The following is a 56094-nucleotide window of genomic DNA, read 5'->3' as shown; positions in this document are numbered from 1 at the left end:
AAAACCACGGCCTCGACGTCACTTTCATCGATATTCCTAACCCCGCCTAAGCACTTCACGGGTCCTGCACTTTCGCGCAGGACCTAAATCTATTGACACATCTCTGTCACTTTCGCATAACTGTCTGCTTTATACCGATAAGCAAATGCCTGCAACGCGCGCCTGAAGATTTTTGCGCGCGTAATTTTAGGTGAAATGGAGGTGGGTGTTGCAACGAGCACGTTGTTATTTGTTGGGCGAACGCGCGGTTGTGCTGGAACTGGAGCCGCCGATTTCATTGGTAAGCCAACAGCGCATTTGGGGATTGAATCAACGGCTGCAAGCGCATGAAGAAGTGCTTGAAGTGATACCTGGGATGAACAACATCACCATTTTGTTACGCGATCCACAACATAAAGCGCTGGATGCTATTGAGCGCTTACAGCGCTGGTGGGAAGAGAGTGAAGCGCAGTTGCCAGAATCACGTCAGGTTGACATTCCGGTGATCTATGGCGGTGAAAGCGGGCCCGATCTCAACGTGGTGGCTGAACAGGCCAACATGACGCCTCAGCAAGTGGTTGAGCTGCACAGCAGCAGTAATTACGTGGTCTATTTTATCGGCTTCCAGCCTGGCTTTCCCTATTTGGGCGGATTAGATCAGCGTTTGCACACGCCGCGTCGTGCAGAACCGCGCGTGCTGGTTCCAGCAGGGTCGGTGGGCATTGGCGGTAGCCAAACTGGCGTTTATCCGCTCGCCAGCCCCGGTGGCTGGCAACTGATTGGACAAACACGCGTCGCGCTGTTTGATCCAAAAAATCAACCACCAACCTTGTTACGTCCCGGCGATACGGTACGGTTTGTGCCGCAAAAGGAGGGCGTATGCTAAGAATTCTTCGTGCCGGGCTCGCAACCAGCATTCAAGACAGCGGTCGTAACGGCTGGCGACAATATGGTATCAGCGTCAGCGGCGTGCTCGACCATCCAGCGATGGTCACCGCGAACCTGCTGGTGGGTAATGCGCCTGACAGCGCGGTGCTGGAAATTGTGCTCGGTCAGTTCAAAGCTGAATTCACGCGTGACGGCTGGTTTGCCTTAACGGGCGCAGGTTGTCATGCTGAACTGGATGGCAAAGCGGTGTGGACCGGCTGGCGTTTGCCAGTGAAAAAGGGCCAGGTTTTATCACTGTCGATGCCGGTTCGCGGCATGCGCAGCTATTTGTCTGTCAATGGCGGTTTTGATCTACCGGAAGTATTGGGTTCAAGCAGCACCGATCTCAAGGCGGGGTTTGGCGGCTGGCAAGGGCGTAAACTGGAAGATGGGGACCGCCTGCCGCTGGGCAAACCAACTCGCCAGTTTGATAAGAAAGCCGGTGTGCGCCAAATCTTATGGGGTAATCGTATTCGCGCCTTGCCGGGGCCGGAGTATCACGAGTTCAGCCGCGAGGCGCAGCAGGCTTTTTGGCGTACCGCATGGAAACTCAGTCCGCAAAGTAACCGCATGGGTTATCGCCTGCAGGGCCGACAGCTCAACCGCGAAACCCCACGTGAGCTGTTATCGCACGGTTTGGTACCCGGTGTGATTCAAGTACCGCCTAATGGTCAGCCGATTGTTCTAATGGCAGATGCACAAACCACGGGCGGTTATCCGCGCATCGCCTGCGTGATTGAAGCCGATCTTTATCATCTGGCACAGATTCGTTTAGGTGATCCAATCCACTTCATTCACTGCACTTTGCCAGAAGCAATACAGGCGCGTGAACATCAGCAACGCGCGTTGGACCAGATGGTGTGGGGACTCGCTCATGAAAATTGATTTAAACGCCGATTTAGGTGAAGGCAGCGGCAGCGATCGCGCACTGCTGCAATTAGTCAGTTCAGCCAATATCGCCTGCGGCTTTCACGCGGGTGATGCACAAACCATGCTGCAGTCAGTGCGCTGGGCAAAAGAGTTTGGCGTCGCCATTGGCGCACATCCCAGCTTTCCCGATCGCGAAAACTTTGGTCGCACCGCGATGCAGCTTCCACCTGAAACGGTCTATGCCCAGATGATTTATCAAATTGGCGCATTGAAAAGCCTGGCGGAGAGCGAAGGGCAAAAATTGGTGCACGTTAAGCCGCACGGCATGCTCTACAACCAAGCCGCAGCGGATGCTGTGTTGGCAGGGGCTATAGCGCAGGCGATTAAAGCGGTGGATGCTAATTTGATCGTCGTTGGTCTTGCCAATAGCGAATTAATTCGCGCAGGCCTTGATTGCGGATTACGTACCCGTGAAGAAGTTTTTGCCGATCGCGGCTATCTCAATAGCGGTGCATTAGTACCACGCGGTCAACCGGGCGCGCTGATCGAAGATGAAGCCCTGGCGATTGAACAAACGCTGGCAATGGTGCAACAAGGCAAAGTGAAAAGCATCAGCGGCGAATGGGTTGCGGTGAATGCACAAACCGTGTGTCTGCACGGCGATGGCGCGCATGCGTTGCAGTTTGCTCAGCGCCTGCGTGATGTTTTTGCGACACATCAGGTTGCCGTGAATAGCCTTTAAATTGTTGACTGTTAGCCCGGCAATGCGCCGGGTTTTTTTATCTCATAAGGGGAAAATATGGACAGCGTGGTGAACCTTTGGCCGCTGCTCGGCATTGCCGCCATCGTGGTAGGCTTTTTATTACGTTTTAATCCGGTGTTGGTGGTGATTGTTGCGGGTTTCGTGACCGGTATCGCTGCGATGATGCCGATTGCTGACATCCTGGAAAAGCTGGGCGCAGGCTTTTTAAATACGCGAAATCTGCCGCTGATTCTGTTGTTACCGCTGGCAGTGATCGGCCTGCTGGAGCGCCACGGTTTGAAAGAGCGCGCGCAAGCGTGGATTGCTCAGATCAAAACCGCGACCGCCGGTCGCTTGCTGATCGTCTATCTACTGGTGCGTGAAATCACCGCCGCGCTGGGATTAACCAGCCTGGGTGGCCATCCACAGATGGTGCGTCCGCTCTTAGCACCAATGGCTGAAGGCGCTACCGAGAATCGTTATGGTGAGGTTTCACCTGAGGTTCGTCATCGTCTGCGCGCGATGTCAGCGGCAACGGATAACGTAGGTTTATTCTTTGGCGAAGATATTTTTGTGGCTTTCGGTGCCATTATCTTCATGCACAACTTCATGCAAGAGTCGGCAGGCATTCAGACCGAGCCCTTGCACATTGCGCTGTGGGGTATTCCAACAGCGATTGCTGCCTTCCTAATCCACTCAGCACGTCTGGTTCGCTTGGATCGCAAACTGTCACGTGAATTACAGACGCTGAATAGCCAGGCATTGAAAGCCAAGGAGGGCCAATAATGTTTCAGCAACAATATTTGATGTGGCTGGCAGGCATTATCCTGCTGGTTGTGGCGGTACTTTCCTGGCGTGACAGCGCCAACCCGCGTCGTTTTACCACCGGTTTGTTCTGGGCGCTGTACGGCTTGATTTTTCTGGTCGGTGATTGGACCACGCATTTAATGACGCAATTGATGGGAACGCCGGAAGTCGGCACACGTACGCTGCATATTGTAGTGGGTGTTGCGGTGGTGGTGATGGCGCTCATCGCAGGTTTAGGCGGTGTAAAATTAGGCCGCTATCATCAACGTAGTGACGAAGAAAAAAAGGTCAGCGCAAAACGTTTGCACAACAAACTGTTTCTGCCTGCGCTAGCCATTCCGGTAATCACCGTGGTCGGTGTCTTAGCGTTTAACCATATCCCGGGTTTGCAAGACGCGGTATTTGGTCCCGGCAATCATTCCACTCTGGTGACGCTGTTTTCAATGATGGTTGGGTGTTTGGTGGGGTGGCTGGTGGCGTTGAAAATGACCCACGAGAAACCTGTGCAGTCGATGCAGGAAACGCGCCGTCTGCTTGATGCCATCGGCTGGGCATTCATCCTGCCGCAAATATTGGCCACGCTGGGATTATTGTTCACTACGGCAGGCGTCGGCAGCGCGATTTCACACCTTACGGAAACCTATTTAGCGGTCGATAATCGCTTTATTGCGGTTGCGGTTTATGCTGTCGGCATGGCGCTGTTGACCATGATCATGGGCAACGCGTTTGCTGCCTTCCCGATTATTACCGCAGGCGTAGGGATCCCCATTCTTGTCTTGCAGCATGGCGGTAATCCAGCAGTGATGGCGGCGATTGGCATGTTCTCTGGCTATTGCGGTACGTTGATGACACCGATGGCCGCTAACTTCAACATCGTGCCTGCGGCATTGCTTGAGCTACCAGACCGTAACGCGGTCATCAAGGCTCAGGTGCCAACCGGTGTGCTACTGTTAATCGTTAACGTCTTTTTGCTCTATTTTCTGATGTTCCTGTGAGGAAAGAATGAAAACTGTATTGATGACCGCGTTCGAACCTTTTGGTGGGGAAGATGTTAATCCTTCATGGGAAGCGGTACGGGCGCTGGAAGGCAAGCAAATTGCTGGCGCAACCATTGTTACGCGCCAATTGCCGGTAGTGTTCAGCGAAGTGTTGAACGTACTTAATCAGGCGCTGGATGAGATTAAACCTGACGCGATTATTTCGGTAGGGCAGGCGGGCGGACGTAGCGACATTACCGTCGAGCGGATTGGCATTAATGTGGATGACGCGCGCATTCCCGATAATGCCGGTAAACAACCGGTGGATGAAGCGATTGTGCAGGATGGCCCAGCGGCCTACTTCTCACGCTTGCCGATCAAAGCCATTGTCGCGGCGGTACGTGAAGCGGGCATTCCCGCGTCGGTATCACAAACTGCGGGCACCTTTACCTGTAACCGGGTGATGTATGGTTTGCTGCATTGGCTGCAAACCCAAGGCAGTTCAGCGCGGGGCGGTTTTATTCATATCCCTTATCTGCCAGAGCAGGCGGCACAGCATCCTGGCGCACCGAGTATGTCTTCGGCTAACGTGATTCAGGCGCTGGAAATTGCCGTTCGCGTCACGTTAGAGATAAAAGAGGATTTGAAAGTCGTGGGTGGAGCAACACACTAATAGGCGGATAAATGCCAGAAGGACCGGAGATCCGCCGTGTGGCGGATCAGCTTGAAACAGCCATTGTCGGGCAACCGTTAACGGATGTCTGGTTTGCCTTTCCTGAGCTGAAAACCTACGAACCGTCGCTGCTCGGTGAGCAGGTACAGGCGATTGAAACGCGGGGTAAAGCGTTGCTGACGCATTTCAGCAATGGCTTAACGCTTTACAGTCACAATCAGCTTTATGGCGTCTGGCGTATTGTCTTACCTGAAAGCCAGCCAGAAACGAAACGGCAACTGCGGGTTCGATTGGCTACCGCCGAGCAAGCGATTTTGCTCTATAGCGCGTCAGATATTGAACTGCTAAATGCGGATACGCTCGCCAGCCATCCCTTTTTGAATCGCATTGGCCCGGATGTGCTGGACAGCACGTTGACGGTGGAAGAAGTCAAACAACGGCTACTTTCACCGCGCTTCAGCCGCCGACAGTTCAGTGGATTGTTACTGGATCAAGCCTTTCTTGCCGGGTTGGGTAACTACCTTCGGGTTGAAATTTTGTGGTTAGCAGAACTGTTGCCGCAGCATCGGGCACATTCATTAAGCGAAGCACAGCTGACAGCATTCAGCGAGGCGCTGTTATCGGTACCACGTCACGCTTATCGCATGCGAGGAACGATGAAAAAATATCACTCTGAAGCGGCTTTTCGCTTCGAAGTGTTTCATCGGCAGGGCAAGAAATGTCGGCGTTGCGGAACACTGATTGAGAAGGGAACGCTGTCGTCCAGACCCTTTTACTGGTGTCCGGGCTGTCAGGTTTAGCCTGAACGCGTCATAAAAAAAGCGGGGAAATCCCCACTTTTTTTACTGTTTAAAAGAAATTATTTTTCCAGCTGCGAGTTAAATTCGCGCTCAGTGTAACCGGTGTAAAGCTGACGCGGACGCGCAATTTTCATGCCTTCGTCGTGCATCTCTTTCCAGTGAGCAATCCAGCCAACAGTACGCGCCATGGCGAAGATCACGGTAAACATTGAAGATGGAATCCCCATCGCTTTCAGAATAATACCGGAGTAGAAGTCCACGTTTGGATAGAGTTTGCGCTCGATAAAGTACGGGTCGTTCAGCGCAATGTGCTCCAGCTCCATCGCCACTTCCAGCAGATCATCTTTCATACCCAGTTCATTCAAGACTTCATGACAGGTTTCACGCATCACGGTTGCGCGTGGGTCATAGTTTTTGTAAACACGATGACCAAAGCCCATCAGGCGGAAAGAGTCATTCTTATCTTTCGCACGACGAACGAACTCAGGAATATGCTCAACGGTGCTGATCTCTTCCAGCATACGCAGACACGCTTCGTTAGCCCCGCCATGAGCAGGCCCCCACAACGATGCGATACCCGCCGCGATACAGGCAAAGGGGTTAGCGCCAGACGAACCGGCAGTACGCACGGTTGACGTTGAAGCGTTTTGCTCATGATCGGCATGCAGAATCAGAATGCGGTCCATTGCGCGTTCCAGTACAGGATTGACCTTGTACTCTTCGCATGGCGTTGCAAACATCATATGCAGGAAGTTCCCGGCATATGACAGATCATTGCGTGGATAAACAAACGGCTGCCCGATCGAATATTTGTAGCACATCGCTGCCATGGTCGGCATTTTTGACAGCAGACGGAAAGCTGCAATTTCACGGTGACGCTCAATATTAACATCTAGTGAATCATGATAAAACGCGGCCAGCGCGCCAGTTACACCGCACATTACCGCCATCGGGTGCGAATCGCGACGGAAGCCGTGGAACAGGCGGTTAATTTGTTCGTGAATCATAGTGTGGCGGGTAACCGTGGTGCGGAACTCGTCAAACTGTTGCTTCGTCGGTGCTTCGCCATTCAGCAGGATGTAGCACACTTCCAGATAATTCGAATGGGTAGCCAACTGATCAATCGGGAAACCACGGTGCAGCAGAATACCTTCGTCACCATCGATAAAGGTAATTTTGGATTCGCATGACGCTGTAGAAGTGAAACCCGGATCGAAGGTGAATAAGCCGTTTGAGCCAAGGGTACGGACATCAACGACATCCTGGCCTAAGGTGCCTTCCAGCACGTCCAGTTCAAAAGACGTATCATCTTGTAGGGTTAGCGTCACTTTTTTATCTGTCATTTTCGTCTCCATAGCGCCTTATGTAGGTAAGGATCTTTAGACACCTGAAAAGCGTTCATGTTGCGGGTGGCAAAACTTCACAATTTCACTCTGCGTTCATAAGTCTGGTGCAGGGTACAGAGTGAGAGGCATGTTCCCGTCAGGAACCGTAAAGCCATGACATGCTGCATATCGAGGTTGTTAAAGATCCGGTCTGGACATAACTTCTTGGTAACCAATAACCTGATGCTTGTTGTGGCTCACGCTCGCAATGTTACATAACTTGAGCTTAGGGGAAAGTGTATCCCCATAACTTTTGTGCATCATAGGAGTTTATTGGGTTAGTTTGTAACTGAATTGTTTAACTATTGTCAAATCAGATAATTAAATTTGTATCAAATGTGAAAATCGTGAGTAAGATCACTGTTCAACCGAAATGTTCCCAAAGTGTTTGTAGGGGAATTGTAATCAGATTGTGATCCTCCTATACTTCGCCGAGGTCTCCGGAATTCCCTGACACCAGGAGCCACCCAGCGTTTCTACCGCGTCAATTAACACTGGATGTTGCTTTTTTGGTGACGGTTAAAGTCTGAACACGTCGCGTGATCCGACTCCGCCTCAGGACCGGAGGAAGCAAAATAAAAAAGAGCTGTGTGGGCAAAACCGTGAAAAAACAAAGACCTGTCAACTTGGATCTCTCGACGATCCGGTTTCCCGTTACTGCAATATCGTCTATTCTCCACCGCGTTACTGGCGTAATTACCTTGGTTGCGCTTGCCATTCTGCTGTGGTTACTGGGCTTGTCTCTCTCCTCTCCGGAAGGTTTCCAACACGCTGCAACCATCATGGATGGCTTCTTCGCGAAGTTCATTATGTGGGGCATTTTAACGGCGTTGGCTTACCACGCGGTGAGCGGGATTCGTCATATGTTGATGGATTTTGGTTATCTGGCTGAGACCCTGCAAGCAGGCTCGCGCTCGGCTGAGGTGGCAATTGGTATTACTGTCGTGCTTTCAATTTTGGCTGGAGTCCTCGTATGGTAAGCAATGCATCCGCTTTGGGTCGCAACGGCATTCAGGACTGGCTGCTGCTGCGGGCTTCTGCAATTCTCATTACGCTTTACATCCTCTACATACTCGGCTTTGTAGTGATGACAGACACGCTGACTTATGACATCTGGCGTGGATTCTTCGCTTCGGCCTTTACCAAAGTATTCACCCTGCTGACGCTGTTTTCCATTCTGATCCACGGTTGGATTGGCATGTGGCAAGTGTTAACTGATTACGTTAAATCAGTAGCGCAGCGTCTGGTGTTGCAATTGGTGGTCGTGGTGACGTTGTTGTCCTATGCGATTTATGGGTTTGTTGTGGTGTGGGGTGTGTAAATGAGTTTGCCAATCAGAGAGTTTGATGCCGTGGTGATCGGCGCAGGCGGCGCAGGAATGCGAGCCGCATTGCAAATCTCCCAAGCAGGCCAGAGCTGTGCCTTGCTATCTAAAGTTTTCCCGACCCGTTCCCATACCGTATCTGCGCAAGGCGGCATCACCGTCGCGCTGGGTAACACCCATGAAGATAACTGGGAATGGCATATGTACGACACCGTCAAAGGTTCCGACTATATCGGTGACCAGGACGCGATTGAATATATGTGTAAAACCGGACCTGAAGCGATTCTGGAACTGGAACACATGGGTTTACCGTTCTCGCGTCTTGAAGATGGTCGTGTCTATCAACGTCCGTTTGGCGGCCAGTCGAAGAATTTCGGTGGCGAACAAGCGGCACGTACTGCCGCCGCCGCTGACCGTACCGGTCATGCGCTGCTGCACACGCTTTACCAACAGAACCTGAAAAACAAAACCACCATCTTCTCTGAGTGGTATGCACTGGATTTGGTTAAAAATGAAGATGGCGCAGTTGTCGGTTGTACCGCAATCTGCATTGAAACGGGTGAAACCGTTTACTTTAAAGCCAAAGCTACTGTGCTGGCAACCGGTGGCGCGGGCCGTATTTATCAGTCAACCACCAATGCCCACATCAACACTGGCGACGGTGTCGGCATGGCGCTGCGCGCAGGCGTGCCGGTTCAGGATATGGAAATGTGGCAGTTCCACCCAACCGGTATTGCCGGTGCGGGTGTATTAGTGACGGAAGGTTGTCGTGGTGAAGGCGGATATCTGCTGAACAAACACGGCGAACGCTTTATGGAGCGTTATGCACCTAACGCCAAAGACCTTGCAGGTCGTGATGTAGTGGCACGTTCGATGATGATTGAAATTCGTGAAGGCCGCGGCTGTGATGGTCCTTGGGGCCCACACCTTAAGCTAAAACTCGATCATTTAGGTAAAGACGTTCTTGAATCACGTCTGCCAGGCATTCTTGAGCTGTCTCGTACGTTTGCTCACGCGGATCCGGTTAAAGAGCCGATCCCAGTGATCCCAACTTGCCACTATATGATGGGCGGTATTCCGACCAAAGTAACGGGCCAGGCGCTGCGCGTGAACGAGCAGGGCGAAGATGTGGTCATTCCAGGCCTGTTTGCCGTGGGTGAAATCGCCTGCGTATCCGTGCATGGCGCTAACCGCCTCGGTGGAAACTCACTGCTCGACTTAGTGGTATTCGGTCGCGCAGCCGGTTTGCATCTGCTGGAGTCGATTGCCGAGCAGGGCGAGCTGCGTGATGCCTCTTTGGAAGAGATTGATGCAGCTATGGCGCGCTTCAATCGTTGGGAAAACAATACCACTGGCGAAGATCCGGTTGAGATTCGCAAGGCGCTGCAGCGCTGCATGCAGAACAATTTCTCGGTGTTCCGCGAAGGTGATGCGATGAAAGAAGGGCTTGCTGAGCTGAAAGTGATCCGTGAACGCCTGAAATCAGCGCGTTTGGATGACCGCTCACCAGACTTTAATACTCAACGTATTGAGTGCCTGGAGCTGGATAACCTGATGGAAACCGCTTACGCCACTGCGGTGGCAGCAAACTATCGCACCGAAAGTCGCGGTGCGCACAGTCGCTTCGACTACCCGGATCGTGATGATGAAAACTGGCTGTGCCACAGTCTTTATATCCCGCAAACCGAGAGCATGACGCGCCGTGAGGTGAACATGCAGCCGAAACTGCGCGCGGCGTTCCCGCCGAAAGTGCGTACTTATTAATTTGCGGAGAGACGATCATGAGACTCGAATTTTCAATTTATCGCTACAATCCAGACGTCGATGACAAGCCGCGCATGCAGGAATACAGCCTCGAAGCGGAAGATGGTCGCGACATGATGCTGTTGGACGCGTTAATCCGTTTGAAAGAAAAAGATCCTACTCTGGCTTTTCGCCGCTCATGCCGTGAAGGCGTATGTGGTTCTGACGGCCTGAACATGAACGGCAAAAATGGCCTGGCTTGCATCACGCCGGTATCGGCGTTGGGCAACGGTAAAAAAACCATTGTTATTCGCCCACTGCCGGGTCTGCCGGTTGTCCGCGACCTGGTTGTGGACATGAGTCAGTTTTATGCGCAATATGAGAAAATTAAACCTTTCTTGTTGAATAATGGGGAAAATCCGCCGGCGCGCGAGCATTTACAGTCGCCGGCAGAACGTGAGCATCTGGATGGATTATACGAATGTATTCTCTGCGCCTGCTGCTCAACGTCTTGCCCATCATTCTGGTGGAATCCAGATAAATTTATTGGACCTGCCGGCCTGTTGGCAGCCTACCGCTTCCTGATTGACAGCCGCGACACCGAAACCGATGCGCGTCTCGACAATCTTAATGATGCTTTCAGTGTTTTCCGCTGTCACAGCATCATGAACTGTGTGAGCGTATGTCCTAAAGGATTGAACCCGACACGCGCTATCGGCCATATAAAGTCGATGCTGCTGCAACGCGGGGCATAAGTATTTTTATCGTCCGGGAACCTCAGGTTCCCGGACGATTTACGGAAGCCTCTGTAAACGTGGTCGTGTACTACGTTTACAAAGGTTCCCTTACGGGCCGGGCGCGCGCTGCGCACAGTGCTCGTATCGCTGAACTCACTACGGCAAACCGCGTAAGCGGCAACAAATGAAACCTCAAAAAAGCATAACAATGCTTAAGGGATCACAATGCAGAACAGCGCGATGAAACCCTGGCTGGACTCTTCCTGGCTGGCCGGCGCGAATCAGTCTTACATAGAGCAGCTCTATGAGGATTTCCTGACCGATCCTGACTCTGTCGATGCAGTGTGGCGCACGATGTTCCAACAGCTCCCAGGCACCGGCGTGAAACCAGAACAGTTTCACTCCACCACGCGCGAGTATTTCCGTCGCCTGGCGAAAGATGCATCTCGTTACACCTCCTCAGTTTCCGATCCAGCAACAAACTCCAAACAAGTGAAAGTGTTGCAGTTGATAAACGCGTTTCGTTTTCGCGGTCATCAGCATGCTAATCTTGATCCGCTCGGCCTGTGGAAACAGGATCGTGTCTCCGATCTCGATCCCGCTTTTCACGATCTGACCGACGCCGATTTTCAGGAAAGCTTTAACGTAGGTTCTTTTGCCGGTGGCAAAGAAACCATGAAGCTGGCCGATCTGTTCGACGCGCTGAACCAGACCTATTGCGGCTCCATTGGTGCAGAATATATGCACATCAATAACACCGACGAGAAACGCTGGATTCAGCAGCGTCTTGAGTCAGTGGTGGGCCAGGCCTCCTTCAGCAACGAAGAGAAAAAAGGTTTCCTGAAAGAGCTGACTGCGGCAGAGGGGATGGAAAAATACCTCGGCGCAAAATTCCCAGGCGCTAAACGCTTCTCGTTAGAAGGCGGCGATGCGTTGGTTCCGATGCTGCGCGAGATGATTCGTCACGCGGGCAAAAGCGGCACGCGTGAAGTGGTGCTGGGTATGGCGCACCGTGGTCGTCTCAACGTACTGATTAACGTACTGGGTAAGAAGCCGCAGGATCTGTTTGACGAATTCGCGGGTAAACACAAAGAACACCTCGGCACCGGTGATGTGAAGTACCACATGGGCTTCTCATCAGACGTTGAAACCGAAGGCGGCTTAGTGCACCTGGCGTTGGCGTTTAACCCATCTCACCTTGAGATCGTGAGTCCCGTGGTGATGGGTTCAGTTCGTGCGCGTCTGGATCGTCTCTCCGAGCCAAGCAGCAATAAAGTGTTGCCAATCACTATTCATGGCGATGCGGCAATTATCGGCCAAGGCGTGGTGCAGGAAACCCTGAACATGTCTCAGGCGCGTGGCTACGAAGTGGGCGGTACCGTTCGCATCGTGATCAACAACCAGGTTGGCTTCACCACCTCCAATCCGAAAGATGCCCGCTCAACGCCTTATTGCACCGACATCGGTAAAATGGTGTTGGCCCCGATTTTCCACGTCAATGCTGATGATCCAGAAGCCGTCGCCTTTATTACGCGCCTGGCGTTGGATTATCGCAATACCTTCAAACGTGATGTCTTCATTGATCTGGTGTGCTATCGCCGTCATGGTCACAACGAAGCGGATGAGCCAAGCGCCACGCAGCCGTTGATGTACCAGAAAATCAAAAAGCATCCGACCCCGCGTAAAATTTATGCCGATCGCCTTGAAAGCGAAGGTGTTGCTACGCAAGAAGATGCCACCGAAATGGTGAATCTTTACCGTGACGCGCTGGATGAAGGTGAATGCGTGGTGCCGGAATGGCGTCCAATGAGCCTGCACTCCTTTACCTGGTCGCCGTATCTTAACCACGAGTGGGATGAAGCTTATCCGGCACAGGTGGATAAGAAACGCCTGCAAGAACTGGCGCGTCGTATCAGCCAGATCCCAGAAGAAGTGGAAGTTCAGTCGCGCGTTACCAAGATCTACAACGATCGCAAAGAGATGGCCGAAGGCAATAAAGCCTTTGACTGGGGCGGCGCTGAGAACCTGGCTTACGCCACGCTGGTTGATGAAGGCATTCCGGTTCGCTTATCTGGTGAAGATACTGGCCGTGGCACTTTCTTCCATCGCCATGCGGTAATTCATAACCAAGCTAACGGCTCAACCTATACGCCGCTGCATCATGTGCACAGCGGTCAGGGACAGTTCAAAGTTTGGGATTCAGTGTTATCCGAAGAAGCGGTATTGGCCTTTGAATATGGTTATGCCACCGCTGAGCCACGCATCCTGACCATTTGGGAAGCGCAGTTCGGTGACTTCGCCAACGGCGCACAGGTTGTTATCGATCAGTTCATTAGCTCCGGCGAGCAGAAATGGGGCCGCATGTGTGGTCTGGTGATGCTGTTGCCGCACGGCTATGAAGGTCAAGGCCCAGAACACTCATCTGCCCGACTGGAACGTTATCTGCAACTTTGTGCTGAGCAGAACATGCAGGTTTGCGTTCCGTCAACGCCTGCGCAGGTTTACCACATGCTGCGTCGTCAGGCGCTGCGCGGTATGCGCCGTCCGCTGATCGTTATGTCACCGAAATCGCTGCTGCGTCATCCGCTGGCTATTTCAACACTGGATGAATTAGCAGAAGGCAGCTTCCAACCGGCAATTGGCGAAATCGATGCGCTCGATCCGAAAGGCGTTAAACGCGTCGTGATGTGTGCCGGTAAAGTTTATTACGATCTGCTGGAGCAGCGTCGTAAAAACGAGCAGACCGATGTCGCGATTCTGCGTATCGAGCAGCTTTATCCGTTCCCGCATCAGGCAGTACAAGAAATTTTGAAAGCGTATTCCCATGTGCAGGATTTTGTCTGGTGTCAGGAGGAGCCCCTGAACCAAGGCGCCTGGTATTGCAGTCAGCATCATTTCCGCGAAGTCGTACCCTTCGGTGCAACTCTGCGTTATGCAGGCCGCCCGGCATCCGCTTCACCGGCCGTGGGTTACATGTCCGTACACCAAAAACAGCAGCAAGACCTGGTTAATGACGCGCTGAACGTTGATTAATTAAAAGGAAAGATAATGAGTAGCGTAGATATTCTCGTTCCCGACCTGCCTGAATCCGTTGCCGATGCCTCCGTGGCAACCTGGCACAAGAAACCAGGCGATGCCGTCACTCGTGATGAAGTGCTGGTAGAGATCGAAACTGACAAAGTGGTACTGGAAGTGCCTGCTTCCGCCGATGGCGTTCTCGAAGCTGTACTGGAAGACGAAGGCGCAACCGTGACCTCGCGCCAGATTCTGGGGCGTTTGAAAGAGGGCAACAGTGCCGGTAAAGAAACCAGTGCCAAAGCTGACAGCAAAGAGTCCACACCGGCTCAGCGTCAGACCGCCTCACTGGAAGAAGAGAGCAATGACGCGCTCAGCCCGGCGATTCGTCGCCTGATCGCGGAACACAATTTAGATGCCTCGCAGATCAAAGGCAGCGGTGTGGGTGGTCGTCTGACACGTGAAGATGTTGAAAAACATCTGGCGAAGAAACCGGAAACCGCAAAAGCCGCTGCACCTGCTGCTGAAGCGGCCCCGCAGCAAGCTGTGGCTAATCGCAGCGAAAAACGCGTTCCGATGACGCGTCTGCGTAAGCGTGTTGCAGAGCGTCTTCTGGAAGCGAAAAACAGCACTGCGATGCTGACAACGTTCAACGAAGTGAACATGAAGCCGATCATGGATCTGCGCAAGCAGTACGGCGACGCCTTCGAGAAACGCCACGGTGTGCGTCTGGGCTTCATGTCCTTCTACATCAAAGCGGTTGTTGAAGCGCTGAAACGCTATCCAGAAGTAAATGCTTCAATTGATGGCGAAGATGTGGTTTACCACAACTACTTCGACGTCAGTATTGCGGTATCTACGCCGCGTGGTCTGGTAACGCCAGTACTGCGTGATGTTGATGCATTGAGCATGGCTGACATCGAGAAGAAAATTAAAGAGCTGGCTGTAAAAGGCCGTGACGGCAAGCTGACTGTAGATGATCTGACTGGCGGTAACTTTACCATTACCAACGGCGGCGTCTTCGGCTCGCTGATGTCCACCCCGATCATCAACCCACCACAGAGCGCGATTTTGGGCATGCATGCCATCAAAGATCGCCCGATGGCGGTAAATGGTCAGGTTGTGGTATTGCCAATGATGTATCTGGCGCTCTCCTACGATCACCGTCTGATTGATGGCCGCGAATCTGTTGGCTATCTGGTTGCGGTGAAAGAGATGCTGGAAGATCCGGCACGTCTGCTGCTGGACGTCTGATTTTCATCGGGCGCGTTACGGCGCGCCCAACCTTATTACTCTTTTCAGACCTGAATGGATAGAACATCATGAACTTACACGAATACCAGGCGAAACAGCTGTTTGCACGGTATGGCATGCCGGCACCAACGGGTTACGCCTGTACTACACCACGTGAAGCGGAAGAAGCAGCGTCTAAAATTGGCGCAGGACCGTGGGTAGTTAAATGTCAGGTTCATGCCGGTGGCCGCGGTAAAGCGGGCGGTGTGAAGTTGGTTAACAGTAAAGAAGAGATTCGTGCGTTTGCTGAACATTGGCTCGGCAAGCGTCTGGTAACTTACCAAACTGACGCTCACGGTCAGCCGGTAAACCAGATTTTGGTTGAAGCAGCAACAGACATTGATCAAGAGCTTTATTTGGGTGCCGTGGTTGACCGCGCAACCCGCAGCGTGATCTTCATGGCATCGACTGAAGGTGGCGTGGAAATCGAGAAAGTGGCGGAAGAAACCCCACACTTGATTCACAAAATGGCGCTTGATCCGTTAACCGGGCCACTGCCATATCAAGGCCGTGAGCTGGCGTTCAAACTGGGTTTGAGCGGCAAGCAAGTGAGCCAGTTCACCAAAATTTTTATGGGTCTGGCGAATCTGTTCCTGGAACGCGATCTGGCGATGGTTGAGATCAACCCACTGGTGATCACCAAACAAGGCGATTTGATCTGCCTGGATGGTAAATTGGGCGCTGATGGCAACGCACTGTTCCGTCAGCCTGAGCTGCGCGAAATGCGTGACCCAAGTCAGGAAGATCCACGTGAAGCACATGCTACGCAGTGGGAACTGAACTATGTTGCGCTGGAAGGTAACATCGGCTGTATGGTTAACGGTGCGGGCCTGGCAATGGGCACCATGGACATCGTTAAACACCACGGCGGTCAACCTGCTAACTTCCTTGATGTTGGCGGCGGCGCAACCAAAGAACGCGTTACCGAAGCCTTCAAAATCATCCTGTCTGACGATGCGGTTAAAGCCGTGTTCGTTAATATCTTCGGCGGCATTGTGCGCTGTGACCTGATTGCCGACGGCATCATTGGCGCAGTGGCTGAAGTGGGTGTGAACGTGCCAGTGGTGGTACGTCTGGAAGGTAACAACGCCGAGCTGGGCGCGCAGAAACTGGCGGACAGCGGTCTGAACATCATTGCAGCAACCAGCCTGACAGACGCGGCACAGCGTGTTGTTGCTGCTGCGGAGGGTAAATAATGTCCATTTTGATCGACAAAAACACCAAAGTTATCTGCCAGGGATTCACCGGCGGACAGGGCACATTCCACTCTGAGCAGGCGTTGGCTTATGGTACGCAACTGGTTGGCGGCGTAACGCCAGGCAAAGGCGGCACTACGCATCTCGGTTTACCGGTGTTTAACACTGTACGCGAAGCGGTTGAAGCCACGGGCGCAACTGCCACCGTGATCTACGTTCCAGCTCCGTTCTGTAAAGACGGTATCCTGGAAGCGATCGACGCGGGCATCAAACTGATCATCACCATCACTGAAGGTATCCCAACGCTGGATATGCTGACCGTGAAAGTGAAGCTGGATCAAGCTGGCGTACGCATGATCGGACCAAACTGTCCGGGCGTGATTACTCCAGGCGAATGTAAGATCGGTATCATGCCTGGCCACATTCATCAGCCAGGCCGCGTGGGCATTGTTTCACGTTCCGGTACGCTGACTTATGAAGCGGTTAAGCAGACCACCGACATCGGTTATGGCCAGTCGACTTGCGTCGGTATCGGCGGTGACCCAATCCCAGGTTCTAACTTCATCGACATCTTGAAAATGTTCCAGGATGATCCGCAGACTGAAGCGATCGTGATGATCGGTGAAATCGGCGGCAGTGCAGAAGAAGAAGCGGCTGCATTTATCAAAGAGCATATCACCAAGCCAGTTGTAGGTTATATCGCGGGTGTGACAGCGCCTAAAGGTAAACGTATGGGCCACGCAGGTGCCATCATTGCTGGCGGTAAAGGAACGGCGGATGAGAAATTTGCCGCGCTGGAAGCAGCTGGCGTGAAAACCGTTCGCAGCCTGGCTGACATCGGCGACGCCGTCAAAGCGGTTCTGCCAGCGAAATAAACTTTAATTTTCGCGACATCAAGCCACCTTCGGGTGGCTTTTTTTTTGCCTTTTTAAGTTGCCCGTCAAAACAGGCGAATGTTAAATGCAACCGCATGTTATTCACCTTTCCTATTTCAGTGCGCTATTAATTTTGTGCGGTTTTCATAGAGAAAACGGGCGTTAATAAAAAGGGTTAAAAGTAATACGTTTCCAAATAAATCCAATCATTACTGACACTTTTTTAACAACCAGATTACCTGACACTATTCGGAAATGTAATGCGTTAATCCAGATCAATTATTGGCGACTTATAAAAAAGTTTATTGCTGGAAAAGCGCAACGTTAAAGGCTTAAATTGCGCTGCATCAATCCAGCCTTTTATAAAAAGATTCAAACATTTGCTGAAATATGGGGTGCTATCAAATTCCCCCCACTTTTCTCACATCCGTTTAAATAATCGGCCTGTATTGACGCTTTTCAGGGTTTATAAGTCTCGTTATTCGCCTTTATCAGGCAGCACTTTTACCTGTTCTGCCAATAACAAAACTGGAATTAATAATCAGTCGTTCCTGACTCTTATTTAGTGCCTTTTTACGCGGCTAAAAAGGGGTATGCGAGGAGCAAGGAGTCATTATGCTAGATATCGTCGAGCTGTCGCGTTTACAGTTTGCTTTGACGGCGATGTACCATTTCTTGTTTGTCCCTTTAACGCTGGGTATGGCGTTTCTGCTGGCAATCATGGAAACGGTCTACGTTCTCAGTGGTAAACAAATCTATAAAGATATGACCAAGTTCTGGGGCAAGTTGTTTGGTATCAACTTTGCGCTCGGGGTGGCGACCGGTCTGACCATGGAGTTTCAGTTCGGGACTAACTGGTCCTACTATTCACACTATGTTGGCGATATTTTCGGGGCGCCGCTGGCCATTGAAGGTTTGATGGCATTCTTTCTGGAATCTACTTTCGTCGGCTTGTTCTTCTTTGGCTGGGACCGGCTAAGCAAAGTGCAACATCTGGCGGTCACCTGGCTGGTGGCGCTGGGATCAAACATGTCCGCCCTGTGGATCCTCGTCGCGAATGGCTGGATGCAGAATCCAATCGCCTCCGAGTTTAATTTTGAAACCATGCGCATGGAGATGCTGAGCTTCTCTGAGCTGGTGTTGAATCCGGTTGCGCAGGTGAAATTCGTACATACCGTGGCGGCAGGCTATACCGCAGGCGCGATGTTCGTTATGGGGATCAGCGCATGGTATCTGCTGAAAGGGCGCGATACGGCTTTTGCTAAGCGATCGTTCGCTATTGCGGCGAGCTTTGGTATGGCGGCGATATTATCCGTGATCGTATTGGGTGATGAGTCCGGATACGAAATGGGTGACGTACAGAAAACCAAACTGGCGGCCATTGAAGCAGAATGGGAAACCCAGCCTGCGCCAGCAGCCTTTACACTGTTTGGCTTGCCTGATCAGGAAACGCAAGAAAACAAATACGCGATTCAAATTCCCTATTTGCTTGGGCTTATCGCTACACGTTCGGTGGACACGCCGGTAACCGGCCTGAAAGAGTTGCTGGTGCAACATGAAGTCCGCATTCGCAACGGCATGAAAGCCTATGCCTTGCTGAATGAGCTACGCGGCGGAAGTCAGGATCCAGCAGTACGCGAAGCCTTCAATAACAGTAAACAGGATCTGGGTTATGGCCTGCTGCTGAAGCGCTATACCGAAAACGTCGCGAATGCGACAGAAGCGCAAATTCAGAAAGCGACGCAAGATTCGATTCCACGCGTTGCGCCACTCTATTTCTCCTTCCGCATCATGGTACTCAGCGGCGTGCTCTTGTTAGGCATTATCGGGCTGTCGTTCTGGAGTGTGATTCGTAATCGCATCGGCAAAAATCGTTGGCTGTTGAAAGCGGCGCTGTATGGCATTCCGCTGCCATGGATTGCGATCGAAGCCGGTTGGTTTGTCGCAGAATATGGGCGTCAGCCTTGGGCAATTGGTGAAGTATTGCCAACGGCAGTCGCGAATTCCTCTCTGACCGTCGGCGATCTTTTGTTCTCAATGATTTTGATTTGCGGTCTGTACACACTGTTCCTGGTGGCCGAAATGTATTTGATGTTCAAGTTTGCGCGACTAGGGCCAAGCAGCCTGAAAACCGGACGTTATCACCATGAAGAAATGACAACTCTTTCTCAGCCGGTGCGTGGATAAGGAGAACAACCATGTTTGATTACGAAGTTCTACGCTTTGTCTGGTGGCTGCTGATTGGCATCTTGCTGATTGGATTCGCTGTTGCCGACGGCTTTGATATGGGCGTGGGCATGTTAACGCGGGTGTTAGGCCGCACTGATACCGAACGGCGTATCATGATTAACAGCATTGCCCCCCATTGGGATGGCAACCAGGTTTGGTTGATCACTGCAGGCGGCGCGCTGTTTGCTGCCTGGCCGATGGTTTATGCCGCTGCGTTTTCTGGTTTCTATGTCGCGATGATCCTGGTGCTGGCATCGTTGTTCTTCCGTCCGGTAGGTTTTGATTACCGTTCGAAAATAGAAGATATGCGCTGGCGTGGTATGTGGGATTGGGGCATTTTCATCGGCAGTTTTGTACCGCCGTTGGTGATTGGTGTGGCTTTCGGCAACCTGCTGCAAGGCGTGCCGTTCCATGCAGATGAATATTTGCGCCTGTTTTATACCGGTAATTTCTTCCAGCTACTTAATCCGTTCGGCCTGTTGGCGGGTGTGATCAGTGTGGCAATGATTCTGGTGCAAGGTGCCACTTACCTGCAAATGCGCACCACCGGTGAACTGCATGTACGTTCACGCGCTGCTGCGCAGATAGCCGCGCTGGTGATGATGGTCTGTTTCGTGCTTGCTGGCCTGTGGGTGAAATACGGTATCGACGGATATGTAGTGAAGAGCCTCATTGATCATCATGCAGCGTCTAATCCGTTGGGTAAAACAGTGGTGCGCGAAGCGGGGGCGTGGATGGTTAACTTTGAAAGCATGCCGACGTTGTGGTTGTTCCCATTACTGGGCGTGTTGCTGCCTCTGTTGACGATTATTTGTTCACGCCTTGAGAAAGGTGCATGGGCATTTATCTTCTCCTCGCTGACATTAGCGTGCGTGATCATGACTGCAGGTATTGCGATGTTCCCGTTCATTATGCCTTCCAGCACGGTGCCGGACATCAGCCTAACCCTTTGGGATGCCACATCCAGCTTGCTGACACTGAAAATTATGACTTTCGCCGCGGCCATTTTTGTTCCGTTGATCCTCGCGTATACCGCCTGGTGTTACTACAAAATGTTTGGTCGCATTACCAAAGAACACATCGAGAGCAACACGCACTCGCTGTATTGAGTAAGGAGACGACGCATGTGGTATTTTGCCTGGATTCTCGGCACGCTGCTGGCTTGCGCCTTTGGAATCATCACCGCGCTGGCGATTGAGCATATAGAAGAGCGTGCTGCAGAAGACGATCACGCCTGATGTGCCAGCTGAGTCGGACGTTATAGCGTCTAATAGACAAGGGCCCGTTTCGGGCCCTTTCTTGAATACTGGCTTTGCTGTTAGTCGGATGTGTGAGGTGGGCGCCTTCGCGCTTCGCAGCAGGTGTCCATCATGAGGCACGTTTTTTTGATGATTTGGGCGGTTTGCACGGTGGTTAATCACGGTATCGATTTTCGTCCCAGCCAAACCCGTTGGCAGGCGCTATTTTCACCCTTAGCGGCATGGGTTATATCATTCCTTTCCTTTTAGCCCATTTATCGCTGGCTTTTCTAAGCAAAATCGAGGCTGGCGGTGATTATTTGTCAGCATTTGGTCAATAAACCTCCCTTAAATAGTTCCGATTGTTACGGACTGATAATTATTTTCTCTTGGCTCTGGACACCCATTCCAAACCCGAATTGTCTTGCGTATAGTAGCAACGTTTAAAACGAGGCCGGGATGTAGAGTGAGTACAACGCTGTTTCGCTGGCCGGTTCGGGTCTACTACGAAGACACCGATGCCGGTGGTGTGGTTTATCACGCCAGCTATATCGCTTTTTATGAACGAGCACGTACCGAAATGTTGCGTCAGCATCATTTCAATCAGCAGGTGCTGTTAGAACAGCAAATTGCTTTTGTGGTGCGGCGTATGACGGTGGACTATCTTTCGGCGGCACGTCTTGATGATCTTCTTGAAATTCAAAGTGAAGTGACTTCAATGACGCGAGCGACGATGACGTTCACGCAACGTATCGTGAATGCAGAAGGTAAAGTGCTCAATGAAGCAGAAGTCCTGATTGCCTGCATAAACCCACATCTAATGAAGCCGATTGCGCTTCCCAAGTCTATTGTCGCGGAGTTCAAGCAGTGACTGACATGAACATTCTTGATTTGTTCCTGAAGGCGAGCCTTCTGGTCAAACTTATCATGTTGATTTTGATCGGCTTTTCGATTGCCTCTTGGGCGATCATCATTCAGCGTACACGTATTTTGAACGCGGCGGGGCGCGAAGCAGAAGCGTTTGAAGATAAATTCTGGTCCGGTATTGAGCTTTCTCGCCTGTATCAGGAAAGTCAGAGCCGCCGTGATGAACTCTCTGGATCCGAGCAAATTTTTTATTCGGGTTTCAAAGAGTTTGCGCGCCTGCATCGGGTAAATAGTCATGCACCTGAAGCGGTCATTGAAGGGGCTGGCCGTGCTATGCGTATTTCTATGAACCGTGAATTAGAGTCGCTGGAAAATCACATTCCTTTCTTGGGTACCGTGGGTTCAATCAGCCCTTATATCGGCCTGTTCGGGACTGTTTGGGGGATCATGCATGCCTTTATCGCCTTGGGTGCGGTGAAGCAGGCAACCCTGCAAATGGTTGCGCCGGGTATCGCAGAAGCGTTGATCGCTACAGCAATCGGCTTGTTCGCCGCAATCCCTGCGGTGATGGCTTTTAACCGACTCAATCAGCGCGTCAATAAACTGGAGCAGAACTACGACAACTTTATGGAAGAGTTCACCGCCATCCTGCATCGCCAGGCATTCTCCAGCGAAAGCGCTAAGTAAATAGAGGTTAATGATGGCCAGAGTGCGTGGTCGCGGTGGTCGCCGCGAACTGAAGTCGGAAATCAACATTGTTCCGCTGCTGGACGTCCTGCTGGTGCTGCTGCTGATTTTTATGGCGACGGCACCCATTATTACCCAGAGCGTGGAAGTGGATTTACCGGATGCAACGGATTCGAAAACCGTCTCCAGCGATGATAATCCGCCCGTAATTGTTGAAGTGTCAGGCGTCGGTCAATACAGCCTCGTGGTGGATCACGATCGCATGGAACAATTGCCGCCTGAGCAGGTGATCAGTGAAGCGCAGCGTCGACTGGAATCCAATCCAAAGACCGTGTTTTTGATCGGGGGTGCGAAAGAAGTGCCTTACGACGAAATCATCAAAGCGCTTAATCTGCTGCACCAAGCGGGTGTTAAATCTGTCGGTTTGATGACGCAGCCGATTTAAAATCGAACCGTTTTTTGGGAACCGAGAGTGTCGAAGGCAACCGAGCAAAACGAGAAGTTAAAGCGCGCGATAATTGTATCGGTGGTTCTGCATATCGTGCTGATCGCGCTGCTGATATGGAGCTCATTCAATGAGCACATTGAAGCCAGCGGCGGTGGTGGCGGCAGCGATATCGATGCAGTAATGGTCGATCCTGGTGCGGTAGTGGAACAGTTCAACCGACAGCAAAATCAGCAAAGCGACAGCCAACGTGCTGAGCAGCAGCGTAAAAAACAGTCGCAGCAGCAGGCTGAAGAGCTTCAGCAGAAGCAGGCCGCCGAGCAGCAGCGTTTGAAAGAGTTAGAGAAAGAGCGTTTGCAAGCGCAGGAAACAGCAAAGGAACAGGCTAAACAGCAGGCTGAGCAGCAGAAAGCGGCTGAGTCTGCGGCTAAGCAAGCTCAGGAGCAGCAAAAAGCTGCCGAAGCCGCGGCCGCCAAAGCGAAAGCCGATGCTAAAGCACAGGCAGATGCTCAGGCCAAAGCGGCCGCAGACGCTAAACAGAAAGCTGAAGAGCAGGCTAAGGAAGCGGCCGCCGACGCTAAAAAACAGGCTGATCAACAGGCAAAAGCCGCTGCTGCTGCTGCCGCGAAGGAAAAAGCGGTTGAGGAAGCAAAAGCCGCCGCTGCTGCTAAAGCGAAGTCTGATGCGGAGGCGAAAGCCAAAGCAACTGCGGATGCAAAAGCGAAAGCTGCGCAGGAGGCCAAAGAAAAAGCGGCTGAAGAAGCCAGGGAAGCTAAAGCTCAGGCTGCTGAAGAGGCTAAAGAAAAAGCCGCAACAGAAGCCAAAGCGAAAGCGGCAGCTGATGCCAAAGCAAAAGCCGATGCCGCAGCGAAAGCCAAAGCGGATGCTGCTGCTAAAGCGAAAGCGGCAGCTGACGCCAAGAAGAAAGCCGCTGCAGAAGCCGCGAAGAATGACAGCGATGTTGATGATTTATTAGGTGGCTTAACTTCAGGTAAGAATGCACCGAAAAGTGGCGCTTCAGGCGGCGCAGCAGGGCAGGGGAATCAGAAGAAAGCCGGTGCTTCAGGTGCAGAAGTGAACGCCTATTTGGGTCAAATCACCAGTGCAATTCAGAGCCGTTTCTATGATGCGGATCTGTATCGCGGAAAGAGCTGTGACTTACGTATTAAACTTGCGCCAGATGGCTTGTTGATTGACGTTAAGGCAGAAGGCGGTGATCCCGCATTATGCCAGGCTGCAATCGCAGCGGCGAAGCAAGCACGCATTCCAAAACCGCCTTCACCCGCGGTATATGAAGTGTTTAAAAACGCACCTATGCGTTTTAGGCCGCAATAATGCAGTAACTTATGGCAGGTTGATCTAAGGTTAGCTTGCCGTATTTTAGTTGTACTCATGGTTTCCAGGAACAGTGCCAATTATCGTGGACTGAGGTTCAGATAAGGGAGAGAAAATGAAGCAAGCACTTCGCGTATCGTTAAGCTTTTTTCTATTACTGTGGGCAGCTGTGCTGCATGCAGAAGTTCGCATTGAGATCACCCAAGGCGTCAATACTGCGCGTCCAATTGGTGTGGTTCCGTTTAAATGGGCTGGCGCTGGCGCTGCACCGGAAGATATCGGTGGTATCGTCGCAGCAGACTTGCGTAACAGCGGTAAATTTAATCCGCTTGATCGTTCACGTCTTCCACAGCAGCCAACCAGCGCACAGGAAGTGCAGCCAGCTGCATGGAGCGCATTAGGTATTGATGCCGTTGTCGTCGGTCAGGTTCAATCTAACCCAGATGGCAGCTATCAAGTTTCTTATCAGTTGGTCGATACCGGTGCTGCACCGGGAACCGTGCTGGCTCAGAACTCTTACAAAATCACTAAGCAGTGGCTGCGTTATGCGGCTCATACCGCCAGTGATGAAACGTTCCAGAAGCTGACCGGTATCAAAGGTGCCTTCCGTACGCGTATCGCCTATGTCGTACAGACGAATGGCGGCCAGTTCCCCTATGAGCTGCGCGTAGCTGATTACGATGGCTACAACCAGTTTGTTGTGCATCGTTCACCACAGCCGCTGATGTCGCCAGCCTGGTCTCCAGACGGCAGCAAAGTTGCTTACGTGACCTTTGAAAGTGGTAAATCAGCGCTGGTAGTACAGACGCTCTCTAACGGTGCAATCCGTCAGGTTGCTTCTTATCCACGTCACAACGGTGCGCCAGCGTTCTCTCCTGATGGTTCTAAGCTCGCTTTCGCCTTGTCGAAAACCGGCAGCCTTAACCTGTATGTGATGGATTTAGCGTCTGGTCAGACACGTCAAGTGACCGATGGTCGCTACAACAGCACCGAGCCTACCTGGTTCCCGGATAGCCAGACGCTGGCTTATACCTCCGATCAGGCGGGTGCACCACAAATTTACAAGATTGGCGTTAATGGCGGAGCGCCGCAGCGTATTACCTGGGAAGGTGGACAGAACCAGGATGCGGATGTCGCTACTGATGGCAAATCTATGGTGATGATTAGCACCAACGGTGGTGCTCAACACGTCGCCAAACAAGATCTGGAAACGGGAGCCGTTCAAACGTTAACGGACACGTTCCTGGATGAAACGCCGAGCCTGGCACCGAACGGCACGATGGTAATCTATAGCTCTACTCAGGGGATGGGTTCCGTGTTGCAGTTGGTTTCAACCGACGGACGTTTCAAAGCGCGTCTTCCGGCTACTGATGGACAGGTCAAATTTCCTGCCTGGTCGCCGTATCTGTAATGCCTGATAAAACAGGCATCACAAACAATAAACAATAACGGGATTTAAGAAATGCAACTGAACAAAGTGCTGAAGGGTTTACTGCTGGCTCTGCCGGTTTTGGCTGTAGCGGCTTGTAGCTCACACAAAAACAACAACAACGATCAGACCGGCATGGGCGGCGCTGATGGTGCTTACGGTGCTGGCGCAAACGGCAGCGGCAACATGTCTTCTGACGAGCAAGCGCGTCTGCAGATGCAACAGCTGCAGCAGAACAACATCGTGTACTTCGGCCTGGACAAATATGACGTTCAGTCTGATTACGCTCAGATGCTGGATCAGCACGCTTCTTTCCTGCGTAGCAACCCATCATACAAAGTGACCATCGAAGGTCATGCGGATGAGCGCGGTACGCCGGAATACAACATCGCCCTGGGCGAGCGTCGTGCTAGCGCCGTTAAAATGTACCTGCAAGGTAAAGGCGTTTCTGCTGACCAAATGTCTATCGTTTCTTACGGTAAAGAGAAGCCAGCCGTCTTAGGTCATGACGAATCAGCTTATTCTAAAAACCGTCGTGCAGTTCTGGTCTACTAAGAGAATCACATGGTTAGTAACTTCAGACGTCATCTAATGAGTCTGTCGTTACTGATTGGCGTAGCGGTCCCTTGGGCCGCTAATGCCCAAGCGTCAATCAGTAGCGTTGGCTCCGGCTCGGTCGAAGACCGTGTCACCACTCTTGAACGAATCTCGAATGCTCAGGCTCAGCTTTTGCAACAACTGCAGCAGCAAATGAGCGACAACCAAAGCGATATTGACTCGCTGCGTGGGCAAATCCAGCAAAACACCTATCAGTTGAACCAAGTTGTTGAGCGTCAGAAACAGATCTATCAACAGATCGACAGTCTGAGCAGCAATAGCAATGGCGGGCAACAGGCGGCGGCTGGTGATGCGAACGCTGATTCTGCTGCCGCAGCTAGCACAGGCGCTGATACGGGCGCAGCGGCCTCTACAGGCGCGCCTGTACAAAGCGGCGATGCTAATAGCGATTACAATGCTGCGGTTGCGTTGATTCTTGAGAAAAAACAGTACGACCAGGCAATTACCGCGCTTCAGGCATGGGTAAAGCGTTACCCTGATTCCACTTATCAGCCTAACGCCAATTATTGGCTAGGCCAGTTGTTTTACAACAAAGGGAAAAAGGACGACGCCGCTTATTATTACGCCACCGTGGTAAAGAATTATCCAAAATCACCTAAGGCTTCAGAAGCGTTGCTTAAGGTTGGCGTCATCATGCAAGAGAAAAACGACACGGCAAAAGCCAAAGCCGTTTTCCAGCAGGTGATCAAACTTTATCCGAACACCGAGTCGGCTAAACAAGCACAAAAACGTCTTTCTGGATTGTAATTGTTGCAGGTCAGACCGGATATCGTTTGATTTCTGGTCTTGCCGAATGAAAGGTGAGCAATCAAACCTTTTTAAAGAAAAAAGGGTTGTGCTACCTCGGTAAATCAGTAATATATGCCGCCGTTGCCGGGACACATTGCAGATGTGTCTGGTAAGCCTGAAGATGGGTCGTTAGCTCAGTTGGTAGAGCAGTTGACTTTTAATCAATTGGTCGCAGGTTCGAATCCTGCACGACCCACCATCTTCTCCGGACATGTTCCTTAAGAGATGACTTCAGCATTGCTTCACAACCTTAGATGGGTCGTTAGCTCAGTTGGTAGAGCAGTTGACTTTTAATCAATTGGTCGCAGGTTCGAATCCTGCACGACCCACCATCTAATAAACAAACTGTGTTTGTTTTGAATGATAATTTGAAACGGATTGTTTGAGCGGTTGTAAGCGACATCGGGTCGTTAGCTCAGTTGGTAGAGCAGTTGACTTTTAATCAATTGGTCGCAGGTTCGAATCCTGCACGACCCACCAATTCAGAGAAAAGCGCCTTTCAGGCGCTTTTCTCGTTTCTGCTGCACAGGACTTAAACGTGCAGGATGAGAATCTGCAGCAGGTTCGACTGAATCGCCGGGAGCGATTCAGGCTGATGCGTCAGCATCACCCGCAGGGCGAGGCCCCGGAAGGGCCGAGGCATATCCTGCACGACCCACCAATTCAGAGAAAAGCGCCTTTCAGGCGCTTTTCTCGTTTCTGCTGCACAGGACTTAAACGTGCAGGATGAGAATCTGCAGCAGGTTCGACTGAATCGCCGGGAGCGATTCAGGCTGATGCGTCAGCATCACCCGCAGGGCAAGGCCCCGGAAGGGCCGAGGCATATCCTGCACGACCCACCAATTCAGAGAAAAGCGCCTTTCAGGCGCTTTTTTTGTTTCTGCTGCACAGCTCTCAAACGTGCAGAATGAGAGATGGACGATCTACATGAATATGAAATTCCTTTGCGATCGGGTCGTCTATGCCTGACTTTACTTCGATTAAAAAGCCGACTCCCTCAATGACCTCAAGAGAAAACGAGCCCATTAAAAAGGAACGATCCCATTTACGACAAGCTCTTCCAAATATGCATCACCGCATAACTGCGCCAAGGCCGCCATTGCTGTGAACGCTCTTCCGCAACCCGAGGTGTCAGACCGCCCAGGTTATTACGAATCGCGATATCCTCTTTCGGAAAGGCATCGGGCCAGCGTAACGCGCGCATGGCAATATAGTTTGCTGTCCAAGGACCAATACCTGGCAGGCTCACCAGCAGCGCCATGATTTCTTCTGGTGTCAACGTTGCGTTGAACCTTAAAGTCCCGGTCATACAGGCGTTAGCGAAGGCGAGAATGGCTTTAGCACGCGCGCTGACAATCCCCATGCTGGCAATATCATCTATTGTGGCAACGGCAACGGGTTGTGACTGAGCAGAATAGCGGGACAAATCGGCAAAAGGCGTTACGCATGGCTCACCAAAAGCTTGAGCAAAGCGGCTGCTTAAGGTCGTTGCGGCTTTTACCGTGATCTGCTGGCCTAATATTGCTCTGACGCCTAACTCAAAGCCGTCAAAGGCACCCGGAACGCGCAAACCGGGAAAACGGTTGATGCTATCAATCAGCAAAGGATCCTGCCGCAGATGAGCTGCAATCAGCAGCGGCTGCGCATTCAAATCAAACAAGTCACGTAACCTACGCAGCAGGGCAGGTAATACAGGCGTTAATGACGTCGTGAACTCAACCAGTAGAGCATTTTTCGCCGGCAGATGAGAAACGCTGATCCAGCCACGATATTTCCCCAATGCCACCGTACGGCGATAAATATTACCTTCAACCGCCTCGACCTCTTTCATTAGCCGTAATTGCAAAAAAGTGAGCATCGCTTGCCAGTCGTAAGGCGGCCGATAGCTGAGGCGTAATGTTGCGGTATCGCCAGAATGGCGTTGGGCAGGTTGAGTAACCTCTTTGCGTAACGCACTCGGCGTCATGCGGTAGCGCGTCTGAAACACATCATTGAATCGGCGCAGGCTACTAAAACCGCTGGCGTAAGCGACATCAATGATGGGCAAACGGGTTTCAGTCAGGAGCTGTTTGGCTAACAGCATCCGGCGCGTCTGCTTTAGCTCTAACGGCGAAACACCCAGCTCTTGCTGAACGATGCGCCTTAACTGACGAGAACTCAGACCAAACTCAGCCGCTATTTCATCCAGGCCGCCATGTTCTTCAAGCAAACCTTCTTCAATGCGCTGAACCAAACGATCGGCTACGCGATGGGAATTATCCACGGGTGCATTACCGGGCGCGAGCTCAGGCCGACAGCGCAAACAGGGACGAAAATGCGCTTTCTCAGCTGCCTCTGCGCTGGCAAAGAACAAACAATTTTTTTGCATGGGTGCCTTCACCGGACAGACCGGACGACAATAAATGCCGGTTGAGGTCACACCAACAAAAAAAACGCCATCAAAACGCGTATCTCGCGAGGTTAGCGCCTGGTAAGCCATATCATGATTGAGCATGAACGTCTCCGACAAATAAAACGCAGTTTACCTCCGCAATCCTGTAGCAAACTGGCTGTTTTCGGACAGCACAACAGTTTATCGTGATGGCCGAAAACAGCCAGTTTGCTGAGACAAAAGTGCGATAATGCATGGCATAACATTGGCGGGAGAAAAACCATGTACTACTACAAATCTGTTGTAACGCCGGTTGGCGAACTCAAGGTGGTTGCCAGCGATCATGGGCTGGCGGCCATATTATGGCAAAACGACGATCCTAAACGCGTACGCCTGGCGCCGCTGGAACGCAACGATCACCATCCCATGTTGTGTGAAGCGCAAACTCAGTTGCTGGAATATTTTGCCGGCACGCGCCAACGCTTCACGTTAGCACTCGATTTCACTGGCACAGAGTTTCAAAAGAAAGTGTGGCAGGCGCTGGTGGCGATTCCGTTTGGTGAAACGCGCAGCTATCGTCAGATTGCCGAGCAAATCGGCCATCCCGCCGCTATGCGTGCCGTGGGTGCAGCAAACGGTAAAAATCCCATTTCTATTATCGCGCCATGTCACCGGGTCATTGGCGCAAACGGCAAGCTAACCGGTTTTGCGGGCGGGCTCGATGTTAAAGCATTTCTGTTGCAACTTGAAACTCCGGCAAGCGCGTAGCGTCTCGCATTGTTAAAAACATGAACACAAAAAGCACGACACTCAGGGGCTTTTCCGTTATCGTGTTTAGCATATAAAACACGAGGGCGGAATGAGCGCCATTAGTCGTCTTAAAAGGCGATTATCGTTAATTTCATAAAACGAGAGCTGTGTCATGAGTGTAATGTTCGATCCTGAGAGCGCCATTTACCCATTCCCGCCCAAACCTGCCCGTTTAAGCGATGATGAAAAATCTTTCTATCGCGAAAAAATCAAAACGTTACTCAAGGCCCGCAATGCGGTGATGGTGGCGCATTACTATACCGATCCTGAAATCCAGGCGCTGGCTGAAGAGACCGGCGGTTGTGTTTCCGATTCACTTGAAATGGCCCGTTTCGGCAGTAATCATTCAGCCACCACGCTGCTGGTAGCGGGTGTGCGTTTTATGGGTGAAACAGCAAAGATCCTTAGCCCGGAAAAAACCGTCTTGATGCCCACTTTAGAGGCGGAATGTTCGCTGGATCTGGGTTGCCCCATTGAGGAGTTCAATGCTTTCTGCGATGCGCATCCTGACCGGACTGTTGTGGTATACGCCAATACGTCGGCGGCAGTAAAAGCGCGCGCTGACTGGGTTGTTACCTCAAGCATTGCGGTAGAACTGATTGAACACCTTGATAGCTTGGGTGAGAAAATCATTTGGGCACCCGATCGTCATTTGGGCCGCTATGTCACACAAAAGTCGGGTGCTGATGTGCTGTGCTGGCAAGGTGCTTGTATCGTGCATGACGAATTCAAAACCCAAGCGCTGCAGCGCATGAAAGCGCTCTATCCTGATGCAGCGGTTTTGGTTCATCCCGAATCACCTCAGGCCATTGTTGATTTGGCTGATGCCGTTGGCTCGACCAGCCAGCTGATTCAGGCGGCGAAAAGCCTGCCGCATCCACAAATGATTGTCGCAACCGATCGCGGTATTTTTTACAAAATGCAGCAAGCTGTGCCGGATAAAGAGCTGCTGGAAGCGCCGACTGCAGGTGAGGGCGCAACCTGCCGCAGCTGTGCGCACTGTCCGTGGATGGCGATGAACGGCCTCAAAGCCATAGCAGAAAGCCTGGAATTTGGTGGGAAAACCCATGAAATCCATGTTGATGCTGGATTACGAGAAGCGGCATTGCTGCCGTTGAATCGCATGCTATCCTTTGCAGCGGAACTCAAACTTAAAGTGAAAGGAAACGCCTGATGCGTCTCTTTCACAGGTGCCCGCTATGGATTTCTTAAGCACACAAAATATTCTGGTTCATATTCCTTTGGGCGCAGGTGGCTACGATCTTTCATGGATCGAAGCTATCGGCACGCTGGCGGGCTTGCTGTGTATTTGGTTCGCCAGCCTGGAAAAAATCATCAATTATCCTTTTGGACTGATCAACGTCACGCTGTTTGCGGTGATCTTTTTTCAAATCCAACTTTATGCGAGCCTGCTGTTGCAGCTGTTTTTCTTCGTTGCTAACGTTTACGGCTGGTATGCCTGGAGCCGACAAACGTCGGATAATCAGGCCGCGCTTAAAATTCGCTGGCTGTCGTTGAACAAAGCGCTGCTTTGGGGAGCGGTCTGCGTTATCGCCATTGGCTTGATGACGCTGTATATCAATCCGGTATTCGCCGTGTTGACGCATGCAGCGGTGAGCTTGATGAATGGGTTAGGCGTGGCGGTGGTCATGCCTGAATTGCAGCCGGATGCTTTCCCGTTTTGGGATTCCTGCATGATGGTACTGTCGATCGTGGCGATGATTTTAATGACGCGTAAATACGTTGAAAACTGGCTGTTGTGGGTCATCATCAACGTTATTAGCGTAATGATTTTCGCTCGTCAGGGCGTCTACGCCATGTCGCTGGAGTATATGATTTTGACGCTGATTGCTTTGAACGGTTCGCGGATGTGGATCAAAAGCGCGCGTGAACAGGGCTCACGCGCGTTGTCCAATCAGTGAGGGTGGGCGTGTTCACCATGATGATGATGGTGATGCTCGGCAGCTGAAGGGCTGCTAAGCCCGAGGTCACAATCATGACCGGCGCACGGCTGATATTCCATTTGTACCGTCGCGTGGGCAATCTGGTAGTGCTGGTGCAAATAGTGATGAATACGTTGCAGCAGCGCATCATGATCGTAAGGTGGAATCACCTGCACGTGCAGCGTTAATACCGGTTTTTCGCCAACCTGCCACAAATGAACGTGATGAACATTGCGTACTTCGGCAATGTTCAACGTCAGGTCGCGCGCAAGCTTGTTGGTGTCTACTGAACTCGGCGCACCTTCTAACAGTTCATGCAAACTTTCCCGCAGCAACGCCCATGCGCTGCGCAATACCAGCAGTGACACCAGCAGGGATAATATCGGGTCGATGGGCATCCAGCCGGTCAGCATAATAATGACTGCCGCGACAATTGCGCCTACCGAACCCAGCAAATCACCCATCACGTGCAGCGCTGCCGCTCGCACATTTAAATTTTTCTCTTCACTACCATGATGCAGCAACCAAAACGACAGCAGGTTGGCGAAGAGCCCAGCAATAGCAATCCCCAGCATCAGGCCGCCGGTTACTGGCTGCGGTTGATAAAAGCGGCGTATCGCTTCCCAAACAATTAATGCCGTGATCACCAGCAGCGCAATAGCATTGACGAAAGCTGCCAACGTTGTAAGTCGTAGCAAGCCAAACGTGTGGCGCGCGTTGGGTTTGCGTCGAGCGAACTGAACTGCCAGCAGTGCCATCAACAGTGCGGCGGCATCGGTTAACATGTGGCCGGCATCCGCCAGCAGCGCCAGCGAGCCAGACATCCATCCGCCAATCACCTCGGCGAACATGAAGACGGTTGTAACAGCAAAGGCCGCAGCGAGGCGTTTGCGATTGCTGTCTTGCCCGCTATGTGAGTGCGTGTGAGCCATAAGAATCCAGTTTTTTCAGTAACCTGTTGGTTAATGATATCAGCAAATCCCACTCCTCAGACACGTCCTGGTGCTGTTTTGCTTTTTCGGCCAACTGCTGGCTCAGCGCTGCGCCTTCGCTTAAACCCATTAACAGCCAGCTTCCTTTCATCCGATGTGCGGTTTCTGCCAACAGCGACCAATTAGTGGCTTCCCGTGCGGCTATTAACTGCGTCAGATCCGTGGTCAACGTGTCACGTAATGTGTGACTTAAGCGCGTCAGAAATTTCTCATTCTGTTGCGCCAACTGCCACAAGTTTTCATCTACAGCCGTGAGCGGATCGTTTTGCAAGGTTTGAAGGAGTGCGGCGATATCTTGCAGTTGAACCGGTTTGATCAGCACCCTTTCATTATCCTGTAGCATGACATTCAGCATTTGTGCATCAGCTGAACAAAGGACACGCAACGGCTGACGTTTGCGCTGGCGGTCACGTCGGCGTAGCAGGCGAAGCAACTGCATGCCATTTGGACGCGGCATCATTTGGTCAATAAACAGTAAATCATAAGGCTGCTGGGCATCAGCTAACAGCAAGGCGCGGCCTTGCTCAAAGCAGTCCGCCTGGATAGCAAAGCGGGCCAGCTGCTGCTGCATAACCATCAGGTTGGCAGGATGATCGTCCACGATAGCGACGCGCAAATGAGGATAAAGCGGCAACGCATCTTCATCACTGATTTCAGGAGCATCACACAGGATCAAAGGCAGCGTGACAATGACCTGGGTTCCCACGCCAGGTTCTGAATTAACGCTGATCTCACCGCCCATGCGCAGCACGATTTCACGGCAGATAAATAACCCTAAGCCGCTGCCCTGAACCGATACTGATTTGCCGGACGGCGCCTGATACCAAGGATCAAATAACTTTTGCTGCTCTTGCAGTGGAATGCCGCTGCCGCTATCGCTGACGGTGAAAATAAGCGCATCGTTGGCGGCCAGCGTCAGGCAAATTTCGCCGTGGCGGGTGAATTTCAGCGCATTGGTCATCAGGTTATTCACCACCTGCTGCAAACGATCGGCATCGATCAATACAGCCGGCGGCAAAGGGGTGAGCGCGTTAAACGTTAAGGTCGGGCCATCCCGGTGCATCAGTGGATGATAATAGTGCTGCTGCTGCGTTAGCCATTGCGCCAACACCAGCGGACGCGGAGCAAGGCTAAAGCTGTTGCTTTCAATGCGCGCGTGATCTTGCAAATCATTTAGCAGGGTCATTAGCGATTGGGCACTGCTATGCAGTAACCGGAGATTAGGATTAGGATGCTGCTGCTTTTCTAGTTCTAGCAAACCAAGAATCGCCTGCATCGGCGTGCGTAATTCATGGCTAACGGTCGCCAGGAACTGGCTCTTCATGGCATTGGCGTGCTCAGCCTGCTCACGCTGCTGACGATCGCGGCGCTGTTGCCAGTAACGGCGCACCAGCAACAGCAGTAAAACGATAATCGCCACACCCGCGCCGACGAGTACCATCAGCGGCAAGGAACGCATCGCCATGACACTACCCGGCTGTGGTGGTGTTGACCATCTGTCACGCATCTGGCTTTGCGTATCGGCGGGAATTTGCTGCAACGCGCGATCAAGCAGGGCGCGCAAAACTCCCTGATTCGGCGTAACACCTAACGCAATCGGCCAGGCGATGTCGCTGGCGGCAAAGGCAAGGTGAATCTTGCTGTCATCGCGACTGGCAATACGCCAGCGTGCCGACAGCACATTATCAACAATGGCATCTGTCTGCCCGGCAGAGAGCGCATCATACAAACTGGCGCGATCGGCAAACGTCTGCGCCTGCATGTCAGCAGGGAGCAGTTGAGACGCTAAATCGTCTTGTAAAATCCCTATTCGCTTACCACGCAGATCGCTCCAGTGGGCTGGGGCAGCATCGCGGAGGGTATAAATTCCCCATAACGCGCGCCAAACCGGCAGGCTGGCGCTTTGCATCGCTTCACCGTTTAACGGCTGCATCAATTGCAGCATCGCCTGCTGCTGAGTCATCAAAGCGGCAGCCTGCTGCGGATTAGTAACCCAGCGCGGTTCAAAGCGCAGACCCGTACTTTGCGCCACCGCTTTTAACAGATCGATACCGTAACCCCGCGCGGTGCCGTTGCTGTCGCGGTAGCTCCACGGATAGTTATCCCGTTCGGCAGCATAATAAATGACCGGATGTGCGTGTATCCAACTGCGCTCCGCCGCGCTAAGCATCAGCGTTTGCGTATCCTGATAACGTGGCAGCGGCGTGCTCCAGCGATTTTGCAATGAACTCATTAATTCAGCCGGTAGCTGACGCAAACTTTGGTTGAGCCAATTCACCATCGCCGGATCGCGAGCAAAGGCGCGAAGGTTGAGCTGACCGGCTTCGATGCCTGAGGCGATTTGATAAATCTGCCCTTGCTGTAGCTGACTCAGCAGAAAACCAGCGCTGGTTTCATCTGCTACCACATAATCATTTTGCTGATTGAATAACGTATACAGCGCCTGCAGATCGCTGCTGTAGGTTCGCCATTGGTGACGTGCAGCCAATGTTTCAGGTAACTGCGCCAGCGTTGATTCGCTGATGGCTAACTGGGCGTTTTGACTGTTGAACATCACGGCGCGCTGATTCTGCTGATTGCGATAAATACGCAGCGGACTGCTGAACCAGTTATCACTGCTTAAGGTGCCAGAGGGCAGCGGCGGCATTAACATGCCCAGCGCGAAATCGATTTTTTCCTGTTGTAGCGCCTGTAACAAGGCGGCCTGCGTTGCGAACTGAGTCAGGGTGAATTGCGCACCGGTAAGCTGACGCAGCGCAGCAAGGTAATCGGCATCAATGCCGTAAAGATCGTTGCCCACCCGCATCGTCCAGGGTGCATTGTTATCCTCAAGAATCCCTACACGAAGCATCTTGCCCTGCATGGTTTCAGCGGCTTTAACCGGCATCATCATCGGCAAATTGACGCTGCTCACCGGACGTAAATTGGCCTGCGTGAACGTCGTAATCAGCAGGAGAGTGAACAGCCAGTATTTCACTGCTGCGCCTTCCATAAATCAGCCAATTCGACCACTGAACGCGTGCCGGTTTTTTCAAGGATATTCTTTTTATGGGTACTTACGGTTTTGTTGCTGATATGGAGTTGTTCGGCGATTTGCAAATTAGAGAGGCCGCTGGCAAGCAAGGCGAGAACCTGACGTTCTTTGGTAGTAAGCGGCAACTCTGGCGCATCACAGGTAGCAGGAAAAGCCGACTGTCCGCCCAATATCGCCAGAATGGCGCTAAGCAACTGCTCCATGCGCTGACTCTTCACAACATAGCCTGCGGCACCCAGTGCTTGAGCACGGCGCACATAATGGCTGGTTTGCTGGCCGGAATAGATCAATACCGGACAATTCGGCAGATGTACTTTCAAGCGACGTAGTATTTCCAGCCCATCGTCATCGGGTAAACCGATATCCAAGACGATAATATCGAGCGGTTGCTGTAAAAAAGGACGCGCATTTTTCTCGCTGCTGGCTGAAAACAAGCGAATGGGAAAAGGGGCTTTGGTTAGCGCAGCTTCCAACGCCACTTCAACTAATGGATGATCGTCAATGAGTAGCAAAGAAGCCATGAAAATGTCCCTGTTAATTTCACAGGCTCAGCATAGCGGAAGAACAGAAGGGATAATATAAAGGAGAGCGAATGCTCTCCTTTAACAATGAATTACTGCGAAGTCCCGTCGGTTTTGGTGTTTACGTCACCACCACCTTCTTTAGTCTGGACTTTTTTATTGATGTTCGGGCATTTGCCATCTTTGCACTGGCTGTTCTGGTCAATATCATTAGCAGACATACCGCTGCTGCTGGTGCTGCTGCCAGAAGCGGCAGAATTGGTATTGACGCCAGAGTTGTTGATTTTGCTGTTATCAACTTTGTTAGGTGGCAGATTTTCATTTGCGCCACCTGCTGCTGCGCCTGCATCAGCGGCCTGGTTCGCTGTACCGTTATTGCTGCTCGCCGCCATTGCCGCGCCGCTGCCCAGTGTCATTGCTGCCGTCAAAAAGATAATTGCAAACTTATTCATCATTATGCTCCTGTTAATTAATGACAGTTGCTTGTCTCAAATCTTCTGCTGCAGATTTGGAGTAAAAGTCTCTCGGGCGAAATAAAGTTTCACCGTTTGGCTTATTAGCAAATATTAATTTTGTAAGCAGCCAGTTCCTCAGTGCTTACAAGTAAAAAGCTTAGTTGATGACCTGATAAATGCAAATTTCACGCGCACATTTTAACCTGAACGGTAATTTACAGCCCCAGCACAACGGGCTACATTGTTCGGGTTGTGCCCGGCGCGCGCTGGGCCTGAAATAATATGGAATATGTATGAATTACCAGAACGATGATTTACGCATCAAAGAGATTAAAGAGCTGTTACCCCCTGTTGCGCTGCTTGAAAAATTCCCGGCCACAGATAACGCGGCGAGAACCGTTTCGCAGGCGCGTCAGGCGATTCATCAGATCCTGCAAAGTCAGGATGATCGCCTGCTGGTGGTGATTGGCCCTTGCTCTATTCATGATACCGAAGCGGCCAAAGAGTATGCGTCACGCTTGTTGACCCTGCGTGAAGAGCTGAAAGGCGAGCTGGAAATTGTGATGCGCGTCTATTTTGAAAAGCCGCGCACGACGGTGGGCTGGAAGGGATTGATTAACGATCCCTATATGGACGGCAGCTTCCAGTTAAATGATGGATTACGCATGGCGCGTAAGCTGCTGCTGGATATTAACGACAGCGGTTTACCAGCAGCGGGTGAATTTTTAGATATGATCACTCCGCAATACGTTGCTGACCTGATGAGCTGGGGCGCAATTGGCGCGCGCACTACCGAATCTCAGGTTCACCGTGAACTGGCGTCGGGATTATCTTGCCCGGTTGGTTTCAAAAACGGCACCGATGGCACCATCAAAGTGGCGATTGATGCCATTAACGCCGCCGGTTCGCCGCACTGTTTCCTGTCGGTGACCAAATATGGTCATTCTGCGATTGTGGAAACCAGCGGCAACGCTGACTGCCACATCATTCTGCGTGGCGGCAAAGAGCCTAACTACAGCGCACATCACGTTAGCGCAGTTAAGTCAGGCCTGGAAAAAGCCGGTTTGCCTCAACAGGTGATGATCGATTTCAGCCATGCTAACAGCAGCAAGCAGTATCAAAAGCAGATGCTGGTGGCGGATGATGTATCACAGCAAATTATCGCGGGCGAGCAGGGTATTGTTGGCGTAATGATTGAAAGTCATCTGGTGGAAGGGAATCAAAATCTGGAAAGCGGTGAGCCGCTGGTGTACGGCAAAAGCGTGACGGATGCCTGCATTGGTTGGGACGACACCGATAAAGTGTTGCGCCAGTTAGCGGCGGCGGTAAAACAGCGTCGCGGTTAATTTTCCGCAGGCAATAAAAAAGGCCAGACTCGCGTCTGGCCTTTTTGCGTTTCAGCCTCAGCTTACTTCGCTTTACCTTGGTTTGCCACGGCGGCTGCTTTCGCAGCGATTTCGTCGGCATCGCCCAGATAGTAACGTTTCAGTGGTTTGAAGTTTTCATCGAACTCATACACCAACGGCACGCCAGTTGGGATGTTCAGTTCCAGAATCTCGTCTTCACTCAGATTGTCGAGATACTTCACCAGTGCACGCAGTGAGTTACCGTGTGCAGCAACGATCACTTTCTCACCGCTTTTGATGCGCGGCAGAATGCTTTCATTCCAATAAGGGATCACACGATCAATGGTCAGCGCCAGGCTTTCGGTGGTTGGCAGCTGCTCAGCAGTCAATGATGCGTAACGTGGATCGTGCCCTGGGAAACGCTCATCGCTGCGATCCAGCTCTGGCGGGGTTACCGCGAAGCCACGACGCCACTGTTTAACTTGCTCGTCGCCATATTTAGCGGCGGTTTCCGCTTTATCCAGACCTTGCAGTGCACCGTAGTGACGCTCGTTCAGGCGCCAGGATTTTTCAACAGGCAGCCAGGCTTGATCCAGTTCATCAAGAACATTCCACAGCGTGTGGATAGCGCGTTTCAGCACAGAGGTATAAGCAAAATCAAAGACGAAACCTTCTTTCTTCAGCAGCTGACCGGCTGCTTTGGCTTCAGTGCGACCTTTGTCAGAAAGATCCACGTCGTACCATCCGGTAAAGCGGTTTTCGTTGTTCCACTGGCTTTCGCCGTGTCGCACCAGAACCAGCTTAGTTACGGCCATAGCTTAACTCCTTAATACTTAATGTTTCTATGATAATGGAAACCTGCTGCTGCCAGCCCGACGAGCGGCGCATTGATAGCGCCATACCATAACGGAAAACAGCGCAACGCGTAAGCCCGAGCATTACGCGTTGCGCGTTTTTCATCCGGCAACTCAGCGCGGCGTGAAGCGATAACGCGTTATCGATTCCCAGCGATCGCCCGGTTGCAGCCAGCAATCGGCTTGCGGCCATTCAGGATGATTGGGCGAGTCAGGCAAAAATTCACTCTCCAGCGCAATACCCTGGAAAGCAGTATAGCTTTCTTGTTCGCGCGCGCGCGTACCCTCAAGATAGTTGCCGGAGTACAGCTGCAGTGCCGGCGCGGACGTCGTCACGCTAAGCTCCAGCTTGCCATCTGCCGACCACAACGTTGCGGCGGGCTGATTGGCGTCGCCAGCGCTGTTGAGCAGAAACGCATGGTCATACCCTTTCACCGCCTTTTGATCGTCGTCGGCGAGGAAGTCCTGCGACACGGTTTTAGCCTGATTAAAATCGAAGCTGGTGCCTGCTACCGCTTTCAGCGGCGCATTGGGAATACCCGCGCTGTCGACCGGCAAGTAACGGTCGGCGTGCAGTTGTAAGCGATGTTGACGCGCATCGCCATGATGCGCGTCAAGATTAAAGTAAGCGTGGTTGGTCAGGTTAACCGGACAAGCCTGATCGCAACGGGCTTCATAGCGGATCGACACACAGTTATCGTCGTCGAGCTGAAAACGTACATCGGCAATCAAATTGCCCGGATAGCCCTGATCGCCATCAGGTGAATCGATACGATAGTGCACTTCGCTGTCGGATTGACTGACAATCTGCCAGCGGCGTTTATCAAACCCTTCCGGGCCGCCATGCAACTGGTGTTCACCTTGATTTGCCTGCAGTTGGCGATCAAGCGTTGTCAGTTTGGCGTGGGCGATGCGGTTAGCATAACGGCCAACCGTGGCACCCAGATAAGCATCCTGATGCAAATAGTCGGACGGCGTAGCGCAGCCGAGCAGCGTTTCACGCACGCAGCCATCCTGCATTGGCACACGTGCGGAAAGCCAGGTTGCGCCCCAATCCATAAAAGTTGCGATCATGCCGTTGGCATTACGCAGCACGGTAATACGCCATGGCTGACCATCAGGTGCGTGAGATTGCACATCACTTAGCATTGGCCCGCTCCTTCAGACGCTTTACAGACGTAGAACGTCTCTTTGATACCGGTTTTTGCTTCGTACTGCTCCGCTACTGCGGCTTTGACTTGATCGACTAAATCCAATGGCATCAACGCCACGATGCAGCCACCAAAGCCGCCGCCGGTCATACGTACGCCGCCACGTTCGCCGATTTCTGCTTTTACGATCTCAACCAGCGCATCGATAGGCGGCACGGTGATTTCAAAATCGTCACGCATCGAAGCATGTGATTCAGCCATCAGCTCACCCATGCGTTTCAGGTCGCCCTGCGTCAATGCATCGGCGGCTTCCAGCGTACGGGCATTTTCCGTCAGCACGTGGCGCACGCGTTTGGCCACTTGCGGATCCAGTTTTGATTCGGCCGCGTCGAATTGCGCTAACTCAACATCACGCAGCGCCTGCTTCTCAAAGAAGCGCGCGCCGGTTTCACACTGTTCACGACGCGTGTTGTATTCGCTTCCCACCAGGCTGCGGCGGAAGTTGGAGTTGATGATCACCACGGCGATATCTTCCGGCATCGAAACCGGGCGCGTGCCGAGCGTGCGGCAATCCAGCAACATGGCGTGATCTTTCTGGCCTAGCGCGGAAATCAGCTGATCCATAATGCCGCAGTTGCAGCCTACGAACTGGTTTTCCGCTTCCTGGCCATTCACTGCAATAGCAGCACCATCCAGCGGCAGCGCATAAAGTTGTTGCAGCACGGTGCCCACCGCCACTTCCAGTGATGCGGAGGAGCTGAGGCCTGCACCCTGCGGCACATTGCCGCTGATCACCATATCCACGCCGCCAAAATCCGCGTGACGTTTTTGCAGATGCTTTATCACGCCGCGCACGTAGTTGGCCCACATCGGTTCTTGCACGCTAACAATCGGCTCATCCAGTGAGAAGGTGTCTTGCGCATTGTCGTAATCCACGGCAATGACGCGTACCTGGCGATCGTCACGCTTGGCGCAGGCAATAACTGTTTGATAATCGATGGCGCAGGGCAGCACAAAACCGTCATTGTAATCGGTATGCTCGCCGATCAAGTTTACGCGGCCTGGCGCTTGAATGGTGTGCGTTGGCTCATAGCCGAAACTGTCAGAGAAAACCTGATGCGTGGTGTTTTTTAAACTCATTGTTGTGCCTCGCGGAAGTGTACATCGCTAACAGAACGCAGCCGTTCAGCCGCCTGTTCTGCGGTTAGATCACGTTGGGTCTCGGCCAGCATTTCATATCCGACCATGAATTTACGTACCGTTGCTGAACGCAGCAGCGGTGGATAGAAGTGTGCGTGCAGCTGCCAGTGATCGTTGGCTTCGCCGTTGAATGGCGCGCCGTGCCAGCCCATGGAATAGGGGAAAGAGCACTGGAACAGGTTGTCGTAGCGGCTGGTTAGCTGCTTTATCGCTAATGCCAAATCTTTGCGCTGGGCATCCGTCAAATCGGTCAAACGCTTGATGTGTGCTTTAGGCAACAGCAGCGTTTCGAAAGGCCATGCCGCCCACCAGGGAACAACGGCCAGCCAGTGCTCGGTTTCTACCACAGTGCGGCTGCCATCTTTCCGTTCACGGGCGGTGTAATCAACCAGCATTGGCGAGCCGTTTTTAGCGAAATAGTCGCGTTGATTATCATCTTCACGCTGCGCTTCATTAGGCAGAAAGCTGTTGGCCCAAACCTGACCATGCGGATGAGGATTAGAGCAGCCCATTGCCGCGCCTTTATTTTCGAACACCTGCACCCACGGATAATGTTGTCCGAGATCGGCCGTTTGTTCTTGCCAGGTGCGCACCACGATTTCGAGCGCGTTGAGTGACATTTCCGGCAGCGTTTTGCTGTGATCGGGAGAAAAGCAGATCACCCGGCTGGTGCCGCGCGCGCTTTCACAACGCATCAGAATATCGTCGCTGGCGGGCGCATCCGGTGTGTCAGTCATCAATGCAGCAAAATCGTTAGTGAAGACGTAAGTGCCGGTGTAATCGGGATTCTTATCGCCGGTAATGCGCGTATTGCCAGCGCAAAGAAAGCAGTCGGGATCGTGCGCCGGTAAAGTATTGGTAGCAGGTGTTTCTTGCGCACCCTGCCACGGGCGTTTAGCACGATGGGGAGAAACCAGAATCCACTGATCAATCAGCGGATTATAACGGCGATGTGGATGATCGACCGGGTTGAATTTTTCCATGTTTAATCCTGGTAAGCGTCAAAAGCCGGTAAGGCATCGTTAAAAAGTAGCACATTGGCACGGGCGAAAGCGTGATCAAGTCTGAATAAATGGTATCGTTTACACAAGCTGACTATTCTCATTTTGTGGCTTTGTGCGAAGCTAATCACCTTAAAAGCGCAACATAAATGGTAGCGGTTACATTATGAGATGAAAAAAACGCCGACAATGCGGCGTTTACTGAAACGGATGCAAGCGATGGAGGCAAAGTTAGCGCAGCGTTTCCTGCACATAATCGTAGCCGCCTTCACGAGCCACAAAGCTTAAGCGGTGGGTGATGCAGTGCGGCGCATCCTCTGCGTGATGCGAAACGAACAGCAACTGGGTTCGTCCCTCGCCAATCAGCACATCGACAAAGCGGCGTACCAGCTGACGATTGATAGGGTCCAGTCCTTGCAACGGCTCATCGAGAATCAGCAGCGTGGGGTGCTTCACTAAGGCGCGTGCAATCAGCACTAAACGCTGCTGGCCCCACGACAAACTGTGGAAAGGCGCATCGCCAAGGGCATTATCCATGCCCAGCAGCGCCAGCCATTGGCGAGCCAGCGCCATCTGGCGATCCGATACCGCTTGATACAAGCCAATCGAATCAAAAAAGCCAGACAAAATCACGGTTCGCACGTTCACGCTAACGCGATAATCCAAGTGCAGGCTGCTACTGACGTAGCCAATGTGCTGTTTGATATCCCAAATGGTTTCTCCGCTGCCGCGACGCATGCCAAACAGCGTTAAATCATTGCTGTAGCCTTGCGGATGATCGCCGGTCACCAGGCTCAGTAACGTTGATTTACCTGCACCGTTTGGCCCCACAATCTGCCAGTGTTCGCCTGATTCAACTTGCCAGTTCAACCCGTTAATCACTGGCTGATCGTTATAGGATACGACGCCGTTACGCAAAACTACTCGCGGCGCATCATCGGCCAGCGGCGGCAGCTGATCGGGCGCGTCCGCTTCCGGTAGCGCCATGCCTTGTAGCTGCTCGCTGTGTGCCAGTTGCGCCACCAGCGCTTCAGCCAGAATAGTTTCACGCGCGCCCACATGGGTCAGCGTGCATTCCGCCAATACGCCAATCTGCTGGACATAATCAGGAATATCGTCGAAGCGATTAAGCACCAGCACCAACGTGAAGCCCGGCTGCTGCAAGCTTTGCAGCGTTTTGGTCAGGCTGGCGCGAGACGCCACATCCAGCCCGTCAAACGGTTCGTCCAGAATTAACAGATCAGGCTGCTTCATCAGTGCCTGACACAGCAACGTTTTTCGCGTTTCGCCCGTTGAGAGATATTTAAAACGGCGTGACAGCAGATAACTAATGCCGAATTGCTCTGCCAGATGCGCACAACGCGCGGCATCGTTGACTTCATCCTGAATGATTTCAGCCGCGGTGCGGCCGGTATCATCTTCACCTTCGCTGAGCAGATCGGTGTTATTACGCAGCCATTCATCAGAAACCAGCTTCTGAAGTTGCTCCAGCGACAGACGCGTCGGGCGTTGATAAGTCGTGCTGAACGTCCCTTTTAGCGGAGAGAGTTCACCGGAAAGCGCGCGCGCCAGAGATGACTTGCCGCTGCCGTTAGCACCGACAAAGGCCCAGCTTTCACCGCTGTGAAGGTGCACATCATTCAGGGTCAGAATTCGGGTGTCGCTAAGACGAAACGTGCCTTGCGAAATTTGCAATGAAGCCATGATCTGTTCCATTTTATGCATCGAGTTACTGAGTTGTAACCACTGGCTGCGATGAAGTCAAATCACGCCCTTAAAACGCGGTAGCAATTAACTAAAGTAACGTCGCCACGATGGCGTGCTCGGCGTTGAAACTGGCGGTAACCGGATCGCCTGGTTGGAAGTTTTGCTGCTGCACTTCAGCATTCGGTAAGGTGGCGCACAAGGTTTCACCGCTGGCTAACGTCATTAAAATTTCGCTGACCTGCTCGCCCGGTTCGATCGCGCTAATCTGCGCGACCAGCTGATTATCCTCTTCGCCTGGCTGATGATTAACCCGAATCCACGGCGCTTTGATCAGCAATAAAACCTCTTTGCCTTCTGCAAGCTGTAAGCGTTGTGCGCTGCGTTGGGTTAACGCCACGCTGAGCTGAGTTTTGCCATCGGCTAATAAAACAGTCAGATGCTGTACGACCTGCTGAGCATCGTTGGCGATGACCTTGCCAAACAGCTGATTACGCGCGCTGGTTTGCAGTGAAAAGCGCGCAATTGCCGCCAGTAAACTGTCGAGCGGCAGCGAATCTTGCTGCAACGCGTCGAAGGCTTTCTGCTGAATTTGCTCCATTAACTGAAACAGCTGGATCAGCCGCTCGCCGTAACGCGTCAGGCTGGCGCCACCGCCGCCTTTACCGCCCGTTGCGCGCTCAACCAGCGTCTCATCCGCCAGCTGATTCATTTCATTGATCGCATCCCAGGCGCTTTTGTAGCTGATGCCCGCCAGCTTAGCGCCTTGGCTGATCGAGCCGGTTTGCTGAACCCGTTTTAACAGTTCAATGCGACGCGGATCGGCAAAAAGTTTCTGCTGTAATCGAATATGAAGGGAAAGTTCGGCTTGCATGGCAGCTCCGGGGAAAGATAACGTAAGCAATTCAGCGATGATAGCGGCGTTTCGCTCGTAAAGTAAAAGCACGAAAAGGGCTGCGCAATCTTTTCCTGAACCGTTACAATCTCTTTTTTGATCGCAAAGTGAGACTCTCCATGTTGGAATTGCTAAAAAGCCTCGCCGTGGCGGTGATAATGGTGCCAATCGTGATGGCCTTGATGTTGGGTCTGATTTATGGCCTGGGTGAAGTGTTTAACGTCATCTCAAAATTTGGTCATCGCGAAAAGTCTTCATCCCGCTCGCACAATTAATCCCCACAACGCCCGCCAACGCTGCGGGCGTTGTTGTTTCTTACTCATCCTCAACCTTCTCTGTTTCCTGCCGATAATTTCATGACACTCCGAGAACTGGCGTTGTATTATCGCCTATACAACGAATCACTGGAGAATAAAAATGTCTGTTTCACTCACCCAATGGGGTATGGCTGCTGTTTTAAGTGCATCGGTTGCTGGACAGGCCGTGGCGGCAGAAAAAATCACGGTGTTTGCCGCCGCCTCGCTGACCAATGCGTTGCAAGATATTGCCACGCAGTATCAGAAAAAAAGTGGGGTTGAAGTGGTGTCATCTTTTGCATCCTCCTCAACGCTGGCGCGCCAGATTGAGCAGGGCGCACCCGCCGATCTGTTTATCTCCGCCGATCAGCAATGGATGGATGATGCAGTCGCGAAAAAAAGCATGATCGACACCACCCGCTTCACGTTGTTAGGCAACGATTTGGTGCTGGTGGCACCGCGAAGCGCCTCAGCGAAAGCTGTCACCATCAATGCGCAAACAGACTGGAAAAGTTTGCTAAAGGGCGAGCGTTTAGCGGTGGGCGATCCCGATCATGTTCCAGCGGGTATTTACGCCAAAGAAGCCCTGCAAAAATTGGGTGCCTGGGAAACGCTGTCACCTGTTTTGGCCCGCTCTAACAACGTGCGTGCTGCGCTGGCGCTGGTTGAACGAAACGAAACGCCGTACGGCATCGTCTACGGTTCCGACGCTGTCGCTAGCAACAAAGTGCAGGTCGTGGGGACTTTCCCTGAGTCGAGCCATAAAGCAGTAGAATATCCAATGGCGATCGTTAAGGATCACGACGGCAAGGCCGTAAATGATTTTTATGATTATTTAAAAGGGCCGGAAGCGGCTACCGTGTTTAAACATTACGGATTCACACCGAAGACATGATACTTAGCGATCTCGAATGGCAGGCGGTGATGCTCAGCCTAAAAGTTTCTGGCATTGCCGTGCTCTGCAGCCTGCCATTTGGCATCTTGATGGCCTGGATTCTGGTACGTTGCCGGTTTCCAGGCAAAACCCTGCTTGATAGTCTGATTCACCTGCCGCTGGTGCTGCCGCCGGTTGTGGTCGGTTATCTGTTGTTGATTGGTTTGGGCCGCCGCGGTTTTATCGGTGAAAAACTCTATGACTGGTTTGGTTTTAGCTTCGCCTTTAGCTGGCGAGGAGCCGCGCTGGCGTCCGCTGTGATCGCCTTTCCGCTGATGGTGCGGGCGATTCGTCTGGCGCTGGAAGCGGTCGATATCCGACTGGAGCAAGCAGCACGCACGCTGGGCGCCGGGCGCTGGCGGGTATTTTTTACCATCACCTTACCGCTGACCTTGCCCGGTATTATTGTCGGCACCGTGCTGGCCTTTGCGCGTTCGCTCGGCGAATTTGGCGCAACCATCACCTTCGTTTCAAATATTCCCGGCGAAACACGCACCATTCCGCTGGCGATGTATACCCTGATTGAAACGCCCGGCGCAGAAGGCGCAGCAGCACGATTATGCGTGATTGCCATTGTCTTGGCGCTGGCGTCGTTGTTGATGTCGGAATGGCTGGCCCGCTGGGGCCGTAAGCGCATGGGGGCTTAATGCTGTCACTTAATTTTTCTCAGCAGCTGGGCGATCATCTGCTTGAGGTCAACGCGCAGATTCCGGCCAAAGGTATTACCGCGATTTTTGGTGTGTCAGGCGCGGGCAAAACCTCGCTGATCAACGCCATTGGTGGATTAACCCAGCCACAGCGCGGTTATATTCACCTCAATAATCGCGTCTTGTTCGATACAGAAAAACAGATCGCTTTGCCGCCTGAAAAACGCCGCATTGGCTACGTATTTCAGGATGCTCGCCTGTTTCCGCATTACCGGGTGCGGGGCAATCTGCAATATGGCATGTCATCAAAAATGAAAGCACATTTTGACCCGCTGGTGTCGCTGCTCGGGTTGGAAACGCTGTTAACACGTTTCCCTCTGTCGCTTTCTGGTGGCGAAAAGCAGCGAGTGGCGATTGGCCGAGCGTTGCTGAGTGCGCCCGACATTTTGCTGATGGATGAGCCGCTGGCGTCGCTGGATCTGCCGCGTAAGCGCGAGCTGATGCCTTATTTGCAAAAGCTGGCGAAGCAGGTTGAGATCCCGCTGCTGTATGTGTCGCACAGCCTCGAAGAGATTTTGCAATTAGCCGATAACGTCCTGGTGCTGGACAGTGGAAAGGTTAAAGCGTTTGGCACGCTAGAGCGCGTCTGGAGCAGCAGCGCGATGCGGCCTTGGCTGCCAATGAATGAACTCACCAGCGTTTTGCGCGTACAGGTACTGGAGCAGCATCCCGATTACCCCATGACGGCGTTGTCATTGGGCGATCAACACATCTGGGTTAGCCGGGTAAACCAGCCGGTAAAAACGCCGCTGCGTATCCGTATCGCATCAGCTGACGTTTCACTGGCGCTGCAACCGCCGCACAACACCTCCATCCGCAATATATTGCCGGCGCAGGTGGTGGAGTTAATTGAAGTTGGCGATCAGATAGAAGTGAAGCTGCGCATCGGTATCAGCGAACTGTGGGCGCGCATCTCGCCTTGGGCGCGAGATGAGCTGGGCATCCGGCCAGAACAATGGCTGTATGCCCAGATTAAAAGCGTCTCAGTGACGCCCTGATTACAGCACTTCCTGGTAGATGGTGTCGGCAATGCCCGTTTCGAGATTGGTGCCGATCACCTTCTTCGCCCGGATTTTAATTGCTTCATCGGCGTTGCCCATCGCTACGCCCAAGCCAACCGTTTCCAGCATGCTGAGATCGTTATAGTTATCGCCAAACGCGATCACCTCACTCATGCTCAGACCCAGCGACTCAACCCATTGCGCCAGACGCTTGCCTTTGCTGTTGCCGCCACGGGCAATATCGACCTGATCGTGCCATGACCACTCACAAGCCAGACCTAATTCCGCTTCTACTTTCTCTGCAAACAGTTCCAGTGCAACGGTGTCTTCGTGCGACAAGGCGAATTTCCAGATTGATTCAGCTTCGCGTGCCGCTTGTGCCAAATCGGGTACGTGTTTAAACAGTGGACGCTGATGCGGCGGCAACGATTCGGCCCAGTTTAGGGTGCGAGTAACGTGGCCAGTGGGCGTTTGGTACAACATCGCATCATCCACATACAGCAAACCGTGAATCTTTTGCTCATCTAGCATGTCAATAACACGCAGCGCCTGCTGTTTATCCAGCGGGTCGGCGGCTAACACTTTTTTCGCCTGATAATCATAAAGGTAAGTGCCGTTACAGCAGATGGCGGGCGTATCCAGTTCCAGCGCCTGATAGAAAGGATGAATAGCACAATGATGACGACCCGTAACGATGGCGACTTTAACGCCTGCTTCACGGGCACGTTTTAGCGCTTCGATGGACTGCGGCAGAATGGTTTTTGCTGGCGTTAACAGCGTGCCGTCGAGGTCGAGGGCGATTACACGATAGCTCATTAATCCTTCCGTCTGTATGCATTAGCGAGGCGTCAAGTCTACATTGCTGGCGGCCCGGAGACAAAAAACAAGGCACAAATGATTCCAGCGTAGGGGGGGAAAACGCGCTAAAGTGACCCACTGAAGATTAGCAGGCAGCGTAAAAGGAGAATACATGAAACAAGTTGTCTATACCGCCAGTCCCGAGAGTCAGCAGATTCACGTCTGGCAGTTAAATGAAGAGGGCGTATTGACTCTGCTTCAGGTGACGGATGTCGCCGGTCAGGTTCAGCCAATGGTGGTGAGTCCAAAAAAAGATTTTCTCTATGTTGGCGTACGGCCTAATTTCCGCGTTTTAGCCTTCCGCATTGCGGCTGACGGTACGTTGACCGAAGCGGGCCAGGCACCTTTGCCGGGTAGCCCAACACATATTTCAACCGATCGCGCAGGCAATTTCCTGTTTTGCGGCTCGTACAATGACGAATGCGTTAGCGTTAGCCCCATTAATGCAGAGGGCATTCCTCAGGCACCTTCCCAGGTGATTAACGGCCTGGCCGGTTGCCACTCCGCCAATATCGATAATGCCAACCAAACGCTGTTTGTTCCTGCGCTGAAACAGGATCGCATTTGCCTGTTTGAACTGGGTGAAGAAGGTCAGCTAACGCCACGTAAGCAGGCGCAAGTCACTACGGTGGAAGGCGCAGGTCCACGTCATATGGTGTTCCATCCCAATGGCAATTACGCCTATTGTGTCAATGAGTTGGATAGCACAGTCGATGTCTGGGCGCTGAATAATGCACACGGTGAAGTCGCCCGCGTGCAAACTGTCGATTTGATGCCGCCAGGCTTCAATGGTACGCGCTGGGCTGCAGATATTCATTTAACCCCTAACGGCAAATACCTTTATGCCTGCGATCGCACCAGCAGCACGCTGGCGATATTTAGCGTGAGTGAAGATGGTGCAATCCTGGCGGTTGAAGGCTTCCAACCGACTGAAACGCAACCACGCGGTTTTAATATCGATAACAGCGGCAAGTATTTGGTCGCGGCAGGACAGAAATCTCACCATATCGAAATTTACAGCATTACCGAACCACAGGGTTTGCTGAAACCGTTAAGTCGTTATGCTGTAGGCCAAGGCCCAATGTGGGTTGTGATTCATCAGCTTGATGCTTAATTGATTGATAAAGCCCGCTTTCAAAGCGGGCTTTTTTTAAGTCATGTTATCAGGCGTCAACAGGGCCTGGTCATCTTGTCTGACACCTTTGATAAACGAAAAAAGCGGGATGAAATCCTGCATCACATTTGCCTGCAAGTCTCATCCCGCTTTATTGCTTTAACTGTCAGCCTGACAACGCCTTACGAATAGATCACCGTAATGGTTGCGCTAGCCAGCGCATGAAAATGCACATTAAAGCCGACCATGGCACCGCTCGCCCCTTCATCGACCTCGAGCTTGTCCACGTCCAAAGCATGTACGCTGAAAATATAACGATGACTTTCGCCCTGCGGCGGTGCTGCGCCACCGTAACCTGCCTGGCCGAAATCGGTACGCGTTTGAATGGCACCCGTCGGTAAGGCTGCTACACCCGAGCCTGCGCCTTGTGGCAGAGAAGTTGTGCTGGCAGGAATATTAGCTACTCCCCAATGCCACCAGCCAGAACCGGTTGGCGCATCAGGATCGTAGCAGGTTACTACGAAGCTTTTGGTGCCTTCGGGCGCATCTTCCCACGCGAGATGGGGTGACACGTTCTCGCCTTGATAACCCATGCCATTGAAGACATGCTTCTCTGGCATTTTGTCGCCGTCATTGAAATCCTGGCTAAATACTCGCATTACATCTCCTTTGGTTGTCGAGGAATCACGCTTCATCTTAACCAAAAGCGCAACACTTTCAGAGCGTAGGCTGCTTTATGACTTAAAATGCAGAGGATGCTCAAGCGCAGCGCCAATCGATTGAACCAGTTTTTTCAACGCGGCTGGCGCAATGATGTAAGGCGGCATCAGATAAATCAGGCGCCCAAAAGGACGGATCCACACGCCTTGCGAAACGAAAAAGTGCTGCAAAGCGGCCATATTCACAGGGGAATGCGTCTCCACCACGCCAATGGCACCTAACACACGAACCTCCGCAACCTGCGGCGAAGCGCGCAGCGGTAGCAGTTGCTCACGCAGTTGCTGTTCGATAGTAGCCACCTGCGTTTGCCAATCGCCTTCCTGCAACAGCGCCAAACTTTCCACCGCCACCGCACAGGCAAGCGGATTGCCCATAAAGGTTGGCCCATGCATAAAGCAACCCGCCGGGCTGCGGCTGATGGTGTCGGCCACTTCCCGCGTGGTGAGCGTTGCGGCCAGCGTCAAGGTGCCGCCGGTCAGCGCTTTGCCAACACACAATATATCTGGCGCAATCCCGGCATGTTCACAGGCAAAAAGTTTACCGGTACGACCAAAGCCGGTCGCGATTTCATCCGCTATCAGCAACACGCCATAGCGATCGCAACATTCACGCACACGTTGCAAATAGCGTGGATGATAGAAGCGCATCCCCCCTGCGCCCTGCACGATAGGTTCAAGAATGACAGCGGCTAACTGGTGATGATGTTGTTCCATCAGGCGGGCAAAATCATCAAAGTCACGCTCATCCCAGATGTCATCAAAGCCACAAGCCGGAGCGGCAGCGAAGAGATGCTCAGGAAGATAACCGCGCCACAAACTGTGCATGGAGTTATCGGGATCGCAGACCGACATCGCAGCAGACGTATCGCCGTGATAACCGCGCTTCAACGTCAAAAATGTTTGCCGCGTTTCACCACGGCCCAGCCAGTATTGCAGCGCCATTTTCATCGCCACTTCAACGGCAACTGAACCGGAATCGGCAAGGAACACACACTCCAGCGCGGCGGGCGTCATCTCTACCAGTTTGCGGCATAACGCAACGGCTGAAGGGTGTGTAATGCCACCAAACATGACATGCGACATTTGCGTCATTTGCTGCTGCAGCGCCTGATTCAAGCGAGGATGGTTATAGCCGTGAATGGCGGCCCACCACGACGACATGCCATCCACGAGTTGGCGGCCATCCGCCAGTTGCAGTTGATAACCTTGCGCCGCCACCACCGGATAACAGGGCAGCGGATCCAGCATTGAAGTGTAAGGATGCCAAATATGCTGACGGTCAAACTCAATGTCGCTTTGGGTGAACATGGGTATTGTAAACCAAAAATAAAAAATATAGTTTACAAGTATAACCACGTTAATCGTCGGGATGACACCCTTTTTTGGAGCAAGCAATGGCACAACGTTGGACAATCGCGCAGGCACAAGCGCTGTTTGATAAACCTTTTCTCGAGTTAATGTTTGAAGCGCAGCAGGTGCATCGTCAGCACTTTGACCCGCGCCAGGTGCAGGTCAGCACCTTGTTATCTATCAAAACCGGCGCCTGCCCGGAAGATTGCAAATATTGTCCGCAAAGCGCGCGCTACAAAACCGGCCTTGAGTCGGAACGCCTGATGGAAGTGGACGACGTGTTGATTTCTGCCCGCAAAGCCAAAGCGGCGGGTTCAAGCCGTTTTTGCATGGGCGCAGCGTGGAAAAACCCCAACGATCGCGACATGCCTTACCTCGAAAAAATGGTTGAAGGCGTCAAGGCGATGGGCATGGAAACCTGCATGACGCTTGGCACGCTCAGCGAGGCGCAAGCACAGCGTCTTGCTGGCGCGGGACTAGATTTTTACAACCACAATCTCGACACTTCACCCGAATTCTACGGCAGCATTATCACCACGCGCAGCTATCAGGAACGTCTCGATACGCTGGGAAAAGTGCGTGACGCGGGCATTAAAGTTTGCTCCGGCGGCATTGTCGGATTAGGCGAAACGATTAACGATCGTGCGGGTTTGCTGGTGCAGCTGGCGAATTTACCTACGCCACCAGAAAGCGTGCCCATCAACATGCTGGTGAAAGTGAAAGGCACGCCGATGGCCGATAACGATGATGTTGAGCCGTTTGATTTTATCCGCACCATTGCGGTAGCGCGCATCATGATGCCGAGCTCGCATGTGCGTCTTTCTGCCGGTCGTGAACAGATGAGTGAGCAAACGCAGGCGATGTGTTTTATGGCTGGCGCGAACTCCATTTTCTACGGTTGCAAACTGTTGACCACGCCAAACCCAGAAGAAGACAAAGACATGCTGCTGTTTCGCAAACTGGGCCTGAACCCGGAGCATACGCACACGCAAAATGGCGATAATGAACAGCAGCAGCAGTTAAGCGAGCAGCTATTCAATGCTGACACTGAACAGTTTTACAACGCGGCGGTGTAATGAGTTGGCAGCATCGTATTACGCAGGCGCTGGCGCAGCGGCGAGCCGCTGATGGCTGGCGTCAGCGGCATATCACTGAAGAGAATCACACTCGCTCGCTGACGCTAGCGGGCAAGCGCTATCGCCATTTTTCCAGTAACGATTATCTCGGATTGAGTCAGCATCCGGCGGTAATCGCAGGCTGGCAGCGAGGCGCTGACCTGGCAGGCGCAGGCGCGGGCGCATCCAGTCACGTCACCGGTTTTAACCGTCTGCACGCCGATTTAGAGGCGCAGCTCGCAGACTGGCTGGGCTACTCGCGCGCGCTGCTGTTTATCTCTGGTTTCGCCGCTAATCAGGCGGTGATCCATCTGCTGGCGGAAAAAAACGACCGTATCCTTGCCGACAAACTGGCGCATGCGTCGCTGCTTGACGCCGCAAGCCACAGTCCGGCGCAGCTGCGGCGTTTCAGCCATAACGATTCGCACAGCCTCGCAACACGCTTAGCGGTGCCATGTGAAGGTGAAACGCTGGTCGTGACCGAAGGCATTTTCAGCATGGATGGCGACAGCGCCCCCTTGCGCGATATTGCCGATCAGACTCGCCGCGCTGAAGGATGGCTGCTGGTGGATGATGCGCATGGCATTGGCGTGGTAGGAGAGCAAGGGCGCGGCAGCTGCTGGCAGCAAGCCGTGAAGCCAGAGCTGCTGGTAGTGACGTTTGGTAAAGCCTTTGGCGTCAGCGGCGCAGCGCTGCTGTGTGATGATGCTATCGCCGACTATTTTCTGCAATTCTCACGTCACCTGATTTACTCAACCGCCATGCCACCCGCGCAAGCTTGCGCGTTGCAGGCGGCGCTGCAGCAGATTCAACAGGGCGATGCATTACGTCAGCGGCTTTACGCCAACATTCAACGTTTTCGTGCTGGTGCCGCTTCATTGCCCTGGAAGCTCATGCAATCAGAAAGTGCCATCCAGCCGTTGATTGTTGGCGGCAACGCCGAGGCGATGGCGTTATCAAAAACGTTGGCTGATGCTGGTTGCTGGGTTAGCGCGATTCGACCACCGACCGTGCCGCCAGGCACCGCGCGCTTGCGTATTACCTTGACTGCGGCGCACACGCCGGAAGATATCGATCTGTTACTGGAGGCGCTGCATGACGCTGCAGGTAGATAAACGCGCCGTGGCTCGCGCCTTTGGGCGTGCTGCGCTGCATTACGATCGCCACGCCGAGCTGCAACGTTTAAGCGGCGACGCCTTGCTGGCACTAGCCCCGGCGCAAACCGGTGACAAGCTGTTAGATGCAGGATGTGGAACGGGCTGGTATAGCCGCACCTGGCGGCAGCGCGGCAAGCAGGTCACGGCGCTGGATTTGTCACCACAAATGCTGCAACAGGCACGCGCGAATAACGTAGCGCAACACTATTTAGCGGGCGATATTGATGCTTTACCTTTCGCCAATGCCAGCATGGACGTGGTGTGGAGCAATTTAGTGGTGCAGTGGAGCGACAATTTGCGTGCAGCGCTGCACCAGTTCAAACGCGTTTTACGCCCTGAAGGCTGCTTGCTGTTTTCCACGTTGAGCGCGGGATCGCTGCATGAGGTGCATCAAGCGTGGTCGCACATTGATGATGTCGCCCACGCTAACCGCTTCCTGAGTGAGCAGGAGATTACTGCCGCCTGCGTTGAGCAGGGATTACATTGTCAGGCGCAGGTGATCACAATGCATTTTCCTGATGCGCTTAGCGCGATGCGTTCATTAAAAGGCATCGGTGCAACGCATCTGCATGCAGGGCGAGAAGGCCATTTATTAACCCGTCAGCGTCTGGCACAGCTAGAAAAACACTGGCCACAAGACGCGCAGGGATTTCGCATGAGTTACCATTTGATGTATGGAGTAAGCCCATCATGAAACGCTGGTTTATCACTGGCACCGACACTGAAGTTGGTAAAACGGTTGCCAGCAGCGCATTGCTGCAGGCCGCGAACAGCGCAGGTTATCGTACTGCGGGCTACAAACCGGTGGCCTCGGGCTGCGAAATCACCGCTGAAGGCGTTCGCAACAGCGATGCACTGGCTTTACAGCGCTATAGCAGCGTGACGTTGGATTATCAGCAGATCAATCCGTTGGCGTTTGTCGAACCCACTTCACCGCATATCATCAGCGCAGACGAGGGACGGCCCATTGAATTCAGCACCTTGTCGGCTGGACTGCGCGATCTGGAACCGTTGGCAGAATGGATTTTGATCGAAGGCGCGGGCGGTTGGTATACGCCGCTGTCAGAACGCGATACTTACGCCGATTGGGTAACGTCGGAACAGTTACCGGTGATTTTAGTCGTCGGTGTGAAACTGGGCTGTATCAACCACGCAATGCTGACAGCCGATGCCATTCAGGCGCGCGGACTGCGTCTGGCGGGCTGGATCGCCAACACCGTCGTACCGCCAGGAAAACGCCATCAGGAATATCTTGCCACCCTAAAACAGCGCTTACCGGTACCGTGCCTAGGTGAAATTCCCTATCTCACCGACATCGCTCAACACGCTGATTGCGGCGCTTATTTGACCCTGCCTGAGTAAATTACGCTACCGTCAGCCATTTGTTGACGGTACTGTCATCCAGTTGGGCGACTTTTCCTTGCGCCACATTGCGTCCGCGATGCAGCAGGAAAAAGTAATCGGCTACACGTCGAATCAGTGACACGCGCTGCTCCAGCAGCAATATGGTCATGCCATAATCCAGATTGAGGCGGCGAATCAAATTACCCATTTCCTCTTCGAGCCAAGGCGACATACCGTCGCTG

At 52.6% G+C, this 56094-nt stretch carries 56 protein-coding genes, 3 tRNA genes and 2 other RNA genes (2 of these 61 cut by a window edge); 45 read left to right on the top strand and 16 right to left on the bottom strand.

Annotated elements, in window-relative coordinates:
* The 8 genes from MUG06_RS08850 to nei all read left to right on the top strand — a co-directional run.
* On the top strand, positions 1-50 hold the final stretch of the coding sequence (locus MUG06_RS08850) for a type 2 GTP cyclohydrolase I (RefSeq protein WP_243078334.1). 694 nt of this gene lie to the left of the window's left edge; only the last 50 of its 744 coding nucleotides appear in the window; its start codon lies off the left edge, out of view; the stop codon is at positions 48-50.
* Positions 51-208: 158 nt separating this feature from the next.
* A complete protein-coding gene (pxpB, locus tag MUG06_RS08845) occupies positions 209-865 on the top strand; it encodes a 5-oxoprolinase subunit PxpB (RefSeq protein WP_243078333.1) in 657 nt (218 codons plus the stop codon).
* A complete protein-coding gene (gene pxpC, locus MUG06_RS08840) occupies positions 859-1791 on the top strand; it encodes a 5-oxoprolinase subunit PxpC (RefSeq protein ID WP_243078332.1) in 933 nt (310 codons plus the stop codon). The genes pxpB and pxpC overlap by 7 nt, the downstream gene beginning before the upstream one ends.
* Entirely contained in the window at positions 1781-2518 is a 738-nt protein-coding gene (gene pxpA, locus MUG06_RS08835) for a 5-oxoprolinase subunit PxpA (RefSeq protein WP_243078331.1), read from the top strand. The genes pxpC and pxpA overlap by 11 nt, the downstream gene beginning before the upstream one ends.
* A 57-nt stretch (positions 2519-2575) precedes the next feature.
* The gene (locus MUG06_RS08830) at positions 2576-3304 is read left to right on the top strand and encodes a DUF969 domain-containing protein (RefSeq protein ID WP_215847330.1); all 729 of its coding nucleotides are present in this window, start codon (positions 2576-2578) and stop codon (positions 3302-3304) included.
* A complete protein-coding gene (locus MUG06_RS08825; RefSeq protein ID WP_243078330.1) occupies positions 3304-4320 on the top strand; it encodes a DUF979 domain-containing protein in 1017 nt (338 codons plus the stop codon). The genes MUG06_RS08830 and MUG06_RS08825 overlap by 1 nt, the downstream gene beginning before the upstream one ends.
* A 7-nt stretch (positions 4321-4327) precedes the next feature.
* Positions 4328-4975 (top strand): pyroglutamyl-peptidase I, encoded by a 648-nt coding sequence (pcp, locus tag MUG06_RS08820; protein ID WP_215847329.1) that lies wholly within the window; start codon positions 4328-4330, stop codon positions 4973-4975.
* 11 nt (positions 4976-4986) lie between these two features.
* Entirely contained in the window at positions 4987-5775 is a 789-nt protein-coding gene (gene nei / locus MUG06_RS08815; RefSeq protein WP_243078329.1) for an endonuclease VIII, read from the top strand.
* A gap of 59 nt (positions 5776-5834) precedes the next feature.
* Here the strand turns inward: nei and MUG06_RS08810 are convergent, their stop codons facing one another.
* Positions 5835-7118: a citrate synthase gene (locus MUG06_RS08810; RefSeq protein ID WP_215847327.1), complete on the bottom strand. Its 1284-nt coding sequence runs from the start codon at positions 7116-7118 to the stop codon at positions 5835-5837.
* A 632-nt stretch (positions 7119-7750) separates the two neighbouring features.
* On the opposite strand from MUG06_RS08810, the gene sdhC reads away from it, so the two are divergent.
* The 24 genes from sdhC (at position 7751) to MUG06_RS08690 (ending at position 27822) form a co-directional block, all read left to right on the top strand.
* Positions 7751-8140: a succinate dehydrogenase cytochrome b556 subunit gene (sdhC, locus tag MUG06_RS08805; RefSeq protein ID WP_215847326.1), complete on the top strand. Its 390-nt coding sequence runs from the start codon at positions 7751-7753 to the stop codon at positions 8138-8140.
* Positions 8134-8481: a succinate dehydrogenase membrane anchor subunit gene (sdhD, locus tag MUG06_RS08800; RefSeq protein WP_215847325.1), complete on the top strand. Its 348-nt coding sequence runs from the start codon at positions 8134-8136 to the stop codon at positions 8479-8481. Before sdhC ends, sdhD begins: the two co-directional genes overlap by 7 nt.
* Positions 8482-10248: a succinate dehydrogenase flavoprotein subunit gene (gene sdhA, locus MUG06_RS08795; protein ID WP_215847324.1), complete on the top strand. Its 1767-nt coding sequence runs from the start codon at positions 8482-8484 to the stop codon at positions 10246-10248.
* Positions 10249-10265: 17 nt separating this feature from the next.
* On the top strand, positions 10266-10982 hold the full coding sequence (locus MUG06_RS08790) for a succinate dehydrogenase iron-sulfur subunit (RefSeq protein ID WP_215847323.1): 717 nt from the start codon (positions 10266-10268) through the stop codon (positions 10980-10982).
* Positions 10983-11189: 207 nt separating this feature from the next.
* Positions 11190-13997, top strand: coding sequence for a 2-oxoglutarate dehydrogenase E1 component (gene sucA, locus MUG06_RS08785; protein ID WP_243078328.1), 2808 nt, complete (start codon positions 11190-11192; stop codon positions 13995-13997).
* Positions 13998-14012: 15 nt separating this feature from the next.
* The gene (odhB, locus tag MUG06_RS08780) at positions 14013-15233 is read left to right on the top strand and encodes a 2-oxoglutarate dehydrogenase complex dihydrolipoyllysine-residue succinyltransferase (protein ID WP_215847322.1); all 1221 of its coding nucleotides are present in this window, start codon (positions 14013-14015) and stop codon (positions 15231-15233) included.
* Positions 15234-15301: 68 nt separating this feature from the next.
* Positions 15302-16468 (top strand): ADP-forming succinate--CoA ligase subunit beta, encoded by a 1167-nt coding sequence (sucC, locus tag MUG06_RS08775; RefSeq protein ID WP_215847321.1) that lies wholly within the window; start codon positions 15302-15304, stop codon positions 16466-16468.
* Complete coding sequence (gene sucD, locus MUG06_RS08770; RefSeq protein ID WP_215847320.1) at positions 16468-17343, top strand: succinate--CoA ligase subunit alpha; 876 nt, start codon at positions 16468-16470, stop codon at positions 17341-17343. Before sucC ends, sucD begins: the two co-directional genes overlap by 1 nt.
* Positions 17344-17958: 615 nt before the next feature.
* Positions 17959-19530 (top strand): cytochrome ubiquinol oxidase subunit I, encoded by a 1572-nt coding sequence (gene cydA, locus MUG06_RS08765; protein ID WP_243078327.1) that lies wholly within the window; start codon positions 17959-17961, stop codon positions 19528-19530.
* 11 nt (positions 19531-19541) lie between these two features.
* A complete protein-coding gene (gene cydB, locus MUG06_RS08760) occupies positions 19542-20681 on the top strand; it encodes a cytochrome d ubiquinol oxidase subunit II (RefSeq protein ID WP_243078326.1) in 1140 nt (379 codons plus the stop codon).
* 15 nt (positions 20682-20696) lie between these two features.
* Entirely contained in the window at positions 20697-20810 is a 114-nt protein-coding gene (cydX, locus tag MUG06_RS08755; RefSeq protein ID WP_215847318.1) for a cytochrome bd-I oxidase subunit CydX, read from the top strand.
* A 132-nt stretch (positions 20811-20942) separates the two neighbouring features.
* Entirely contained in the window at positions 20943-21080 is a 138-nt protein-coding gene (locus MUG06_RS22845) for a cyd operon YbgE family protein (RefSeq protein ID WP_347568898.1), read from the top strand.
* 196 nt (positions 21081-21276) lie between these two features.
* Positions 21277-21681, top strand: coding sequence for a tol-pal system-associated acyl-CoA thioesterase (gene ybgC / locus MUG06_RS08745; RefSeq protein ID WP_215847317.1), 405 nt, complete (start codon positions 21277-21279; stop codon positions 21679-21681).
* Positions 21678-22364 (top strand): Tol-Pal system protein TolQ, encoded by a 687-nt coding sequence (tolQ, locus tag MUG06_RS08740; RefSeq protein ID WP_243078325.1) that lies wholly within the window; start codon positions 21678-21680, stop codon positions 22362-22364. Before ybgC ends, tolQ begins: the two co-directional genes overlap by 4 nt.
* A gap of 13 nt (positions 22365-22377) precedes the next feature.
* A complete protein-coding gene (gene tolR, locus MUG06_RS08735) occupies positions 22378-22809 on the top strand; it encodes a colicin uptake protein TolR (RefSeq protein WP_215848318.1) in 432 nt (143 codons plus the stop codon).
* Between the two features lie 27 nt (positions 22810-22836).
* Positions 22837-24144: a cell envelope integrity protein TolA gene (gene tolA / locus MUG06_RS08730; RefSeq protein WP_243078324.1), complete on the top strand. Its 1308-nt coding sequence runs from the start codon at positions 22837-22839 to the stop codon at positions 24142-24144.
* A gap of 115 nt (positions 24145-24259) precedes the next feature.
* On the top strand, positions 24260-25555 hold the full coding sequence (tolB, locus tag MUG06_RS08725) for a Tol-Pal system beta propeller repeat protein TolB (protein WP_215847314.1): 1296 nt from the start codon (positions 24260-24262) through the stop codon (positions 25553-25555).
* A 51-nt stretch (positions 25556-25606) separates the two neighbouring features.
* Positions 25607-26128 carry a peptidoglycan-associated lipoprotein Pal gene (gene pal, locus MUG06_RS08720; RefSeq protein ID WP_215847313.1) on the top strand — a complete coding sequence of 174 codons (522 nt, stop codon included), beginning with the start codon at positions 25607-25609 and terminating at the stop codon, positions 26126-26128.
* 9 nt (positions 26129-26137) lie between these two features.
* On the top strand, positions 26138-26938 hold the full coding sequence (gene cpoB / locus MUG06_RS08715; RefSeq protein WP_215847312.1) for a cell division protein CpoB: 801 nt from the start codon (positions 26138-26140) through the stop codon (positions 26936-26938).
* A gap of 165 nt (positions 26939-27103) precedes the next feature.
* Positions 27104-27179, top strand: a tRNA-Lys gene (locus tag MUG06_RS08710).
* A gap of 57 nt (positions 27180-27236) precedes the next feature.
* A tRNA-Lys gene (locus MUG06_RS08705) sits at positions 27237-27312 on the top strand.
* A gap of 72 nt (positions 27313-27384) precedes the next feature.
* Positions 27385-27460 (top strand) — tRNA-Lys (locus tag MUG06_RS08700).
* Between the two features lie 44 nt (positions 27461-27504).
* Positions 27505-27641, top strand: a non-coding RNA gene (locus MUG06_RS08695) — RtT sRNA.
* A 44-nt stretch (positions 27642-27685) separates the two neighbouring features.
* Positions 27686-27822, top strand: a non-coding RNA gene (locus MUG06_RS08690) — RtT sRNA.
* Positions 27823-28025: 203 nt separating this feature from the next.
* On the opposite strand, the gene MUG06_RS08685 is transcribed toward MUG06_RS08690, so the two are convergent.
* Positions 28026-29474, bottom strand: a complete 1449-nt coding sequence (locus MUG06_RS08685; RefSeq protein ID WP_243078323.1) for an AlkA N-terminal domain-containing protein — start codon at positions 29472-29474, stop codon at positions 28026-28028.
* Between the two features lie 159 nt (positions 29475-29633).
* On the opposite strand from MUG06_RS08685, the gene MUG06_RS08680 reads away from it, so the two are divergent.
* From MUG06_RS08680 to pnuC, 3 genes are all read left to right on the top strand, one after another.
* On the top strand, positions 29634-30119 hold the full coding sequence (locus tag MUG06_RS08680) for a methylated-DNA--[protein]-cysteine S-methyltransferase (RefSeq protein ID WP_243078322.1): 486 nt from the start codon (positions 29634-29636) through the stop codon (positions 30117-30119).
* A gap of 154 nt (positions 30120-30273) precedes the next feature.
* The gene (nadA, locus tag MUG06_RS08675) at positions 30274-31335 is read left to right on the top strand and encodes a quinolinate synthase NadA (RefSeq protein WP_215847309.1); all 1062 of its coding nucleotides are present in this window, start codon (positions 30274-30276) and stop codon (positions 31333-31335) included.
* 25 nt (positions 31336-31360) lie between these two features.
* Positions 31361-32083 (top strand): nicotinamide riboside transporter PnuC, encoded by a 723-nt coding sequence (gene pnuC / locus MUG06_RS08670; RefSeq protein WP_243078321.1) that lies wholly within the window; start codon positions 31361-31363, stop codon positions 32081-32083.
* Here pnuC and zitB read toward each other — a convergent pair.
* The 4 genes from zitB to MUG06_RS08650 all read right to left on the bottom strand — a co-directional run bounded on the left by zitB (position 32077) and on the right by MUG06_RS08650 (position 37106).
* Entirely contained in the window at positions 32077-33036 is a 960-nt protein-coding gene (gene zitB, locus MUG06_RS08665) for a CDF family zinc transporter ZitB (protein WP_243078320.1), read from the bottom strand. The genes pnuC and zitB overlap by 7 nt on opposite strands.
* Complete coding sequence (locus MUG06_RS08660; RefSeq protein ID WP_243078319.1) at positions 33014-36088, bottom strand: transporter substrate-binding domain-containing protein; 3075 nt, start codon at positions 36086-36088, stop codon at positions 33014-33016. The genes zitB and MUG06_RS08660 overlap by 23 nt, the downstream gene beginning before the upstream one ends.
* Positions 36070-36651, bottom strand: a complete 582-nt coding sequence (locus MUG06_RS08655) for a response regulator transcription factor (protein ID WP_215847306.1) — start codon at positions 36649-36651, stop codon at positions 36070-36072. The genes MUG06_RS08660 and MUG06_RS08655 overlap by 19 nt, the downstream gene beginning before the upstream one ends.
* A 92-nt stretch (positions 36652-36743) precedes the next feature.
* Positions 36744-37106 carry a YbgS-like family protein gene (locus tag MUG06_RS08650; protein ID WP_215847305.1) on the bottom strand — a complete coding sequence of 121 codons (363 nt, stop codon included), beginning with the start codon at positions 37104-37106 and terminating at the stop codon, positions 36744-36746.
* 293 nt (positions 37107-37399) lie between these two features.
* On the opposite strand from MUG06_RS08650, the gene aroG reads away from it, so the two are divergent.
* Complete coding sequence (aroG, locus tag MUG06_RS08645; protein WP_243078318.1) at positions 37400-38452, top strand: 3-deoxy-7-phosphoheptulonate synthase AroG; 1053 nt, start codon at positions 37400-37402, stop codon at positions 38450-38452.
* 62 nt (positions 38453-38514) lie between these two features.
* On the opposite strand, the gene gpmA is transcribed toward aroG, so the two are convergent.
* From gpmA to modE, 6 genes are all read right to left on the bottom strand, one after another.
* Positions 38515-39267: a 2,3-diphosphoglycerate-dependent phosphoglycerate mutase gene (gene gpmA / locus MUG06_RS08640; protein ID WP_215847303.1), complete on the bottom strand. Its 753-nt coding sequence runs from the start codon at positions 39265-39267 to the stop codon at positions 38515-38517.
* Between the two features lie 153 nt (positions 39268-39420).
* Positions 39421-40455, bottom strand: a complete 1035-nt coding sequence (galM, locus tag MUG06_RS08635; protein WP_243078317.1) for a galactose-1-epimerase — start codon at positions 40453-40455, stop codon at positions 39421-39423.
* Positions 40449-41597, bottom strand: coding sequence for a galactokinase (gene galK / locus MUG06_RS08630; protein ID WP_243078316.1), 1149 nt, complete (start codon positions 41595-41597; stop codon positions 40449-40451). The genes galM and galK overlap by 7 nt, the downstream gene beginning before the upstream one ends.
* A complete protein-coding gene (galT, locus tag MUG06_RS08625) occupies positions 41594-42640 on the bottom strand; it encodes a galactose-1-phosphate uridylyltransferase (RefSeq protein ID WP_243078315.1) in 1047 nt (348 codons plus the stop codon). The genes galK and galT overlap by 4 nt, the downstream gene beginning before the upstream one ends.
* A 249-nt stretch (positions 42641-42889) precedes the next feature.
* Positions 42890-44362 carry a molybdate ABC transporter ATP-binding protein ModF gene (modF, locus tag MUG06_RS08620; protein WP_243078314.1) on the bottom strand — a complete coding sequence of 491 codons (1473 nt, stop codon included), beginning with the start codon at positions 44360-44362 and terminating at the stop codon, positions 42890-42892.
* Between the two features lie 91 nt (positions 44363-44453).
* The gene (gene modE / locus MUG06_RS08615; protein WP_243078313.1) at positions 44454-45236 is read right to left on the bottom strand and encodes a molybdenum-dependent transcriptional regulator; all 783 of its coding nucleotides are present in this window, start codon (positions 45234-45236) and stop codon (positions 44454-44456) included.
* A 140-nt stretch (positions 45237-45376) separates the two neighbouring features.
* Between modE and MUG06_RS08610 the strand changes: the two genes are divergently transcribed.
* From MUG06_RS08610 to modC, 4 genes are all read left to right on the top strand, one after another.
* Entirely contained in the window at positions 45377-45532 is a 156-nt protein-coding gene (locus MUG06_RS08610; RefSeq protein WP_215847297.1) for an AcrZ family multidrug efflux pump-associated protein, read from the top strand.
* Positions 45533-45674: 142 nt separating this feature from the next.
* A complete protein-coding gene (gene modA / locus MUG06_RS08605; RefSeq protein WP_243078312.1) occupies positions 45675-46448 on the top strand; it encodes a molybdate ABC transporter substrate-binding protein in 774 nt (257 codons plus the stop codon).
* Positions 46445-47134, top strand: coding sequence for a molybdate ABC transporter permease subunit (modB, locus tag MUG06_RS08600; RefSeq protein ID WP_215847296.1), 690 nt, complete (start codon positions 46445-46447; stop codon positions 47132-47134). The genes modA and modB overlap by 4 nt, the downstream gene beginning before the upstream one ends.
* Positions 47134-48192: a molybdenum ABC transporter ATP-binding protein ModC gene (gene modC / locus MUG06_RS08595; protein ID WP_243078311.1), complete on the top strand. Its 1059-nt coding sequence runs from the start codon at positions 47134-47136 to the stop codon at positions 48190-48192. The genes modB and modC overlap by 1 nt, the downstream gene beginning before the upstream one ends.
* Here the strand turns inward: modC and MUG06_RS08590 are convergent, their stop codons facing one another.
* Positions 48193-49011 (bottom strand): pyridoxal phosphatase, encoded by an 819-nt coding sequence (locus MUG06_RS08590; RefSeq protein ID WP_243078310.1) that lies wholly within the window; start codon positions 49009-49011, stop codon positions 48193-48195.
* Positions 49012-49165: 154 nt separating this feature from the next.
* Between MUG06_RS08590 and pgl the strand changes: the two genes are divergently transcribed.
* Positions 49166-50167, top strand: a complete 1002-nt coding sequence (gene pgl, locus MUG06_RS08585) for a 6-phosphogluconolactonase (RefSeq protein WP_243078309.1) — start codon at positions 49166-49168, stop codon at positions 50165-50167.
* A gap of 182 nt (positions 50168-50349) precedes the next feature.
* On the opposite strand, the gene MUG06_RS08580 is transcribed toward pgl, so the two are convergent.
* Positions 50350-50826, bottom strand: coding sequence for a kinase inhibitor (locus tag MUG06_RS08580; protein ID WP_215847293.1), 477 nt, complete (start codon positions 50824-50826; stop codon positions 50350-50352).
* A 75-nt stretch (positions 50827-50901) separates the two neighbouring features.
* Positions 50902-52194 (bottom strand): adenosylmethionine--8-amino-7-oxononanoate transaminase, encoded by a 1293-nt coding sequence (gene bioA / locus MUG06_RS08575; protein ID WP_243078308.1) that lies wholly within the window; start codon positions 52192-52194, stop codon positions 50902-50904.
* An 86-nt stretch (positions 52195-52280) separates the two neighbouring features.
* Between bioA and bioB the strand changes: the two genes are divergently transcribed.
* The 4 genes from bioB to bioD are packed head-to-tail and all read left to right on the top strand — an operon-like array spanning position 52281 to position 55870.
* Positions 52281-53312, top strand: coding sequence for a biotin synthase BioB (bioB, locus tag MUG06_RS08570; RefSeq protein WP_215847292.1), 1032 nt, complete (start codon positions 52281-52283; stop codon positions 53310-53312).
* Positions 53312-54466 (top strand): 8-amino-7-oxononanoate synthase, encoded by a 1155-nt coding sequence (gene bioF / locus MUG06_RS08565; RefSeq protein WP_243078307.1) that lies wholly within the window; start codon positions 53312-53314, stop codon positions 54464-54466. The genes bioB and bioF overlap by 1 nt, the downstream gene beginning before the upstream one ends.
* A complete protein-coding gene (gene bioC / locus MUG06_RS08560; RefSeq protein ID WP_215847291.1) occupies positions 54447-55202 on the top strand; it encodes a malonyl-ACP O-methyltransferase BioC in 756 nt (251 codons plus the stop codon). Before bioF ends, bioC begins: the two co-directional genes overlap by 20 nt.
* The gene (bioD, locus tag MUG06_RS08555) at positions 55199-55870 is read left to right on the top strand and encodes a dethiobiotin synthase (protein ID WP_243078306.1); all 672 of its coding nucleotides are present in this window, start codon (positions 55199-55201) and stop codon (positions 55868-55870) included. Before bioC ends, bioD begins: the two co-directional genes overlap by 4 nt.
* A gap of 1 nt (position 55871) precedes the next feature.
* Here bioD and MUG06_RS08550 read toward each other — a convergent pair whose 3' ends face one another.
* Positions 55872-56094: the 3' portion of an ATP-binding cassette domain-containing protein gene (locus MUG06_RS08550; protein ID WP_243078305.1), read on the bottom strand. Its footprint extends 500 nt past the window's final position; 223 of the gene's 723 nt are visible here — the last part of the coding sequence; its start codon lies off the right edge, out of view; its stop codon occupies positions 55872-55874.

Source organism: Pantoea sp. MQR6 (assembly GCF_022761075.1).
Classification (GTDB): Bacteria; Pseudomonadota; Gammaproteobacteria; order Enterobacterales; family Enterobacteriaceae; genus Pantoea; species Pantoea phytostimulans.
The sequence above is the reverse complement of the archived record's forward strand: the minus strand, read 5'-3'. Positions and strand labels throughout refer to the sequence as shown.

What these genes read in the sequence shown, in the direction of transcription:
- MUG06_RS08655 (WP_215847306.1), bottom strand. Translation starts at nt 36,651, where the DNA reads ATGGCTTCTTTGCTACTCATTGACGATCATCCATTAGTTGAAGTGGCG.
- MUG06_RS08580 (WP_215847293.1), bottom strand. Translation starts at nt 50,826, where the DNA reads ATGCGAGTATTTAGCCAGGATTTCAATGACGGCGACAAAATGCCAGAG.
- pgl (WP_243078309.1), top strand. Translation starts at nt 49,166, where the DNA reads ATGAAACAAGTTGTCTATACCGCCAGTCCCGAGAGTCAGCAGATTCAC.
- nei (WP_243078329.1), top strand. Translation starts at nt 4,987, where the DNA reads ATGCCAGAAGGACCGGAGATCCGCCGTGTGGCGGATCAGCTTGAAACA.
- modA (WP_243078312.1), top strand. Translation starts at nt 45,675, where the DNA reads ATGTCTGTTTCACTCACCCAATGGGGTATGGCTGCTGTTTTAAGTGCA.
- modC (WP_243078311.1), top strand. Translation starts at nt 47,134, where the DNA reads ATGCTGTCACTTAATTTTTCTCAGCAGCTGGGCGATCATCTGCTTGAG.
- nadA (WP_215847309.1), top strand. Translation starts at nt 30,274, where the DNA reads ATGAGTGTAATGTTCGATCCTGAGAGCGCCATTTACCCATTCCCGCCC.
- MUG06_RS08790 (WP_215847323.1), top strand. Translation starts at nt 10,266, where the DNA reads ATGAGACTCGAATTTTCAATTTATCGCTACAATCCAGACGTCGATGAC.
- MUG06_RS08680 (WP_243078322.1), top strand. Translation starts at nt 29,634, where the DNA reads ATGTACTACTACAAATCTGTTGTAACGCCGGTTGGCGAACTCAAGGTG.
- pxpA (WP_243078331.1), top strand. Translation starts at nt 1,781, where the DNA reads ATGAAAATTGATTTAAACGCCGATTTAGGTGAAGGCAGCGGCAGCGAT.
- cydB (WP_243078326.1), top strand. Translation starts at nt 19,542, where the DNA reads ATGTTTGATTACGAAGTTCTACGCTTTGTCTGGTGGCTGCTGATTGGC.
- galM (WP_243078317.1), bottom strand. Translation starts at nt 40,455, where the DNA reads ATGCTAAGTGATGTGCAATCTCACGCACCTGATGGTCAGCCATGGCGT.
- bioC (WP_215847291.1), top strand. Translation starts at nt 54,447, where the DNA reads ATGACGCTGCAGGTAGATAAACGCGCCGTGGCTCGCGCCTTTGGGCGT.
- zitB (WP_243078320.1), bottom strand. Translation starts at nt 33,036, where the DNA reads ATGGCTCACACGCACTCACATAGCGGGCAAGACAGCAATCGCAAACGC.
- aroG (WP_243078318.1), top strand. Translation starts at nt 37,400, where the DNA reads ATGAATTACCAGAACGATGATTTACGCATCAAAGAGATTAAAGAGCTG.
- sucA (WP_243078328.1), top strand. Translation starts at nt 11,190, where the DNA reads ATGCAGAACAGCGCGATGAAACCCTGGCTGGACTCTTCCTGGCTGGCC.
- galT (WP_243078315.1), bottom strand. Translation starts at nt 42,640, where the DNA reads ATGGAAAAATTCAACCCGGTCGATCATCCACATCGCCGTTATAATCCG.
- MUG06_RS08685 (WP_243078323.1), bottom strand. Translation starts at nt 29,474, where the DNA reads ATGCTCAATCATGATATGGCTTACCAGGCGCTAACCTCGCGAGATACG.
- bioD (WP_243078306.1), top strand. Translation starts at nt 55,199, where the DNA reads ATGAAACGCTGGTTTATCACTGGCACCGACACTGAAGTTGGTAAAACG.
- pal (WP_215847313.1), top strand. Translation starts at nt 25,607, where the DNA reads ATGCAACTGAACAAAGTGCTGAAGGGTTTACTGCTGGCTCTGCCGGTT.
- modB (WP_215847296.1), top strand. Translation starts at nt 46,445, where the DNA reads ATGATACTTAGCGATCTCGAATGGCAGGCGGTGATGCTCAGCCTAAAA.
- MUG06_RS08650 (WP_215847305.1), bottom strand. Translation starts at nt 37,106, where the DNA reads ATGATGAATAAGTTTGCAATTATCTTTTTGACGGCAGCAATGACACTG.
- MUG06_RS08810 (WP_215847327.1), bottom strand. Translation starts at nt 7,118, where the DNA reads ATGACAGATAAAAAAGTGACGCTAACCCTACAAGATGATACGTCTTTT.
- sdhD (WP_215847325.1), top strand. Translation starts at nt 8,134, where the DNA reads ATGGTAAGCAATGCATCCGCTTTGGGTCGCAACGGCATTCAGGACTGG.
- MUG06_RS08830 (WP_215847330.1), top strand. Translation starts at nt 2,576, where the DNA reads ATGGACAGCGTGGTGAACCTTTGGCCGCTGCTCGGCATTGCCGCCATC.
- galK (WP_243078316.1), bottom strand. Translation starts at nt 41,597, where the DNA reads ATGAGTTTAAAAAACACCACGCATCAGGTTTTCTCTGACAGTTTCGGC.
- MUG06_RS08825 (WP_243078330.1), top strand. Translation starts at nt 3,304, where the DNA reads ATGTTTCAGCAACAATATTTGATGTGGCTGGCAGGCATTATCCTGCTG.
- modF (WP_243078314.1), bottom strand. Translation starts at nt 44,362, where the DNA reads ATGGCTTCATTGCAAATTTCGCAAGGCACGTTTCGTCTTAGCGACACC.
- pxpC (WP_243078332.1), top strand. Translation starts at nt 859, where the DNA reads ATGCTAAGAATTCTTCGTGCCGGGCTCGCAACCAGCATTCAAGACAGC.
- sdhA (WP_215847324.1), top strand. Translation starts at nt 8,482, where the DNA reads ATGAGTTTGCCAATCAGAGAGTTTGATGCCGTGGTGATCGGCGCAGGC.
- gpmA (WP_215847303.1), bottom strand. Translation starts at nt 39,267, where the DNA reads ATGGCCGTAACTAAGCTGGTTCTGGTGCGACACGGCGAAAGCCAGTGG.
- bioA (WP_243078308.1), bottom strand. Translation starts at nt 52,194, where the DNA reads ATGTTCACCCAAAGCGACATTGAGTTTGACCGTCAGCATATTTGGCAT.
- cpoB (WP_215847312.1), top strand. Translation starts at nt 26,138, where the DNA reads ATGGTTAGTAACTTCAGACGTCATCTAATGAGTCTGTCGTTACTGATT.
- bioB (WP_215847292.1), top strand. Translation starts at nt 52,281, where the DNA reads ATGGCACAACGTTGGACAATCGCGCAGGCACAAGCGCTGTTTGATAAA.
- sucD (WP_215847320.1), top strand. Translation starts at nt 16,468, where the DNA reads ATGTCCATTTTGATCGACAAAAACACCAAAGTTATCTGCCAGGGATTC.
- tolB (WP_215847314.1), top strand. Translation starts at nt 24,260, where the DNA reads ATGAAGCAAGCACTTCGCGTATCGTTAAGCTTTTTTCTATTACTGTGG.
- tolR (WP_215848318.1), top strand. Translation starts at nt 22,378, where the DNA reads ATGGCCAGAGTGCGTGGTCGCGGTGGTCGCCGCGAACTGAAGTCGGAA.
- cydX (WP_215847318.1), top strand. Translation starts at nt 20,697, where the DNA reads ATGTGGTATTTTGCCTGGATTCTCGGCACGCTGCTGGCTTGCGCCTTT.
- sucC (WP_215847321.1), top strand. Translation starts at nt 15,302, where the DNA reads ATGAACTTACACGAATACCAGGCGAAACAGCTGTTTGCACGGTATGGC.
- MUG06_RS08660 (WP_243078319.1), bottom strand. Translation starts at nt 36,088, where the DNA reads ATGGAAGGCGCAGCAGTGAAATACTGGCTGTTCACTCTCCTGCTGATT.
- MUG06_RS08610 (WP_215847297.1), top strand. Translation starts at nt 45,377, where the DNA reads ATGTTGGAATTGCTAAAAAGCCTCGCCGTGGCGGTGATAATGGTGCCA.
- pcp (WP_215847329.1), top strand. Translation starts at nt 4,328, where the DNA reads ATGAAAACTGTATTGATGACCGCGTTCGAACCTTTTGGTGGGGAAGAT.
- odhB (WP_215847322.1), top strand. Translation starts at nt 14,013, where the DNA reads ATGAGTAGCGTAGATATTCTCGTTCCCGACCTGCCTGAATCCGTTGCC.
- MUG06_RS08590 (WP_243078310.1), bottom strand. Translation starts at nt 49,011, where the DNA reads ATGAGCTATCGTGTAATCGCCCTCGACCTCGACGGCACGCTGTTAACG.
- MUG06_RS22845 (WP_347568898.1), top strand. Translation starts at nt 20,943, where the DNA reads ATGAGGCACGTTTTTTTGATGATTTGGGCGGTTTGCACGGTGGTTAAT.
- modE (WP_243078313.1), bottom strand. Translation starts at nt 45,236, where the DNA reads ATGCAAGCCGAACTTTCCCTTCATATTCGATTACAGCAGAAACTTTTT.
- cydA (WP_243078327.1), top strand. Translation starts at nt 17,959, where the DNA reads ATGCTAGATATCGTCGAGCTGTCGCGTTTACAGTTTGCTTTGACGGCG.
- bioF (WP_243078307.1), top strand. Translation starts at nt 53,312, where the DNA reads ATGAGTTGGCAGCATCGTATTACGCAGGCGCTGGCGCAGCGGCGAGCC.
- pnuC (WP_243078321.1), top strand. Translation starts at nt 31,361, where the DNA reads ATGGATTTCTTAAGCACACAAAATATTCTGGTTCATATTCCTTTGGGC.